The sequence below is a fragment of the Dyella ginsengisoli genome (assembly GCF_044904665.1).
GTDB lineage: Bacteria > Pseudomonadota > Gammaproteobacteria > Xanthomonadales > Rhodanobacteraceae > Dyella_A > Dyella_A ginsengisoli.
Map to the genome: position 1 here is coordinate 1 of NZ_JADIKM010000006.1, position 55,741 is coordinate 55,741.

Sequence of the window (55,741 nt, forward strand, 5' to 3'; positions counted from 1 at the left end):
CACTGCAAGGCGTCCACACAAGTCACCTGCGCACACTGTCAAAGATCAATCACTTGCGATCCGTTTCTCGAATCGCCCCGAAGCATTTCGCCCCGGGTGAGCCGCACATTCTACATCGATCTTCTACCTCGTCAACACCTGCGCGAAATGTTTTTTCGCGCTGCCGTGAGGCGGTAGAACCTCCATCGAGCGACTCGCTCGTCGAGGGGCGAGAATCATAGCGCCGGGAGCGACGGCTGTGAAGAGGGCGCGAACAAGTTTCGATCTTCTGTTCGCACTGCATCACCCGGTGACAACGAAGCGGCGTCGCCGGGATGGACGCAACGCATGCCCGGTTGATAGGGAACAAGACGATGGCCGGCCAGCGCTTCAGCCATCGCCCAGTCGTCCTCGAAAGGGATGAACTGCTTCATGTCGATGCTCCTGTGCACACGCCCGCACGGGCGCAGGTGCATCACATCATTCGCCGCAGGCTCCACCATGACGCCATCGGGCAACGGCGGGGCGGAATGAGGCAGGACTCAGTCGACTTCGATCATCTCGAAATCGTCCTTGGTCGCGCCGCAGTCCGGACACGTCCACGTGTCGGGCACATCCTCCCAGCGCGTGCCCGGGGCGATGTCCTCTTCCGGCAGGCCAAGCGCCTCGTCATAGATGAAGCCACATACGACGCACATCCACTTGCGCGATGCCGATTCGGTGCTGCCCTGTGTCATTGACTGATCCGTACTCGAGAATGGACGGCCATTCTCGCAACTCGCAGGCCGGGGCGAAAGGCGCACGCGCGGCTGGCGATCGGGCATCATGTCGCCCCCATGAGCACACTCTTGCCGCGCGGCATCTACGCCATCACTGATGGCCAGCCCCATCGATTGATCGAACGCAGCGAACAGGCGCTGGCCGGCGGGGTCGCCATGATTCAGTACCGGGACCTGAGCGACGACCACCTGCGCCGCCGCGCCGAGGCCACGGCGCTGGCGATGCTGTGCGCCCGTTACGACCGTCCACTGATCATCGATCACGATATCGCGCTCGCACAGGCCGTCGGCGCTGCGGGCGTACACCTCAGCCAGGCCGATGGAGACCCGGCGGCGGTGCGCGCCGTGCTCGGGTCGCAGGCGATCGTCGGCGTCTCCTGCTACGCCTCGATCGAACTCGCGCTTGACGCAGCCAGGGCTGGCGCAAGCTATGTATCGTTCGGTGCGTTCTTCGCTTCCCCCACCAAGCCACACGCGGGGCATGCGCCGCTGGATCTGCTGCGGCAGACGGCCACGCTCGGCATTGCCCGGGTGGCGATTGGCGGGATCACGCCGGACAATGGGCGGCTATTGGTCGACGCTGGCGCCGACTTCATCGCGACTGTATCGGCCATTTATGGCGCCCACGACACGCGCGCCGCTGCGGCGAACATGGCCGCGCTCTTCACCGCCTGACCCGGAAACGTATCTGATGAACAACCACGAGCTCTTCCAGCGCGCCCGCCAGCTGATGCCCGGCGGCGTGAATTCCCCGGTGCGCGCGTTCAAGTCGGTTGGCGGCGAGCCGTTCTTCACCTCCCGTGCCGACGGGGCCTACCTGTGGGATGTCGAGGGCAAGCGCTATATCGACTACATCGGCTCGTGGGGGCCGATGATCGCCGGTCACAATCACCCCGCCGTCCGTGAGGCGGTGGAGCGCGCGGTCCGCAACGGCCTGTCCTTCGGCACGCCCTGCCCGGCCGAGGTCACCATGGCGGAGACCATCACGCGGCTGGTTCCCTCGATCGAGATGGTGCGCATGGTGAACTCCGGCACCGAAGCGACCATGTCGGCGATCCGGCTGGCGCGCGGTGCCACCGGCCGCAGCAAGATCGTGAAGTTCGAGGGCTGCTACCACGGCCACGGCGACAGCTTTCTGGTGAAGGCGGGCTCGGGGGCATTGACCTTCGGCGTTCCCACCTCGCCGGGCGTGCCCAAGCAGAACGCCGACCTCACGCTCACCCTTCCCTACAACGACCTCGATGCCGCCAAGGCGCTCTTTGCCGAACAGGGCGAGCAGATCGCCGGCCTGATCATCGAGCCGGTGGCCGGCAACATGAACTGCATCCTGCCCCGCGAGGGTTATCTGCAGGGCCTGCGTGAACTGTGCGACGCGCACGGTGCGTTGCTTATCTTCGACGAAGTAATGACCGGCTTCCGCGTGGCGCTCGGCGGTGCGCAGGCGCATTACGGCGTGCGCCCGGACCTCACCACGTTCGGCAAGATCATCGGCGGCGGCATGCCGGTGGGCGCCTACGGCGGTCGACGCGACCTGATGGAGCAGGTGGCGCCTTCCGGCCCCATCTATCAGGCCGGCACCCTGAGTGGAAACCCGGTGGCAATGGCCGCCGGCCTGGCAGTGCTGGAGTTGGTGCAGGCGCCAGGCTTCCATGACACGCTCGCCAGCCGCACCCGGCTGCTTTGCGACGGCCTGCAGGCGGTCGCCGATGGTGAGGGCGTGCCGTTCAGCACCACTCGCGTCGGCGGCATGTTCGGCTTGTTCTTCACCGCGGAACAGGTGGAGACGTTCGACCAGGCCACGGCGACCGACACTGCGATGTTCAACCGCTTCTTCCACGGCATGCTGGCGCGCGGCGTGTATCTGGCACCGTCGGCCTTCGAGGCCGGCTTCATGTCCAGCGCGCACAGCGACCAGGACATTGCCGACACGCTGCAGGCCGCCCGCGAAGCATTGCGCGAAGCGCGCACCGCCTGACCGGATCTACCAGCTGCCGGTATTGGGCATGGACGCCCACGGCTCGGCCGGTGGCAGCGCTTCGCCCGCCTGCAGCAGTTCCACCGAGATCAGGTCGGGCGAACGCACGAAGGCCATGTGTCCGTCACGCGGCGGACGATGAATCGTGTAGCCCATCGACTGCAGGTGGGCGCACAGCGCGTAGATGTCCTCCACCCGAAACGCGAGATGGCCGAAGTTGCGCGCCGAGCCGTAGTCCTCGCTGGAATCCCAGTTGTGCGTCAACTCGATCTCCGCCTCCGAGCTCTCCGGTGCAGCGAGAAACACCAGGGTGAACCGGCCGGCTGGCACGTCGCGGCGCCGGATTTCGCGCAGCCCCAGGCCTTCGCAATAGAAGCGCAAGGAAGCATCGAGATCGCGCACGCGCACCATCGTGTGCAGGTATTTCATCGGGACATCTCCGCTGCCGCCGTATCCGCAGGCCGCATGAAATCGAGCAGCGCAGCGCGCAGGCGCAGCAACCCCTGAGCCACATCTTCATCGCTCAAGGTGAGCGGCGGCACGAAACGCAGCACGTCCGGCCCGGCCTGAAGCAGCAGCAAGCCGTGCGCGGCCGCGTGATCGAGCACCTCGCCGGCGCGCCCCTTCCAGGAGTCGGCCAGCACCGCGCCGATCATCAGGCCGCGACCACGTACTTCGGCAAAAAGGCCGAGCTCGGCATGGATCGCTGCCAGGCCCTTGCGCAGATCGTTCGCCTGCCGCTCCACATTCAACAGCACTTCGGGCGAGGCCAGCTTGGCCAGCGCCACGCGCGCCACCGCCGCGCCCATCGGGTTGCCGCCGAACGTGGTGCCGTGCGCACCGAACTGCATCACCTCGGCCACCTTCGGTCCGGCCAGCATCGCGCCGATCGGGAAGCCGCATCCCAGCGCCTTGGCCAAGGTGACGATGTCCGGCACCACGTGGTCTTGAACGTGCGCGAACAAAGTGCCGGTGCGCCCCATGCCGCACTGGATCTCATCCAGCACGAGCAGCGCGTCGTGCGCATCGCAGAGCTCGCGCACGCGACGGATGAAACCGGGCGCCGCCGGCAGCACGCCACCTTCGCCCTGCACTGGTTCGAGCATCACGGCGGCGACGTCGCCTTCGGCGAAGGTCGCCTCGAGCGCAGCGACATCATTGAAATCGAGGTAGCGGAAACCGGCGGGCAGCGGCTCGTAACCCTGCTGATACTTCGGCTGCGCCGTGGCGGTCACCGTGGCCAGCGTGCGTCCGTGGAAGGAGCCATGAAAGGTGATGATGGTGCGGCGCTCAGGCCCACGCCCCTTCGAGGCGGCCCACTTGCGCACCAGCTTGATCGCCGCCTCGTTGGCCTCGGCGCCAGAGTTGCAGAAGAACACGCGCTCGGCGAAGCCCGACGCACGCACCAGCTCTTCGGCCAGTCGCAGCGGCGGCTCGGTGTAGAACACGTTGGAGCTGTGCCAGAGCTTGTGCGCCTGCGTCGCCAGCGCGGCGACGAGATCGGGATCGGCGTGGCCCAGCGCATTCACTGCAATGCCGGCGCCGAAATCGATGTACTCGCGTCCCTCGGTGTCCCACACCCGCGCGCCCTTGCCGTAATCGAGCACGAGCTCGCGCGGCTTGTACACCGGCAACCAGTAGCGTTTGCCGAGATCGATCAACGAAGGGGGCGCGTGCATGGGGGATCCGACGGGCGCGGCGAAGGCGCCGGTTGCAGGTGGAAATGGGTCCGTCATCGTAAGTCCAAGCCTGCTGCTTTGCATCACGGCCTTGCCACGGCCCTGCCTGTCGCCGGTGTAAACGCGCCTGCTCCTGTATCAGGTCTGTTACACCCCCGGGAAATGGCCTGGCAGCTGCTGCCCAGCCTCACTTCCGCAGCGGTCGAACGGAAAGCAGCCTGTAAAACGCCGTTACACCTCGACCGGGCCTGTCGCAGCCAATCGGCGGCGGAGATCGCGTCACTGCGCGAAAACACGGCAGTGGCACGCCACTTGCTCATCTCTTCCGCAGCGATAGGGGGGATGGCATGTCATTTCCTCCAAGCATGCTCAAGCTCGCGCGCCAGCCAGCTCGTCGTAAGCCGTGCACGGCGGTCGGTGGAACGGGAGGTGGGCAGGTCGGATATGTACGGCTGCGGAGATGGCAGCCCACGAGAGCGGTGACCCGGGGGAGCCCGGATCACCCGACGGAACCCCCGGCCCGTCCCCTGCGGGCCGGGGGATTTCCTCCAATCGATTCGTTCAGCGCAGCTCGTCGAGCGCGAGACGGTGCTTCTTGCACAGCCGATAGACCGTGACGCGCGAGATGCGCAGGCGTCGCGCGCACTCGCTGATGTTGAACCGGCTTTCGCGCAGGCAGGTCACGATGGCCTCCCGTTCGGCGGCAACGCGCGTGACGCCCAGCGCGGCGATGGCACTGGCACCGTTGCCCGGCATTGGCAGATCCAGGTCCGCGGCGCTGACCAGCGCATCCTCGGCAACCACCGCGGCCCGCTGCACGCGGTTGATCAACTCGCGCACGTTGCCGGGCCAGGCAAACCGGCGCATCGCGGCGCGCGCACCGGCACTGAAGGCGCGTGCGCGACACGCGTGGTGCTCGCGGAAACGGTCCAGGAAATGCTGGGCGAGCAGTTCCACGTCGCCTTCGCGCTCGCGCAGTGGCGGCATCGACAGGCGCAGCACGTTGAGGCGGTAGTAGAGATCCTGACGGAAACGGCCGGCCGCCACGGCCTGTTCCAGGTCGACATGGGTGGCGGCGATCACCCGGGCATCGGTACGAATGGATTGACTCGATCCCAGCCGCTCGATCGTGCCCTCCTGCAAGAAACGCAGCAGGCTGGTCTGCGCATCCAGCGGCAGGTCGCCAATCTCGTCGAGGAACACCGTGCCGCCCGCCGCGCTCTCGATGTGTCCGATCCGCCGGGCGTTGGCGCCGGTGAACGCACCACGCTCGTGGCCGAACAACTCCGACTGCACAAGATTCACCGGCAGCGCACCGCAATTGATCGCCACGAACGGCTTGCCGCCACGCACCGACAGCTGGTGCAGCGCCTTGGCCGCTCCCTCCTTGCCGGTCCCCGTCTCGCCGGTGATCAGCACCGGCAGGTCGACCGGCGCGAATTTGCGCAGGCGCGAGAATGTCGTTTGCATTGCTGGGCTACGCCCGACGATGCCGTCGAGGTCGCCAGCCGATACATGCGGCCGTCCGCCCGCGATGGTGCCCAACGTCTCGATGAGACGTCCCAGATCCACCGGCGCGGTGAAGAAATCGATGCTGGCTTGCAGGACACGCTCCACGCGCAGCCTCTGTGCCGGCATCCGTGGAGGTACCAGCGCCAGCCAGATCAGGCGCGGATGGGCGGCGATGAGCTCACCCATCGCATCGAGCGCGGCCTCGTCGCTGTCGCGCAGATCCGCCATGGCCACCACGATGTCGCCGCTGCGCACGCGCAGCTCGCCATCCATCGCATGGACCCGGCGGATTGACCAACCCGACTGCGCCAGCGCATCGCACTCGCATTTGGATGGCTGGCCAAACCAGATAACGCAGCGTCGCGCTGCGACAAGTCCCGACTGCATGGCTTCATCCCTCCCCCGCACGCCCCTGCTTGACGTCTCACCACCTGCCCTGGTGAACGAAAAGCGTGATGCAGTTCACGATATTACGCCGTAACGCGGGACGGTCCAGGCAACAAATTGCGTAGGGGAAATCCGACATGGGCTCGCCGTAAAGGCTTTGGCATCAGGAACTTCCGGCGGTCCCGTAGTGCCCGGGCTGAATTCGCGTCAGAGGAACAGATCCCGCAGCAAAGGCTGGCCAGGCTGGACCGCATAACGATCCAGATCGCTGACTCCGGCCTCGGCCAGCACCTCGTCATCGATCGCGAAGCGGCCGGTGGTGTCGTGCGCCGGGCGCACCAGCAGGGCATGCGCGGCATCGGCCACGATCTCGGGCGTGCGGCAGTGCTCCGGACGCACGCCGTCGATCATGGCGATCGCCGCGGTGGCGATGACGGTGCGCGGCCACAACGCGTTGACCGCAATGCCCAGCGGGCGGAACTCCTCGGCCATGCCCAGCACGCACAGGCTCATGCCCATCTTGGCGATGGTGTAGGCGGTGTGCGGCGCGAACCACTTCGGGTCCAGCGTGGGTGGCGGGGCCAGCATCAGTACGTGCGGATTGGCGGCACGCTTCAGATAGGGCAGGCAGGCCTGGGTAGCGAGGAAGGTGCCGCGCGTGTTGACCTGGTGCATCAGGTCGAATCGCTTCATCGGTGTGCCTTCCACCCCGGCCAGCCAGATCGCGCTGGCGTTGTTGACCAGGATGTCGATGCCACCGAAGTGGTCGGCCGCGCGGGCCGCGGCCTCGACCACCTGCTCTTCCTCTCGGATGTCCACCTTCAGCGCCAGCGCGCGTCCACCGGCCGCCTCGACCGCTTCAGCGGCGCTGTGGATGGTGCCGGGCAGCTTGGGATTGGGCACGCCGCTCTTCGCCGCGATGACCACATTGGCGCCGTCGCGCGCAGCGCGCAGCGCGATGGCCAGCCCGATGCCGCGCGAGGCGCCGGTGATGAACAGGGTCTTGCCCGCCAGTGAGCCCACGGCGCCGCTCCTTCGTGAGGGAAAGCGGGGAGTGTAGCGCCGCGTCCCGGGGCGCCGGGTCAGGGACGCTGGAAGCGCGGAAGAATGTCGCGCAGCTCGACCAGCCGCTGCACGGGATCGGTCAGCTCGAGCAGGGCCTGGCGCTCGCTGCTGGCCAGCGGCAGCAGTTCGGCCATGCGGAAACCCAGCCAGCTGGCGTCGTCGTAAGCGCTGCGCGGCGCGTCACGCCAGTGCGGCCCGAGCGTTTCCACCAGGCGCTCCAGGATGGTCTGCAGCAGACCGAACTCCAGCGGTACCTCCATCGGCGGCTCGTCCGGCCACAGCTGCACTTCGCCGCGCAGCAGGCCGTCGGCCAGCACGCGGGTGCGTTCGACGCGGAAGCGCGCGCCGCCGTGCGCCACGATGCCCAGCAAGCCTTCGGCGGTGTTGTGGAAATCGGTGATCGTCGCCACCGTGCCCACCGCCGCCGGCAGCGCCGGATCGCCCACCTCGTAGCCGTCCAGGATCAGGCAGACGCCAAAACCGGTGCCCTGGCGGGCGCAGTCGCGCACCATGTCCAGATAGCGTGGCTCGAAGATGCGCAGCGACAGCAGCGCGCCCGGATAGAGCACCGTCGCGAGCGGGAACAGCGGCAGTTCGACGAGCGGAGTGGGGTCGGCCATGGCCGCGAGTTTACCGACGGCTCCGCGTCGATTCAGCCGCCGGGCGCCGGTGACTGGACGCCAGCGGCACACTGCCGCACATTGAATGGTCTGAATCGCCCCCGGAGCCAAGGATGTCCGCCCTCGAACTCACGCCCGCCGCCGCCCTGCCGCCACTGCCCGCGCACGATGCCGATGCGGTGCTGCAGGTGTCGCAGCTCAGCAAATCATTTGTCAAGCGCGAGGTCTTGCGCGCGCTGGACTGGAGCGTGCCCGCCGGCCGCGTGATCGGCCTGCTCGGCCGCAACGGCGCCGGCAAGACCACCCTGCTGCGCTGCCTGCTCGGCCTGTCGCCGATCGACGGTGGCGAGGTCAGCCTGTTCGGTGCACCGATGACCGAACCGGGCGGCGAACGCATGCATCGCATCGGCTTCGTGCCGCAGACCTTCGACCTGTTCCCGTGGATGAAGGTGCGCGCGTATCTCGACTTCACTGCCGCCTTCTACGCGCGCTGGAACGCCCCGCTGGCCGACCGCCTGCTGGGCGAATGGCAGCTCGACCCGAAGCAGAAGATCGGCCAGCTCTCGCAGGGCCAGCGGCAGAAGCTGGCGATCGTGCGCGCCATCGCGCCGGAACCGGACCTGCTGGTGCTGGACGAACCGGTCGCCAGCCTCGACCCCCAGGCGCGCCGCGCCTTCATGGCCGAGCTGCTGGAACTGATGCGCGCGCCGGGCAAGACGGTGATCTTCTCCACCCACATCACCGCCGACCTGGAGCGCGCCGACGCCGACATTGCCCTGCTGCGCGACGGGCGCATCCAGTTCACCCGTCCGCTGGCCGAGCTGCGCTCCCATCTGCGCCGCGTGGTGCTCACCCGTGCCGCCGGCTGGCCTCAGGCACCGGTCGTCGCCGGCCTGCTCAAGGCCTCGGTAAAGGGCGAGCGCGCCGAACTGCTGGTGGAAGATCCCACGCTGGACAGCCTCGACGCGCTGGCCGCGCGCGAGCAGGCCACCCTGCAGATCGAGACCCCCACGCTGGAAGACCTGTTCGTGGAGCTGGCATGAAGGCGGTCTGGCAGCTCTCGCTGCAGCTGTGGCGACGGATGCCGGTGCTGGTGGTGCTGGCCGGCGGGCTGTGGGTCTACGGCATGGGCATGCTGGTGTGGTCGGTGCGTGGTGATCAGGCGCTCGCCGGCATCGGCATGAGCCTGGTGTTTTTCGGCGGCTGGTTCTGGCATCTCGGCCAGGGGCAGGTGCTGCGCGGGCTGTGTCGGCCGGAGAGTTTCCTGTTGCCGCAGTTCCGGCGCCGACTGAGCGAGCTGGCCATCCTCGATGTCGCGCTGTGGGTGCTATTGCCTGCGTTGCTCGCGGCGGTGTGCGGCATGCCGTACGTCTGGCTGGTGACGACCGGCTTGCTGCTCGCCGCCGCGATCGGGCTGGCCAGCGGCACCGGCCAGCGCGCCAGCTTCCTGATCTGGCTGGTGGTGATCGCCGCCGGCTGGATGCCGCAACTGGCGGCGAAGATCGCTCAAGCTGCGCTGCACTCGCCGCTGACGCCGGTGGCGCTGCTGCTCGCGGCCGCGCTCATTCTCAAGCTGGTGCTGCGGCCGCTGCTGCGCATCGACGACCGCGAGCCTGACGTGTCGCCGCTGGAAAGCACCGGTCTGGGCCGGCTGCAGTCGCCGTCGATGGAAGGCGCCCCCCGGCGCGGCGCCATCATCAAGCGCGTCAACGTGTGGTTCGACGGCATGGCACAGCGGGCGATGGAGCGCGCGCTGGCCAGCTACCGCCGCCGCCCCGGCGCGCGCCAGCGCCTGGCACTGATCCGCAGCCTGCTGCTGCCACACGACAACCCGCCGGCGATCGCCCTTCGCCTCGCACTGGTGGCGGCGATGGTGACGCTGTACTTCGTGGTCATCCAGCACCGGCCGCACTACAACGCCGCGGTGATCGGCGCGTACGCGGTGCTGCTGTCGCTGAGCCGGTTTCCGCAACTGGGCCGAGGCATGCTGCGCATGCGGCCGAACCTGGCTGACCTCTATCTGACGCTGGCGCCCGCCTCGCGCAGCGACTACCAGAAGACCCTGGTCGACGCGCTGCTGTTGCTGGTGCCGGTGACTGCGCTCAGCGCACTGGCCTACACCGCGCTGGGCATCGTGCTGGTGCATGCGACCGAGCCGGGCCGCATGCTGCTGACCGCCGCGATCGTCGCCGTGGCCGGCAGCCTGGTAGCGCTGGCGGTGCATCTGATCGGGCCGGAAGGCAGCCTAGGCCGCGGGCTGGTCAACATCGTGGTGGTGCTCGGCGCGATGGCCACGTACTGGGGCGGCTACGTGCTGCTCGGCGCGCTGGGCCTCGGCATCGGCGGCGCGCTGCTGGCGCTGCTGACGATCAGCTTCGCCTTCGGCGTGTGGTTCGCCGCGCAGCGCGAGTACCAGCGCCGCCCACCCTGCTTCGACGCGCCACTGGCCTGAGCGTCGGATCAGCCGGCGCGCAGCGCCTCGGCAAAGCGCCGCGGCGCGGCCTCGAAACCACCGTTGGACATGAACACCACGTGGTCGCCCGGCTGCGCCTGCGCGCGCAGCGCCTCGATCAACGCGTCCACCGACGGCACGGTGGTGCCGCGTCCGGCGAGCGCGTCGGTGACCTTATGCGCGTCCCACGGCAGCTCGGGCCGATGCAGGAATACCACCGCATCGGCAACAGCCAGCGACGGCGCCAGGCCCTCGGCATGCGCACCCAGGCGCATGGAATTGGACCGCGGCTCCAGCGCCACCAGGATGCGCGCATGGCCGACCTTGGCACGCAGGCCGGCCAGCGTGGTGGCGATCGCCGTGGGGTGATGGGCGAAGTCGTCGTAGACGGTAATGCCATCCACCACGGCCACCTGCTCCATGCGCCGTGCGGCGCTGCGAAAATCCGCGAACGCCGGCAGCAGCGCCGCGGGGTCAGCGCCGGCCGCCGCAGCCGCCGCGAGCGCGGCCAGCGCGTTCATCACGTTGTGGTTGCCCAGAAGCGGCCAGTGGATCTCACCCAATCGCTTACCGCGCAGGCTCACCGCGAAGCGCGTGCCGTCCGCCTCGATCAGCTCGGCCTGCCAGTCGCCCTGGCCGATGCCGAAGGTCTCCACCGGCGTCCAGCAACCCATCGCCAGCACCTCGGTGAGGTACCCATCGTGCGCGTTGACGATGAGCCGACCGTTCCCCGGCACCGTACGCACGAGGTGGTGGAACTGGCGCTGGATCGCCGCCACGTCGGGGAAGATGTCCGCGTGGTCGTATTCCAGGTTGTTGAGAATGGCGATGCGCGGGCGGTAGTGCACGAACTTCGAGCGCTTGTCGAAGAACGCCGTGTCGTATTCGTCCGCCTCGATCACGAACGGCTTGCCCTCACCGAGGCGCGCCGACACGCCGAAGTTGCCCGGCACGCCGCCGACCAGGAAACCCGGCGCCATGCCCGCGCTTTCGAGCAGGTGCGCCAGCAGGCTGGTGGTGGTGGTCTTGCCGTGGGTGCCGGCCACGGCCAGCACCTCGCGCCCGGGCAGCAGCGTCTCGCCCAGCCACTGCGGGCCGGAGATGTAGCGCAGCTGTGCGTCGAGCATGTATTCGATGGCGGGATTGCCACGCGTCATCGCGTTACCCACCACCACCAGGTCCGGCGCCGGCTGCAGGTGCGCGGCGGCATAGCCCTCCATCAGGCGAATGCCCAGCGCCTCCAGCTGCGTGCTCATCGGCGGATAGACGCTGGCATCGCTGCCTTCCACGGAGTGGCCGAGCTCGCGCGCGAGCGCCGCCACGCCGCCCATGAAAGTGCCGCAGATGCCGAGGATGTGCAGACGCATGGAAAGTCCTTGCTGGGTGTCGCGCGCCCGCGGCGCTCGATGGAGCGGGCAGTATCGCCCGCCGCAAACGACAACGGCAGCGCACAGGCGCTGCCGTTGTGGAACGTTAAAGTGCTTCGGCGCGCGATCAGCCGCTGGCTACCGCCGAGTCACCGGTCAGCGCGCGCTTCACGCGCGCGGTGACTTCATCGAGGTCGCCCACGCCATCGACCACCTGCAGCTTGCCGCGACGGGCGTAGAACTCGGCCACCGGTGCGGTCTGCTCCGCATAGATACCGAGGCGGCGGCGCACGGTGTCGGGGTTGTCGTCGGCCCGGCCCTCGGCCGCGAAGCGCAGCTCGCAGCGTTCGATGATCGCGGTGTTGGGCACTTCCAGCTTCACCACGGCGTCGAGCGGCTGGCCGATCTTGGCCAGCAGTTCGTCCAGCGCGGAGGCCTGGGCCAGGTTGCGCGGATAGCCGTCGAGAATGAAGCCGTTGCGCGCATCGTCCTGCGCCAGGCGCTCTTCGAGCATGCCGAGCAGGATGTCGTCGGACACCAGGTGCCCGGCATCCATCACCGCCTTGGCCTTCATGCCCAGCGGCGTGCCGGCGGCCACGGCGGCGCGCAGCATGTCGCCCGTGGAGATATGGGGGACGCCGAGCTCGCTCTTGAGTCGAGTGGCCTGGGTACCCTTGCCCGAACCGGGCGCGCCGAGTAGCACGAGTCGCATAATGCTCCACACCATCCGCGTCGGACCGCACCCTGCGGCGCTACGCTGGATTATCAAAATGACGATCAAAGTAGCGTCTGCATGGGGGGCCGTCAAACGAAATGGCCTGCATGCATGCGCCAAGTCACTGTCTCCCCTGCCAAAGTCAGATTGCCGCGGCGCCCACCCTCCAGGAGAAACGCATGACCCGAGCATCCCGCACGATCGAAGGCCGCCTGCTGTATGCGCAGTCCGGCGGCGTCACCTCGGTGATCAACGCCACCGCGGCGGGCGTGATCGAGGCGGCCCGTGCGCGCGGCGTGAGCGTGTACGCGGCGCGCAACGGCATCCTCGGCGCCCTGCGCGAGGACCTGATCGATACCGCCAAGGAAACCCGCGCCGCGATCACCGCCCTGCGCCACACCCCCGGCGGCGCCTTTGGCAGCTGCCGCTACAAGCTGAAATCGCTGGAGGCGAACCGCGCCGAATACGAGCGATTGATCGACGTGTTTCGCGCCCACGACATCCGCTGGTTCCTCTACAACGGCGGCAACGATTCGGCAGATACCGCACTGAAGGTCTCGCAGCTGGGCAAGGCGATGGGCTACGACATCCGCTGCATCGGCGTGCCCAAGACGGTCGACAACGACCTGGCCGTCACCGACTGCTGCCCGGGCTTCGGCTCGGTGGCCAAGTACACAGCGATATCCACACTGGAGGCGAGTCTGGACGTGGCCTCGATGGCCGAGACCTCCACCAAGGTGTTCATCCTCGAGGTGATGGGCCGCCACGCCGGCTGGATCGCCGCCGCCGCGGGACTGGCCGGCAACGGGCCGGACGAGGCGCCGCACATCATCCTGTTCCCCGAGAATGCGTTCGATGAAGCCGCGTTCCTGGCCAAGGTGAAGGCGACGGTGGAGCGCGTGGGCTGGTGCACCGTGGTGGCGTCCGAGGGCGTGCGCAACGCGCAGGGCCAGTTCCTCGCCGAGGCCGGCACGCGCGACGCGTTCGGCCACAGCCAGCTCGGCGGCGTGGCGCCGATGCTCGCGCAGCTGGTGAAGGACAGGCTTGGCTACAAGTACCACTGGGCGCTACCCGACTACCTGCAGCGATCGGCGCGTCACGCGGCCTCGAAAGTGGACGCCGAGCAGGCCTATGCGGTGGGAAAGGCGGCGGTCGACTACGCGCTGGCCGGCATGAATGCGGTGATGCCGGTGATCGTGCGCACGTCGGATGCGCCGTATCGCTGGAAGGTGGAGCCGGCGCCGCTGGCGAAGATCGCCAACAAGGAAAAGAAGATGCCCAAGGGCTTCATCCGGCGCGACGGCTTCGGCATCACCGACGCCGCCCGCCGCTATCTCTCGCCGCTGATCGCCGGCGAAGCGCCCCTGCCCTGGCGGCGTGACGGACTTCCCGCTTATGGCACCTTGAAGCTCTCGCCAGTAGCCAGGCGGCTGCCCCCGCGGACAGAATGAACGGCCCGCTCAGCTTGATGACTTTGCTCTGAAAGATAAGTGGCCATGACAGGCAATCGATTCAGCAAGCCACGCATACTCTTGCGGCGTGACACCCGAGGCCGCAACGCGGTCGCCGTCCAAAAGGAGGACGCCATGAAGATTTTCATCTCCACCCTGCTCGCCACCGCCCTGCTCGGCTGTAGCGGCCTGGCGCTGGCCCAGCCGGACCACGGCGATCGTGGCGATCATGGCTGGTACGACCAGGGCCGAGGCCACGGGCACGGACACGGTCACGATCGCGGCGACGACGACGATGGCTATCACGGTGATGATCGGGGCCACGGCCGTGGGCACGATCGTGACTGGGTGCCGCCAGGCCACCGCTGGGAGCGTGGTCATCGCTACGACGGTCGGGTTGTGGTTATTCGCGACTACGACGAGTACCGCCTGCGTCCTCCGCCGCGCGGCTACCACTGGGTGCGTGGCGATGACGGCCAGTACCTGCTCGTGGCGGTTGCCACCGGCATCATCCTGGACATCGTGCTGCACTGACGTCCGGCAGATCGGAACCGGACCCGGGGCGGCGCCGCAAGGCGCCGCCTTTTTTTGTGGCTGCACCAGCCAAGCGCTGTGCGCTGCGACGCACAACGTTCTGCGTCACGGCCTCTGCCTATACTCGGCGGGACCGCCCGTTCAGGACGGCCATCTCGGGCGCGTTCGCGAACCGCCCGGCACCACGGTGACAACTCATGGGGAGGTTCCGATGCTGCAGCAGTATGGCGTGTGGATCGTATTGGCGTGCGCGGTGATAGCGATCCTGTATGGCGGTTTCTCGGCGCGCTGGATCATGGCGCAATCGGCGGGCAACGAGCGGATGCGGGAGATTGCCTCGGCGATCCAGGAAGGCGCGCGCGCCTACCTCAACCGCCAGTACACCACCATCGGCGTGGTCGGCGTCGTGCTGTTCGTGATCGTGGGCTTCGCGCTGGACTGGGGTACGGCGATCGGCTTCGCGCTCGGCGCGGTGCTCTCCGGCGCCACCGGCTACATCGGCATGAACGTCTCGGTGCAGGCCAATGTGCGCACCGCCGAGGCCGCACGCAGCGGACTGGCGGCGGCGATGAACGTGGCGTTCCGCGGCGGCGCCATCACCGGCATGCTGGTGGTGGGACTCGGCCTGATCGGCGTGGCCGGCTACTACATGGCATTGCAGCACTTCGGCTATACCGGCGAGCGCGCGCTGCATGCGCTGGTCGGGCTGGCCTTCGGCTCCTCGCTGATCTCGATCTTCGCCCGCCTCGGCGGCGGCATCTTCACCAAGGGCGCGGATGTGGGTGCCGACCTGGTCGGCAAGGTGGAAGCCGGCATTCCCGAGGATGACCCGCGCAACCCGGCGGTGATCGCCGACAACGTGGGCGACAACGTGGGCGACTGTGCGGGCATGGCGGCCGACCTGTTCGAGACCTACGCGGTGACGCTGATCGCGACCATGCTGCTGGGCGGGCTGACCTTTGCTGGCAACACCGATGCCGTGCTTTATCCGCTACTGCTCGGCGGCGTCTCCATCATTGCTTCCATCATCGCTACTTTCTTTGTGCGCGTGAAAAGCGGCGGCTCGATCATGGGCGCGCTTTATCGGGGTGTGATTGCTTCGGCGGTGCTCTCGGCCATTGCCTTCTGGTTCGTCACGGCCGACCTTCTGCCACAAGGACTCACCGCCCACGATGGCGCGGCGATCTCAAGTCACGCGATCTTCCACTGCTCACTGATTGGCCTGGTACTGACCGGCCTGATCGTCTGGATCACCGAGTACTACACCGGCACCCAGTTCAAACCGGTGCAACACATCGCAGCGGCATCCACCACCGGCCACGGTACCAACATCATTGCTGGCCTGGGTATTTCGATGAAGGCCACGGCCTTGCCGGTAATCGTGATCTGCGCGGCGATCTGGGGCGCGTTTGCCCTGGGCGGCCTTTACGGCATCGCCATCGCCGCCACCGCGATGTTGTCGATGGCCGGCATGATCGTGGCGCTGGACGCCTATGGCCCGATCACCGACAACGCCGGCGGCATCGCCGAGATGGCGGACCTGCCGCCGGAAGTGCGTGGCGTCACGGATCCGCTCGATGCGGTCGGGAACACCACCAAGGCGGTGACCAAGGGCTACGCGATCGGTTCGGCCGCGCTGGCCGCGCTGGTGCTGTTCGCCGACTACACGCACAACCTCAACGTCGCCGGCGAAGCGAAGGCGCTCGCCGCGGGCACCACCTACACCGCGATGCAGTTCGACCTGTCCGACCACATGGTGATCATCGGCCTGCTGATCGGCGGCCTGATTCCCTACCTGTTCGGCGCGATGGCGATGGAGGCGGTGGGCCGTGCGGCCGGTGCCGTGGTGGAGGAAGTGCGCCGCCAGTTCCGCGAGATCGCCGGCATCATGGAAGGCACGGGCAAGCCGGACTACTCGCGCGCCGTCGACATGCTGACCAAGTCGGCGATCAAGGAAATGATCGTGCCCTCGCTGCTGCCGGTCGCGGTGCCGGTGGTGGTCGGCCTGCTGCTGGGGCCGAAGGCACTGGGCGGCGTGCTGATCGGCACCATCGTCACCGGCCTGTTCGTGGCGATCTCGATGACCACCGGCGGCGGCGCCTGGGACAACGCCAAGAAGTACATCGAAGACGGTCACCACGGCGGCAAGGGCTCGGAGGCGCACAAGGCCGCCGTCACCGGCGACACCGTCGGCGACCCCTACAAGGACACCGCCGGCCCGGCTGTGAACCCGCTGATCAAGATCATCAACATCGTGGCGCTGCTGCTGATTCCGCTGCTCTAAACCCCGATGTGAGTCTGTTAGGCCAAATAAAGGCCCCGCATAGCGCGGGGCCTTTTTCATTGATCGCGATCCGTCCGGATAGCTCTCCACGACGGACAACGAAGTCACGCCCTCCAGGCCGTCCGGCCATTCCCACATCAACGCAAAAGAAGAGGCCGGTCTTTCGACCGGCCCCTCGGGTTCAGCACATCGCGCTTATTACTGGAAGTGGATCGTGGCCTGGAACCAGATGGCACGTCCGAGCGGGTTGTAGTTGAAGATGTTGTAGTACGGATAAGCCGCGAACGTCTTGTCAAACGGCGGCCGCTTGTTGGTGACGTTGTTGGAGATCAGCGAGAGGTCGATCGACTCGCTGAACTTGTAGCTCATGCTGGCGTTGTACGTGGTCCAGGCACCCACCTTGCCGGTACCCGCGTAGTTGAACGTCTTGCCGCGGCGGGTACCGAGCACCGAGAACGACCAGTCACCGATCTCCCAGTCGATGTTGCCGGTCGCCACGTCGCGATAGCCGTTGTAGTAGCTGCGCAGCCCGAGCAGGTCCTGCACCGGGTCGCCGGCAATCTGGCGATAGGTATGCTTGAGCAGGACGTTGTAGTCCGCGCCCAGGCCCAGCGTGCCCCAGCTGCCCATATCGTGACGCCAGTTTGCGCTGGCTATCACGCCATTGACCACCTCGTCCGAGATATTGATCGGCAGAGTATCGACCGCCGAAAGACCGTTCGGATTCTGCGGATTGTTCGCCGGGAGGCGATGCACGAGGGCCAGCTCGCTCTGGCACAGACCGGAATTGATATCGTACGGATCACCAGCGGTATTGGATCCGATACGGCAGTTGGCTTCGTCCTGAAGAATGCGGTCGATGCTGAGGCTGTTGACCTCGTTGGCGATGCTGATGTGGTAGTAGTCGGCCTTCATCGTGAACGCGGCGGTCGGCGACCAGACAACACCATAACCCCACGACTTGGCAGTGATGCTCTTGAGCTTGATGTTGCCCGCCTGGCGCCCCGAAATGTTGACCGCATTCTGGGTGCAGTTGGAGATCGGCACGTTGGGCTCTTGCGTGCGGCAGTAGTAGTAGTCGGTACCCTGTGTGAAGTAACCGCTGGGGCCGGCGAACAGATAGCCCATGTCCGGCGAGCGGAACGCCGTGGCGTAGTTGCCGCGGATCAGCAGGCTGTCAAACGGGCGAAACTCCAGCCCGAGCTTGTAGGTAGCCTTGGAGTCGGTTTGACCGCCGTAGCGGAAGTCGTCGTAACGGCCCGACACGTTGGCCGAGAGCATGCTGAAAATCGGCACGCGGAACTCGAGGGCCGCTGCATAGTTGCGACGCTTTCCCGCGCCCTGAGTGCCCGTCAAGCCCCAGAAATCACCAGCGATCACGCGGGGGTCGGTGGGGTTCTCCCAGTACTGCTCACCCGCCTGCAGCAACCCAGCTACACCGACATCGCCTGCAGGCAGCGAAAACAGACTCGTATTGGTCAGCTGCAGGTTCACGTTCTGCGTGTAGGTCTTGGAAGTGGCCTGATCCTCCGCGCTGAAGCCGCGGTAATCCGCCTCGGTGATGGGCGTGTACATGCGGTTTGCATCCGGCGCATAGATCGGATACCCGTAGTAGTCACCCTGTTGCTGCCCGAGGAAGAACTGCTCAACCTTGGACTTGAGCGGCCACAGCATGCTGTCCTTGACCTTCTGCTCGGAACGGAAATAGTAGGCGTTCCAGTCCCAATTCGACTTCCCAAAGGTGCCTTGTGCACCGGCAGTCACGGTGTAGCTGTCGGAGGTCTGATTGTCGTTGTTGGTCGATGCGCCAATCTCTTCCGGCGTGAAGAATCGCTGCCACAGCTCGAACCGGCCCGTGTTCGCGTTGACGAAGTAACCACCGGTATCGATGGACGAGAACCAGAAGCGCGAACCGCTGTTGAGCTTGATCTTGTTGCGGTTGTAGAGCAGGTCGCCGTAGAACGTCACGTTGTCGGTAGCGTGGTACTTCGCGTTGAGATAGACGCTAGCTGCCTTGGAGCCGTTTACAAAGGTCTGATAGCCGTTCGAGTAATCACTTCCGCAGTAATAACCGCTGCCGGGACGATTCACGTAGCGCAAGGTGCCACCGTAGCCTGCGGACAGGTTGCCGCAAGCGGCAGCGCCCGGATCAACATATTTGCCGGTATTGCCGTTGAGGATCAGCACAGCGCGCGGCGGAATGACCGGACCGCCGTTCAGCGTGGGATTGTCAGCCGATGAATCGGTGTAACTGCGGTCGTAGCCCCAGATCGGCGCAGAGTGCTCCAGCTGCAGGGCGCCCGTGAAATCGAGTTTTCCCCAGCTGTGACCGGCCGTGATGCTGACACGCTGATTTTCACCGCCGCCCTCGCTGTAGCCGCCCATGCGCGCGGTCACGTTGATGCCATCGACGTGATCTTTCAGCACGATGTTGACGACACCTGCGATGGCGCTGGAACCGTAAATCGCGGACTGGTTGCCGGGCAGGATGTCGATGTGGTCAACCATCGACACCGGGATCGACGATAGATCGGTGAAGTTGCTACTGCCGTTGTAGAGCAGCGGATAGTCGGCCAGCGGATGGCCGTTGAGCAGGATCAGCGTGAACCCCGGATCGAGCCCCAGCAGGCTGACCGTAGTCGCGCCCTGGGTGAAGCCACCGGCGAACTGGCTGTCCTGCACCTGGCCGGTGGCCAGCGGCTGCGAACGCAGCACGTCGTAGACGTTGGCATAGCCACGCGTCTGGATCTGCTCGGCGGTGATCTGCACCGTCGGCGCGGACGTCTCGATCTCCGCCTGCGGAATCAGCGAACCGGTGACAGTGACGGTCTCCAGCTTCTTGGCTTTCTGATCCGGCTTGTCTTGCGACGAGTTGTCGGAAGACTGATCAGTCGAGTTCTGGTCGGACGCGGACTGCGCGTGAAGCAAAGCGACCGGCGTCCCCCACGCCAGCGCTGCGCCTAATGCCACATAGAGCAACTTGCGATTCATTGAATTCTCCCCTGGAAAATGTGCACGCCGCTCGGCCCCTGTGGCCTCGTCGACACTACCCCCTGGCATGACGCTTCGGTGTGCGCCTACCACTCATCCATGAGAATCCGCGTGACGCAACACGCAGCTTCGAAATCCTTTTCCGAACGATCATGCGAATTTAACGTTGCTGTCAACTCGCTGTAATGGCTTGGGTTGACGACTTTGGTCGATAGTGTCGCGGCCGATTGCGCGCTCAGCCGCACCAGACGGCGGATGGAGCGATATGGCGCAGATTGCCGCATGACTTTCGGCACCCTGCCGTTGGTCATGTGTTTCCGACCGGTGCGGGCCGCACAGACTTGACGGACTTGCGCTCGGGGGAGCGCTCACTCGTTCAAGGATCACGACATGCTGCGTAAAACCTCGATCTGGCTGACGCTCGCGCTCGGCGTCACACTCGCGGGCATGACGCACGCACAGACACCGGGTTCCGTACCGGCCGACGCCGCTCCGAAGGACGACTTCCTCTGGCTGGAAGACATCCACGGCATCAGGCCAATGGAGTGGGTGAAGCGGCAGAACGCGCTCACCGCCGACCGGTTCGCCACCGGCGGGTCCTTCACGCAAGATCGCGAGCGGATCCTGGAAGTGCTCGATTCGGACGAGCACATTCCTTACGTCAACCGCATGGGGCAGTACCTCTACAACTTCTGGCGCGACAAGGCGCACCCACGCGGCGTGTGGCGTCGCGTGACGCTGGCGGAATACCGCAAGACGTCGCCGGCATGGGAGGTGCTGCTCGACATCGACGCGCTGAATCAGGCCGAGGGAAAGCGCTGGGTGTTCAAGGGCGCGCAGTGCCTCAAGCCGGCATACGAACGCTGCCTGTTGTCGCTGTCGCCCGATGGAGGCGATGCCGTGGCGGTGCGCGAATTCGACCTGGTGCGCAAACAGTTCGTCGGCGACGGCTTCGTGCTGCCGGTGGCCAAGACCGAGGTGGACTGGATCGACCAGGACACGATCTACGTGGGCACCGACTTCGGCCCCGGCTCGATGACCGAATCGAGCTATCCGCGCATCGTCAAGGTGTGGAAGCGCGGCACGCCGCTGACCGAGGCCACGATTGTCTACGACGGCAAGCCCACCGATCTGGCCGTCAGCGCCCACCACGACGCCACGCCTGGGTTCGAGCGTGACTTTGTCTCGGTGGCCAAGGATTTTTTCCACAGCGAGCTGTTTCAGCGCCGCGACGGCAAGCTGCTGAAGGTGAACGTGCCCGACGACGCCACCGCCGCGGCGCATCGCGAATGGCTGCTGGTGGAAACCCGCTCGCCGTGGACCGTGGGCGACACCACGTATCCGTCCGGCGCGCTGCTTGCCACACGCTTCGACGACTTCATGGCGGGCAAGCGCGACTTCACGACCTTGTTCGCACCCGATGCGCACACCTCGCTGGCGTCCTACAGCTGGACGCGCCATCACCTCATCCTCGACGTACTCGACGACGTGAAGAGCCGGCTCGAGGTGCTGACGCCGCAACCGGGCGCGTGGCAGCGCGAGCCGATGGCCGGCGCGCCCGAGCTGAGCACGGCGAGCGTGGTCGACACCGATCCGGACAACAGCGACGAGTACTGGCTGGGCGTCACCGGCTTCCTCACGCCGTCCTCGCTGCAGTACGGCGTGCTGGGCTCGACGCCGGTGCAGACGCTCAAGCGCGAGCCGGCGTTCTTCGACGCGTCGAAATTCACCGTCAGCCAGCACTTCGTCGCCTCGAAGGACGGCACGCGGGTGCCGTATTTCCAGATCGCCCCGAAGACGCTCAAGCTCGATGGCTCCAACCGGACCCTGCTCTACGGCTACGGCGGCTTCGAGGTCTCGCTGCAGCCCACCTACAGCGGCAGCATCGGCCGCGCCTGGCTTGAGCGTGGCGGCGTCTACGTGATCGCCAACATCCGTGGCGGCGGCGAGTACGGGCCGGCATGGCACCAGGCGGCGCTCAAGGCCAATCGCCTGCGCGCCTATGAAGACTTCGCCGCGGTCGCGCAGGATCTGATCCATCGCGGCGTGACCTCGCCGAAGCACCTGGGCGCCGAGGGCGGCAGCAACGGCGGGCTGCTGATGGGCAACATGCTTACGTTGTATCCGCAGCTGTTCAGTGCGATCGCCTGCGAGGTGCCGCTGCTGGACATGAAGCGCTACAGCCACCTCTCCGCCGGCGCGTCATGGATGGCCGAATACGGCAACCCGGACACCGCCGACTGGAATTTCATCCGCCATTTCTCGCCGTACCAGAACGTGCACAAGGATGGCCGTTACCCGCCGGTGCTGTTCTACACCACCACCAGCGACGACCGCGTCGGTCCGGTGCAGGCGCGCAAGATGGCCGCGAAGATGCAGGCGATGGATCTGCCCGACGTGTGGTTCTACGAGAACCTCGAAGGCGGCCACGGTGCCGGTGCCGACAACAAGCAGTCGGCGTACATGCACGCACTGGCGTACGGCTTCCTGTGGGACCAGTTGCAGTAAGCCGACAAGCCTGCGTGCCGGCGCAGCGCGACCGGCACGCGGGCCGACGCTATCATCCCCGGGCGTTCCGACCAGCCCGAGTGCGATGAAACGAACCACCAGCATCCGCCCCGAACTGCGCGAGTGGATTCTTGCCACCACGCGCGCCGGCCACAGCACAGAGGAAGTGCTGCGGCTGATGAAGGAAACCGGCTACGACCCGCGCGAGAGCCGCAGCATCGTCGCCAGCGTGCTGAAGCTGCCGCTGGCTGCGCTCACCGGCCACGCGCCGCCAGCCGGCGTGCGGCCGCGTCATCCGCTGGCGCCGTTCGCCGATGCAGCCGGGCGGCGCGTGCGGGTCAGCGCCTCGGTCGATGTGCCGGTGGTGCGCGTCCTCGACGGTCTGCTCGACGCCGATGAATGTGACCAGCTGATCGAACAGGCACGCCCGCGGCTGGCGCGCGCCATGACCGTGGACACCGAAGGCCGCAAGCAGGTGGACGATCGCCGCACCAGCGCCGGCATGTTCTTCCGGCTCGGCGAATCGCCGCTGATCGAGCGCATTGAGGCCCGCCTCGCCGCCCTGCTTGGCGTCCCCACCAGCCACGGCGAGGGGTTGCAGGTGCTGCACTACGGGCCGGGCCAGGAGTACGAGCCACACTACGACTGGTTCGACCCCAGCCAGCCGGGTTTCGAGGCAGTGACGAAGCACGGAGGCCAGCGCGTGGCGAGCATCGTGATGTACCTCAATACGCCCGAGGCGGGCGGTGGCACCGGCTTTCCGCACGCCGGGCTCACCGTGACGGCGCTGAAAGGCTCGGCGGTCTATTTCGCCTACGACACCGGTGATACGTCCTCCCTGCACGCCGGCTTGCCCGTGACAGGCGGGGAAAAATGGATCGCCACCAAGTGGCTGCGCGAGCGGCCTTTCCTGCGCTGAAGGTTTCATGTGCTGCGTCGCAGCAGCTCTTGCCGTATCCTTGTCGGCCCACTTTATCCCTAGCACAAGGTCACACCCATGGGTCTGGATCTGGTCAGCGCCGGCCGCAACGTGCCGGACGAAATCAACGTCATCATCGAAATCCCCAAGGACGCCGAGCCGGTCAAGTACGAAGTCGACAAGGCCTCCGGCGCGATCTTCGTCGACCGTATCCTGTCCACCCCGATGCGCTATCCGTGCAACTACGGCTACGTGCCAGGAACGCTGGGCGACGACGGTGATCCGCTGGACGCGCTGGTGATCCTGCCGCTGCCGCTGATCCCCGGCTCGGTGATCCGCTGCAAGCCGGTCGGCATGCTGCGCATGACCGACGAGGCCGGCGGCGACGAGAAGCTGGTGGTGGTGCCGATGGAGAAGATCTTCGCCGGCTATGCGCACATCCAGGACATCGACGGCGTCTCGGGCCACTGGCTGGAGCGCATCGGCCACTTCTTCGAGCACTACAAGGATCTGGAGAAGGGCAAGTGGGTCAAGCTCGACGGCTGGGCCAACGCCGCCGAAGCCAAGGCCGAGATCCTGCGCGGCATCGAGCGTCATGCCAAGGACAAGGGCTGATCGATCACGCTGCGTAAACAGGTGAAGCAAAAGCGCGCCTCGGCGCGCTTTTGCTTTTGCGAGATCCGGCGAACGCGCCGCTACAGCGCCATCGACAGCGGCGCCGGTCCCCTGCGGTAGTCGGCGTGCACATGTGAACGCACGCCGATGGCGGCACAGTCGTCCAGGGTCGACACGTCCAGACTGAGCGTGCCGTCCTGCCGCAGCGTGCACAGGGCGCTGCCGCAGTTGGCGCAGAAGCCGTGGCGAAGCTGGCTCGTCGCCGCCCCGTAGAACACCGGCTCGCCGGCACACCAGCGCAGCGCGGAGGCGGGAAGATCCACTCCCACCACCACCGCCTCGCCGGAGGCCAGCCGGCACAGCACGCAAGTGCAGTAGCGGCGTCGGCCGCTGCCGATGTCCGCCTGGTAGCGCACGTCGCCACAGGCGCATTGTCCGTGCAACATCGTCACGTAGTCCCCTCCTCGATGATCGTCACCCGGATCGGCCTCGCCGCCCACACGACACGTGCTCAGCGTTTCTTGCCAGACGGGCTCAATGGCTTGGCGGGCTTTGTGGTCGGTTTGGCCGGCTCGCCCTTCTTGCCCAGCTCTTCGAGCAAGGTCGCCATGTCTTCGGCGTGTTCCTCCTCCATCGCGAGGATCTCCTCCATCATGCGCCGGCTGGTGGGATCGTCGTTGCCCAGGTAGCGGATGATCTCGCGGTAGCTGTCGATCGCGATGCGTTCGGCGACCAGGTTTTCCTTGATCATGTCGACCAGGTCGTCGCCTTCCACGTAATCGGCGTGCGCGCGACTGAGCAGGCCGGCGGGATTGAAGTCGGGCGCGCCGTCGAGCTGGGTGATCCGCTCGGCAATGCGATCGGCGTGTCCCTGTTCCTCGTTGGCGTGCTCTAGGAATTCCGCCGCCACGCTCTTGGCGTGGATCCCGGACGCCATGTAGTAGTGCCGCTTGTAGCGCAGCACGCAGACGATCTCGGTAGCGAGCGCTTCATTGAGCAGCTTGATGACCGTCTCGCGATCCGCGCTGTAGCCGGCGGTGATCGCGCCGCGATCGATGTGCTCGCGCGCGCGCTTGCGGATCGTCTCGATGTCCGTGATGAAAGGCTTGCTCGCCATGCTGCGGCTCCTGGTAACGAAGTGGATTTGTTTGCCGCAGGCCGCGGCAGACATCTTTCCATCGTATGGAGCGGGCGCGAAGTGCGAGTGAACGGCTTGCAAGGAATTCGCGAGCCGCGGCGCGGGTGGCGTTGCGCCACACCGCGCACCGGGACTGGATCAGCGCGGCGTATACGCCCGCAGGAAGGTCGCCACGCCGGCGCGCGCGGTTGCCTCGATCTCGGCGGCATAGGCGTGCGGGCAATCGTCGCAGCCGAACATGCGGCGCATCATCAGGTCGCCCTTGATCAGCGCGAAGAACTGCACGGCGGCGCGGGGCACGTCGTCGATGTCCAGCAGCCCTGCGTCAACCGCTCGGTGAAGCAGGCGTTCCATCAGTCCGTGCGTGCGCATCGAACCTTCTTCCCACAGCAGGCGGCCGTAGCGCGGATTGCCCTGCCGGCAGTCGCTGAGGATGGCGCGGAAGGTACCCACCGTCTCCTTGTCGCAATCGAGCCGTGCGTGGGTCAAGGCGATGTTGAGCAGGGTCTGGCCGATCTCCGCATCGGGGTCGAGCTCGTAGGTGTTCTCCGGCAGCAGATCCTGCAAGCGTGCCCGCACCACCTCGCGGAACAGGTTGTCCTTGTCGCCGAAGTGGCTGTAGACGGTGAGCTTGGACACCCCGGCCTCGGCCGCGACGGCGTCCATGCTGGTGCCGGCAAACGCGTTGCGCACGAACAGGCCCTTGGCGGCTTCGAGGATGGCGGCACGCTTCTCCATGTCCTTCGGACGGCCGGGGCCTTGGCACTTCGCGGGCGAAACGGAACTCATCGGAACACCTTCACAGGAAAGCACAACACCTTTATTATACGGGTCGGTTTAATTATTTCCAATGCGCGGAAAGTCAACCATGCAGACCACGCTTGCCGAACTGGCACTGTCGCCAGTGTATCGCCATGCCCAGCGCACGCTCGCGCCATGGCTGGAGTCGGGCCATGGTGCCGTGAGGCAGCTCGCGTTCCGGGCACGTGCGGCAATAGGTCAGCTGGATGCGGCCGACCGCCACCGGCTGGCACGCTGGCTGGCGTGGCTGCTGGTGGCCGAGCAGAGCCGCGGAAGAGCCGCGCTGGAGGCCCGCCTGCGCCAGTTGGAGGGTGCACTCCATCGCAGCATCCAAGAGGCGTTGAAGCGTCTTCCCACCGCCGCCGAGGCACTGACCGCCAGCCGGCGACTCAGCGCGTGATTGTCCGCGGACACCGCGCCACGCATGACTTCCGTCAGCCGCGCGCGATGACTTCCGGCACTTCGGCCATGCCGTCGCAGCCCGCAGGCTAGCGATTGTCGGAAATGACCTAAGCGCTTATCCTTTTTGACCTTTTCCGATTTGTACGGGACGTGGCTGAACATGGCGATGAACTTCGAGCAGGCGCGGCAGAACATGGTGGAAAACCAGGTGCGTCCCTGGGAAGTCCTTGATGCGCGAGTGCTTGAGGTGCTGGGCCGCGTGCGCCGTGAGGATTTCGTCGCCGCCGAGCATCGGCAGCTGGCGTTTGCCGATGTCTGCCTTCCGCTCGGCCACGGTGAAGTGATGATGAAGCCCGTGCTCGAAGGTCGCGTGCTGCAGGCGCTGGAGCTGGCGCCCACCGACCGTGTGCTGGAAGTGGGCACCGGCTCGGGCTTTCTCACCGCCTGCCTGGCGGGTCTGGCTGGTGAAGTGGTGAGTGTGGACATCCATGCCGACTTCACCGCCGGAGCCGGTGCGCGGTTGGCGGCCGCGGGCGTCAGCAACGCCACGCTGGCCACCGGCGACGCCGTGCTCGACTGGCAACCGCAGGGCCAGTTCGACGCGGTCGTGCTGACCGGTGCCGTGGCACAGCTGCCCGAGCGCATGCTGGCCTGGCTCAAGCCGGGCGGTCGCCTGCTGGTGATCCGCGGCGCCTCGCCGGCACAGCAGGTGGCGCTGCTTACCCAGGAAGGCAACGGCCGCTACCGCGACGAAGTGCTGCTGGAAACCGATCTCCCCTACCTGGTGCACGCCGAGCCGACGCGCCGATTCGTTTTTTGACCTCCCCAAGACCATCCCCACGAGGCACCCCATGCGTTTGAAGCTTCTGTCCCTGGCCCTGGCCCTGTCGGCAATCTCCCTGCCCAGCCATGGCGAGGATTTGCTGGATGCATATCGAGAAGCGCGCGCCAACGACCCGGTGCTCTCGCAGGCGGACGCGCAGCGCCTCTCGGTGGGTGAAAACGTGAACCAGGCACGCGCGCTGTTGTTGCCGCAGCTGTCGGCCGGCCTGTCCTTGAGCCAGACCACCAGCAGCGGCAGTAGCGTCACGCGTGATCCCAATACCGGGCAGGTCGTGCAGACCACCGCCAACCCCGGCCATTCGCGCACCCGCGACATCTCCGGCAACCTCAGTCAGACCGTGCTCGACCTGAGCAAGATCGCCGACCTGAAGGCAGCGCATTCGCAGGCCAGTGCGCAGGACGCGCTGTACCAGGCGGCGCTGCAGGATCTGTTCGTGCGCGTCTCCACCGCGTACTTCAACGTGCTGACCAGCCAGGACGCCCTCGCCTTCGCCAAGGCGAACGAGGAGGCCTATAAGCAGCAGTACGAGCAGTCAGACCAGCGCTTCAAGGTGGGCCTGTCCGCCATCACCGACGTCTACCAGGCCAAGTCGTTCTACGAGTCGGCCAAAGCGCAGACGATCTCCGCCAGCAACACGCTGGATGACGCCCGCGAGGCGCTGGCGCAGATCACCGGCAAGCCGACCGGCGAGCTGAAGAAGCTGCGCGACGACCTGCCGATGAGCCCGCCCGTGCCGAACGACCAGAAGGCGTGGGTGGACCAGGCGCTGCAGAACAATCCGAACATCCTCTCGGAGAAGTACAGCGTGGAGGCGGCCGAGCACAGCATCTCCGCCGCGCGCGCCGGGCACCTGCCGACCATCAACGCCAACGTGAGCTACGGCAAGAGCGCCACCTGGTACCAGAACTCCAACCTGCACTTCCGCCAGCCGAGCTCCACCACCATCGGCCTCACGCTGTCGGTGCCGATCTTCGAGGGCGGCGCCACGCAGTCGCGCGTGCGTCAGTCCATCTACCAGCGCGACGCCGCGCAGGACACGCTGGAAGTCCAGCGTCGCCAGGTCACCCGCGACACGCTGAACTACTACCGCTCGGTGATTGCCGGCATCAGCCAGGTCGAGGCCGCCAAGTCCGCGGTGGATGCGGGCCAGAAGGCGCTCGACGCCACCCGTGCGGGCTTCAGCGTCGGCACCAAGACCATCCTCGACGTGCTCACCGCGATCCAGACGCTGACCTCGTCCGAGAGCCAGTACTCGCAGGCGCGCCACCAGTTCATCCTGGACAAGCTGCTGCTCAAGCAGGCAACCGGCACGGCAGACCTCAAGGACATCGAGTCGATCAACGCCCTGCTCGAATGACGGGCCTTTCGACGTGACGTGAACATGAAGCCGGGCCGCGAGGCCCGGCTTCTTCTTGGGCTATTCGCCCAGCGTGTGATCGATGAGCGTCATCACGCGGCGCACCGCACCCTGCTCGCTGTCGAACACGGCATGGGCGCGCTCGCCCATCCGGTGCAGCGACGGCCGATCACGCAACAACTGCAGCACAGCCGCGCCGAGCGCGTCGCTGCTGGCCACGCGCTGCGCGCCGCCCTGCTGAACCATGGTTTGCGTGATGTCGTCGAAATTGAACGTATGCGGACCCACCAGCACCGGCCGTGAAAGTGCCGCCGGCTCCAGCACATTGTGTCCGCCGATCGGCACCAGACTGCCGCCAACGAAGGCGAGATCGGACGCGGCGAAGAACGGCATCAGCTCACCCATCGCGTCGATCACGAACACCTGATGCACCGGCGCGGGCACGCGATCGCCGCTGCGCGTGCCCGCTGAAAAGCCCAGGTTGCGCACCAGGTGCTCGACCAGGCGAAAGCGGTCCGGATGGCGCGGCGCCAGCAGCAGCAGCGCATCGGGGAAGCGCTGCAGCACCTCCAGGTGCGCCTCCAGCACGGCCAGCTCCTCGCCCTCGTGGGTGCTGGCGGCCATCCACACAGGGCGCAGCGGACCCCACTGCACGCGCAAGGCTTCGCCCTGCTCCTGCGCGTGCTCGGGCACCGGCATGTCGAACTTGAGGTTGCCGCTGACCACGACCTTGTCCGACGGCGCCCCCAGCATGCGGTAGCGCGCCGCGTCGGTGCGCGACTGTGCGGACACGTGACTCACGCAGCGCAGCGCCGCGCGCACCAGGCCACGCGCGGGACGATAGCCACGCAGCGAACGCTCCGACAGCCGCGCATTGACGATCATCAGCGGGATGCCGCGCCGATGGCAGGCGAAATAGAGGTTCGGCCAGATCTCGGTCTCGACGATGATCGCCAGCCGCGGCCGCACGCGATGCAGGAAACGGCGCACCGCAAATGGCAGGTCGTACGGCAGGTAGACGTGGAACACGGCGTCGCCGAACAGCTGGCGCACGCGCTCCGAGCCCGTCGGCGTCACCGTGGTGACCACCAGCGGCGCCTGCGGATACGCGCGCTTGAGCGCCTTGATCAGCGGCTCGGCCGCATTCACCTCACCCACCGACACCGCATGCACCCACAGCGAGCCACTCAGGCCCGGCGCGGGAAACACGCCGAAGCGCTCCGGCCACCGCTGGTGATAGCTGCCGTGGCGCATGCCGCGCGTCAGCAGGCGCAGCACGATCACCGGCGTGGCCAGATACATCAGCAAGGTATAGAGAAAGCGCAACGGCCGGCCCCCTGTGGCGGGCGGCCAGTATAAACGGCCCGTCGCGCGGTCCGGCCCGATGCCACTCGCTACAATGGCGCGATGCCCGGCATGCACCGCCCCTCCTTCGACCGTTCCCTGCTCGCTCCACGCCACTGGCCCGCCTGGGCCGGATTGGGCGTGATCTGGCTGATCGCGCGGCTGCCCTATCCGGCGTTGATGCGCGTGGGCCGCTGGCTCGGTGGGCTGGCCATGCGCATCGACTCGGCCCGACGCCCGGTGGCCGAGGCCAACATCGCGCTGTGTTTCCCCGAGCTGGATCGGGCGCAGCAGGCCGCGCTGGTCAACGCGCACCTGCGCGACATCGGCCTGATGCTGGTGGAATTTGCACTGGGCTGGATGGGCCGCGACGAGGCGATCGCCCGCCTGCCGCTGTCGGTGGAAGGGCTGGAGCATCTCGAACGCGCCCGCGCCGCGGGCAAGGGCGTGCTGCTGGTCGGCGGCCACTTCTCGCATCTGGAGCTGTGCGCGCGACTGGTGTCGCAGCGCATCCGCATCGCCGGCATGTACCGGCGCATGGACTCGGCGGTGTTCGAGTGGGCGGTGCTGCGCGCGCGTCTGCGCTACGCCGACGCCATGTTCGAGAAGGACGACATCCGCGGCACGGTGAAATATCTGCGCGGCGGCGGCACGCTCTGGTACGCGCCCGACCAGGACATGCGCAGCAAGGACAGCGTGTTCGTGCCGTTCTTCGGCGTGCCGGCCGCCACCATCACCGCCACCCACCATCTGGCGCGCATGGGCAACGCGGTGGTGATCCCGTTCTTCCATCGCCGCCTGCCGGACAACGGCGGCTACGCACTGCGCCTCGGCGCTCCGCTCGAGCACGTGCCCAGCGACGACGTGCTGGAGGACACCGCCCGCGTGAATGCCTGCATCGAGCAGATGGTGCGCGAAGCGCCCGAGCAGTATCTGTGGGTGCACAAGCGCTTCAAGACCCGCCCGGACGGCATGCCGCCGGTGTACTGACGCACGCCGAAGACGGCGCAGACAGGCCGTTGAAAGGCATCCAGCCGACGATCCGCGTCCTCGAATCAACGCTTCGTCGCGGGACTACGGCCGAGCATCCGGCGGCGAAGCACGTCGTCACCGGGTCGCGTCATGATCAGCCAGCTCACCTCCGATCGGTCCGGCGTCGCCGTACCGATCCTGATGTATCACAACGTGGCGCGCGCACCGCGCCACCTGCAGGTATATCGCAGCCTTTACGTGGCGCCTGGCGCCTTCGCGCGTCAGCTCGCACTCCTTCGCCGTGCCGGCTATCGCGGGCTGTCGATGGCCGATGCCATGCCTTATCTCACCGGCGAACAGCGCGGGCGCGTCGTGGTGATCACGCTCGATGATGGCTACGTCGACAACCTGCAGCACGCGCTGCCCCTGCTGCGCGAGTACGGGTTCACCGCCACCTGCTACGCCGTCAGCGATGCGTTGGGCAGCCACAACCGCTGGGATGCCGCTCGGCTGGGGATCGACAAGCCGATCATGACCACCGGCCAGCTCCGCGGCTGGCAGGCCGCGGGCATGGAAGTGGGGGCGCACAGCCGGAGCCACCCGCGCCTGACCGGCTGCAGCGATGCCGCCCTGCGCGACGAGGTGCGCGGCAGCCGGCACGCGCTGGAAGACATCCTCGGCACGCCGGTTCGGCAGTTCTGCTACCCCTACGGGGATGTCGACGCGCGCGTGGCCGAGGCCGCCCGCGAAGCGGGTTACCTCGCCGCCACCACCACGCGCCGCGGACGTGCCCGGCCGGGCATGGACCTGTTCCAGCTGCCGCGGGTGCAGGTGGCGCGACATCACTGGCTGCTGCCGTTTGCCCTGCGCGCCTTTACCGGCTACGAGGATCGCCGGTCATGAAATTCCTGTTTGTCGGTACCCACCCGGAAAACACCGGAGCGGCCACGCATTTCGTGGCGCTTGCCCAAGGGCTGGTGGCGAACGGCCACGAGGTGGATGCCGTGCTGTGCCCCGATTCGCTGATCTGGCACGGCCTGGCCTACAGCGGCGTACGCCGCCATGCGGGACGATTCCGCAATGCGCTCGATCCGCGCGGCTATGCCGCCGTCCGGCGCGTCATCCGCGACGCGCAACCGGACTGGCTGGTCGGCAATTTCGGCAAGGAGTACTGGCCGCTGGTGTTGCTGGGTCGCACCCACGGCATCCCGGTCGCGCTGTTCCGCCACCGCACGCCGGCGATGAAGCGGTTCTCGGCGTTCTTCCTGCCGCGGCTCGCCCAGCGCTTCTTCGCGGTCTCCAGGCATGCGCGCGATGCATACTTGGCGAAGGGCGTGCCGCCCCATGCGGTGCAGGTGCTGTACAACCCGGTGAATACCGCGCTGTTCCGCCCCGACCCGGCTCGCGGCAGGGCCGTGCGATCGTCGCTCGGCATCCCGCAGGACGCCGTGGTGCTGGGCTACGCCGGTCGCATGCACGGGGGCAAGGGGATCTTTCCCTTGCTGGAGGCCGCGCAGCAGGCCATGCGCGCCGAGCCCAGGCTGCACTGCCTATGGGTCGGCGACGGTCCTGACGCCGCCGCGCTGCGTGCCGCCGCGTCAACCATGCCGGACACCGCCGCGCGCCATCACTTCACCGGCTGGAGTGACGACACGACCGGCTACTTCTCCAGCTTCTCGATGCTCGCCTTTCCCTCGGTCGCGACCGAGACGTTCGGCCGGGTCTCGATCGAGGCGCAGGCCTGCGGCATCCCGGTGCTGGCCAGCGACATCGGCGGCGTGCCGGAATCGCTGTCGCCCGGCGAGACGGGCCGCCTGCTGCCTCCGGGGAATGTGCCTGCCTGGCGCAATGCGATCCTCGACCTGTGCGACGAGCGGACCCGCGATCACATGAGCCAGCATGCGCGCAGCTTCGTGCAGCAGCACTTTTCCACCGATGTCATCGCCGCCCAGTTCGTGGCGCAACTGGATGCGGCGGCCCATCGGGCCGATTCCCCGGCGGTCAGTCGGATCGATTCGCCCGCGCGATGAGGCGTGCCTGCTCGCGCGCCTCGTGCAGCTTGGCGTACTTCAGGAAGGCGTAGAACGCGCCGGTGACGCTGGCGATGAAGCCCGCCCAGCCGTTGAGGAAGTAGCGCTTGCCGATGTACTGGCGCAGGAAGAACACCGGCGGGTAGAACACCATGCGCAGGCCGGTGAAACGCTGCCGCTTGCGCAGCTTGTAGGCCACCATGCCGGTCGTGTAGCGGTTGATCTTCTCCACGCGCGTGGCGATGTCGCTGTCGCCGTCGTTGACGAAGTCGGCCGCGCGCAGGGTTTTCACCGGGCCGTCCACTTCCACCGCGGCATGCACGTCCACGTCGTTCATGCGGCCACGACGGCGATCGAACAGGCGCAGGTGGCCGTTGCGCCAGCTGCGCCGGTGCTGCACGGTCCAGAACATCCGCTCGCGCCGCGGCAGCCGGAAGCCGGCGTGGCGCGGGTGCTGCAGCGCGCGCTCGATCACTTCGCGCGTGCCGGGAGAAAGGATTTCGTCGGCGTCGAGATTCAGCACCCAGTCGTGGCGCGCCATGTCGATCGCGCGCTGCTTCTGCGGGCCGTAGTCGTCGAACGGATGCACCGCCACGCGCGCGCCGTGGCGTTCGGCGATGGCGACGGTGGCGTCGGTGGAGCCCGAATCCAGCACCACGATCTCCTCGGCCCAGTCGACCTCGCGCAGGCAGGCGTCCAGCGTGTCGGCGTTGTTGTAGGTGATCACCACCACCGACAGCGGCTCACGCGTCACGCGCTCACCTCCTGGTCGGGCAACGCGCCCAGCGCGGCGCACCACAGGCCGAGCAGCCAGGCAAACAGCAGCCCCCACCATGCCGAATAGAACGCCAGGTGGGTGTTGAGCGGAAACAGCATCACGCCCAGCGCCACCGTCACCGGAAACGCCTGCGCCCGCGCGGCCGCACCCGCGCGGCGCCAGTAGCGCAGCGCTACCACCAGTGCAGCCAGCCACAGCGCCAGGCCGATCGCGCCGGTCTCGGTCAGCACCTCCAGCACGATCTGGTGCGCGTGGCAGGCGCCCTCGCCCGCGCCGCAGGATTCGCCCACCACGAAATGGTCGTTGGCCGGCGCGTACTGCGGGTATGCATAGCGGAAGCCGCGCACGCCCACGCCGTTGAACGGATGCGCGGCGGCCATGCGCAGGCTGGCATGCCAGATGTCGAGCCGGCCGCTGAGCGCCACGTCCACGCCCTGCTCGCTGCCGCCGAACGCCGCGACCGTACGCTCCATGCGCGCATGGAAGCGTAGCGAGGTCTGCCACGCGATCGCGCCGGCCAGCGCCAGCACCGCCGCGGCGCCTACGCCGAACAGCGCGAAGCGCCGGAACGAGCCCGCCTCGCGCCAGGCAAACGCCAGCACCACGAGGCCGTAGCACAGCCACGCCGCACGCGCGCCAGCGAGCAGCACCGGGCCGAGCAGCAGCACCGCGACCAACCACATGACGCGCGCGCCCCAGCGCTCGCGCGCGGCCCACAGCGCGAACGGCGACAGCACCGCCAGCGTCGGACCGAGCTTGAGATTGTCGGCGCCGAAGATGCCGGAGATGCGCTCGGCCTCGGCATGGCCGCCCAGGCTCCAGCCGGTCAGCGCCTGCACCCAGGCATCCAGCGCCCACAGTGCGATCACCGCGGCGACCGCGAAATACATCGTGCGCACGCGCGGCACCCGCCGCAGCGCAAAGCAGGCATACAGCCCCAGCGGCGCGAAGCGCAGCAATCCGGCCACGGTCGCCCAGCTCTTGCCGGGCGCCACCGCATCGAACGAGGAGATCAGCGCCGCGCCGACGTAGCCGGCCAGGATCAGCAGCAGGCAGCGCGCCCCCTCGTGCTGCTGTAACGCGTGCGGAAAGCGCAGGAACAGCATGACGGTGCCGAACAGGCACAGCGCGGTGCCCAGCTCGGCGCTGCGGCCGAACGGCAGCAGCGCCACCACCAGCCAGAAGGGAAGCAGCGGCGACCGCAGGGCGGCGCGGAGGGAAACGGAGAGCGAGGACATGCACGGACCAGCGCAAAGGTGACCGGCATTGTAGGCGAGCCGGCGCCCCGTCGCGGGACCGTCCCACGGCCAGGCTCGATCAGTCGGTCGGCTGCGCCACCAACTCCTCGTACAACGCCAGCGTGGCCTGCTGCATGTCGGCCAGGCGGTAGCTCTGCAGCATCGGGATCGGCGGCGCCACGCGCAGCAGTTCGGCGGCGCGCTCCACCAGCTTTTCGCGATCGCCCAGCGGCACGCGGCCGGCCGGATACAGTTCGGCCAGCAGCTCGCCCACGCCGCCGTGGGCGTAGCCCAGCACCGGCCGGCACAACGACAGCGCCTCGACCACCGTGCGGCCGAACGCCTCCGGCTTGTTCGACAGCTGCAGGATCAGCGCGGAGACGGCGTAGATATCGCGCACGTCGTCGCGCGGCGGCGACAGCACCACCTGCGACTGCAGCCCGCGCTGGCGGATCAGCTCGCGCAGCTCCTCGGCGTACGCCTCGCGCCCCGGCTCCAGCACGCCGAGCAACAGCAGCCGCGTGCCGACGCCACGATCGCGCAGGTCGGCGACCAGTTCGATCGCGTCGTGATGACCCTTCAGCCGCGTGCCGCGCGCCGGCAAGGTGAGCAACGGCGCGCCGGCCAGCTGCGGAAACTGGGCGAAGAAGGCCTTCTGCCAGGCGTCATCGGGGCGGTGGCCGTAGGGAAACGCGTCCGGATCGATGCCGCGCGGAATCACCCGCACGCGCGAGGGTTCCAGCCAGCGGTAATGCCCGAGCACATAGGCGCGCACCGTCTGCGAGACGGCGATCACCCGCTCGCCGCGCAGCATCACCGCGCTGTAGCGCCCGGGCGAGTTGAGCCCGTGCACCGTGGTGACGAAATGCGGCTTGCGCGCCAGCCCGCGGATGGCCCAGCGGCCCATCCACGCAGGCATGCGCGAGCGCGCGTGCACGATGTCCGGATCGATCGCCTTCAGCGCCCGGCGCAGCGCGCCGATGCGGCCCAGCGTGCCGAGCGACTTGCGGCCAATATCCAGCGTGACGTGCTCGCTGCCCTCGGCCTGCAGGCGCTCGGTGAGCCGACCGCCGGCGGAAATCACCACCGAGCGGTGGCCGGCGGCCACCAGGGCGCGACCGATCTCCAGCGCCGATCGCTCGGCACCGCCGGAATGCATCGCCGGAATCAGCTGAACCACGGTCAGCGACCGGACGGCGCGGGTGACGGCAGCGGACATGGTCTCTGACATGAAGGCCTTCATCCCTGGAGGCAAGCAGTGATCGTGCCGAACGCGCGGTCCGGCGCCGGATTCACCGCGCCGGTTCAGTCGCGCAGGACGTAATGCGCGCCGCAGTAGGGACAGGTGGACTCTCCGCCGTCGTCGACGATGGGCAGATACACCTTCGGATGGGAGTTCCACAGCGCCATGCCCGGCATCGGACAGGACAGCGGCAGGTCGCTGTGCGTCACTTCGTACCGATTTTGGGCATTTGCCAGGATCGGCGTCACCGCGGAAGAGGGGCGCGACATGGGGGGCTCCGGACAGGAAAGTCGAGCCGTCAATGGTAGCAGCCCGCCGGGCGATCGAAGGCCTGCGCCGGGTCCGGCCGCATGGGCGGCCGCCAAAAAAGAGCGGCCGCGCCGGTCACGGCGCGACCGCTTCGAGAACGTAACGGCAGCGGCTTACTTGGCCTTGCCGGCCTCGGCCTCGGTGGTGATGCGGATCTGCACTTCGTCGCTCACGTTCGGCACGTAGGCGCCCACGCCGAAATCCGAGCGTTTGATCGTGCCGGTGGCGTCGAAACCGACCGCCGGTACCTTCAGCATCGGCTGCATGCCGGCCTTGTTGAGCGTGGCGTCGAGCACCACCGCCTTGGTCACGCCGTGCACGGTGAGGTCACCGGTGACCTTGAACTTGTTGTTGCCCAGCGGCTCGACCCGGGTGCTCTTGAAGGTGACCACCGGGTACTTGTCGGCGTCGAAGAAGTCGGGCTTCTTCAGGTGCTCGTCGAGCGCGCTGACGTGGGTGTCGAGGTTGGCCAGCGGCAGAGTCACTTCCACGCTGGACTTGGCCGGATTGGCCTCGTCATACACCAGGGTGCCCGCGCTGATGCCGAGGTTGGCGGTGGGGTTGGAGAAGCCGAAGTGGTTCCAGCTAAACAGCACCATCGTGTGGGCGGGATCGAGCTTGTAGGTGACCGGCGCGGCCTGGGCGGCGAAGCTGGCACCGAGCAGGGCGGCGAGGGCGAGGACTTTCATGGCGCGCATGGATGGACTCCTGGTGAGGGGTGAACCGGCGCGCGGCGCCGGGCGGATCGGAAGATCGGGCAATCAGGCAATCGTGCAGGCTTCGTCAAACGACAGCCGCGGGCTGCGCGGGAACAGATCACGGCTGGCATCGCCGTAGCCGATGTTGATCAGGAAGTTGGACTTGATCGCCGTGCCGGCGAAGAACGCCGCATCCACGCCGGCGTTGTCGAAGCCGGACATCGGGCCGCAATCCAGGCCCAGCGCGCGCGCCGCCAGGATCACGTAGGCGCCCTGCAGCGTGGCATTGCGGAAGGCGGTGGTGTCGATCAAGGGCTGGTTGCCGGCGAACCAGCTCTTCGCATCGACGTGCGGAAACAGCTGCGGCAGCTTGTCGTGGAAGGCGTGGTCGTTGGCGACGATCGCCGTCACCGGCGCGGCCATGGTCTTGGCGCGATTGCCGTCGGACATCAGCGGCGCCAGCTTCGCCTTGGCCTCGGGCGACTTCACGAACACCAACCGCATCGGCGAGCTGTTGGCGCTGGTCGGGCCGAACTTCACCAGCTCGTAAAGCTGGTGCAGCTGGGCGTCGCTCACCTCTTTCGGCAACCATGCGTTGAAGGTGCGGGCGTTGCGGAACAGCTGATCGAGGGCGGTATCGGAAAGCATCTCGCTCATGGGTATCCTTCGGTTGGCGCAGCAAGAGACCAGTGTACGTGCGTCGCTGCGCCAACAGGACCCCGCCCGGTGGAACGAACTGTGCAGATTCCAGAAACAATCGCCGCGATCGCGCCCGCATGCTGAGGGCCGCCGGCGAGTGCTGGGCGATCACCGACGAGGCCGCCGGCAACCAGCGCCAGGCGCTGGCGCTGGCGGGCGCGCTGGGCCTGCCGGTGCGGCACCTGGTGCTGGAGCCGCGCGCGCCGTGGTCGTGGTTCGCACCGCGCCTGCTGGCCGGTGGACGGCTGGCGTTGCCGGCGGCGCAGCGCGAACTTTTCGCGCCGCCGTGGCCGCGCGTGGCGGTCGGCTGCGGCCGGGCCGCGGCACTGTTCACCCGCCTGCTGCGACCGCTCTCCGACGGCGCCTGCCACACGGTGCAGATCCTCGATCCGCGCATCGATCCGACGCACTGGGACACCGTGATTGCCCCGCGCCACGATGGCTTGCACGGTGCGAACGTGCTCACGCCGCTGGGCTCGCTGCATCCGATCGACGATGCCTGGCTGGCCGATGCGCGCCAGGCGTTTCCCCAGCTTGGCGAACTGCCGCAGCCGCGCGTGGGCGTGCTGCTGGGCGGGCCGCGCAAGGGCATTGCGCTCGATGTGCGCTACGCCGAGACGCTGAGCCAGCGGCTGCGCGCGCTCTACCAGCGCGACGGCGGCAGCATGCTGGTGGTCGCCTCGCGCCGCACGCCCGCCGCACTCGCGGAAATGCTGCGCAGCCAGCTGGACGAGCTGCCCGGCCTGTTCTGGCGCGACGCCGCGGACGGTGCCAATCCCTACCCCGGCGTGCTGGGCTGGGCCGACCGGCTGGTGGTCACAGCCGACTCGGTGAACATGCTCAGCGAAGCCTGCGGCGTCGGCTGCCCGGTGGAGACCGTGGTCACCGCGCCGCTGCCGTCGCGCATCGCGCGTTTTCATCAGGCGTTGCACGAAGCAGGCTATCTGGCTGACGGCGGCGATCCAACGGCACCGCTGCGCGAAACGGCACTGCTGGCCGCACAGGTGCGGGCACGGATGAAGGCCGGCGGCGACGCTCAACCGTAAAAGTCGAACCCCAGTGCGACGGTGACTTCGTGCACCGCGGCGGCGAGCGAGGCCAGCGCGGCGTCGCGGGCGTCGATGCGCGAACGCAGGTCCAGCGTGCAGGTGAGCGCACGCTGCAGCAGCTCCGCATGCACGCGAGTGAACGCATCGGCCTGCGCCGCGTCGAGCAGGCCGGCCTCACGGCAGGCCTCGATCAAGCCGGCATTGCCGGTGACCTCGAGCAGCGCTGGATGCCTCGCCGCCGTGGCCAGCACCAGCCCCTGCAGCGCGAATTCGATGTCGAGCAGGCCGCCCTGGCCCTGCTTGAGGTCGAAGCGCGCATCGTCGGAACGATCGCGCTCGGCGCGCCAGCGTCGGCGCATGCTGGAGACTTCCGCCAGCACCGCCGTGCGTTCGCGCGGCGCGCCGAGGATCTCTCGCCGCAGCGCCGCCAGCTCCCCATGCAGCGCCGGATCGCCGGCCACCGCGCGCGCGCGCAGCAGTGCCTGGTGTTCCCACGTCCAGGCGCGACCGCGCTGGTACGCGGCGAAGGCGTCGAAGCTCGATACCAGCAGCCCCTTGGAGCCGTCCGGACGCAGCCGCGTGTCCACTTCGTACAGACGGCCGGCGCGGGTGAGCACGGTGAGCCAGTTCATCACGCGCTGCGCCAGGCGCTGGTACCAGCGCGAGCCTTCCAGCGGGCGCGCGCCGTCGCTCATCGCGGCGGCGCGGCGGCTGTCGTAGACGAACACCAGGTCCAGGTCCGACGCAAAGCCCAGCTCCTCGCCGCCCAGGCTGCCGTAGCCGAGCACCGCGAAGCCGGAGCCTTCGCCGGGCAGCCGGCCGTGCTGTACGGCCAGCTCGCGCTCGGCCAGCGCGGTGACCGCCACCACCACCGACTCGGCCAGCGCCGCGAGCCGGCGCGCGGTCGACACCGCATCGGCGCGGCCGTCGTTGAACGCCAGCCCCAGCCGGAACGCCACGCTGGCCTTGAACTCGTTGATGCGTTCGAGCTCGGCCTCCGCCTCGCGCTCGTCCAGCGTACCCAGCACGCGGGTGATCTCGGCGCTGATGTCGGCGCGCTTGAACGGCAGCTGGTCGATGCGCGGGTCGAGCACGTCATCCAGCAGCAGCGGCTGGGCGATCACCCGCTCGGCCAGGAAGGCGCGGTCGGCGAACAGCCGCGCGAGGCGACGGCGCGCCGCCGGCTGCTCCTCCAGCAACGCAAGATAAGAAGACCGGCGCGCCACCGACTGCACCAGCTGGCACAGGCGCAACAGGCAGGCCACCGGCGCGGCGGTCTGGCGCGCGGCGATCAGCACCTGCGGCATCAGCCGGTCCAGCCGCTCGCGCGAACCGGGCGACATGGCACGCACGTTGGCCGCTTGCGGCAGCTTGAGCAGCGCATCGGCCACCGCGTCACCGGGCACAAAGCCGGAGGCCTCCAGCTCCGCGGCCTCGATCGTGCCCGCGCAGGCCGCCTGCCACAGCGCGGTATCGGCCACCGGCACGCTGGCGGCGCGGCCGCCCTGGGGCATCAGCACGGCGGCGAATTCCTCGCTGACCACCGCGCGATGGCGCGCCAGCTCGGCCTCCAGCGCCGGCCAGTCGGGATGATCCAGACCGCGCGCGATGCGTTCGCGGCTGAGCGCGTCCTCGGGGATGTCGTGGGTCTGAGCGTCGCGCAGCATCTGCACGCGGTTCTCCGCCCGGCGCAGGCAGACGTAGGCCTCGCGCAATGCACGGGCGCGGGCCGCGGGGATATGCCCGCGCGCCTCGCAGGCGGTGAGCGCCGGAAGCAGGCCGCGCACGCGCAGCGAGGGCTCGCGGCCGCCGCGGATCAGCTGGGTGAGCTGCACGATGAACTCGATCTCGCGAATGCCGCCGGGACCGAGCTTGAGGTTGTCGGCCAGATCCTTGCGGGCGACTTCCGCGTCGATCAGCGCCTTCATCTCGCGCAGACCGGCGAAGGCGGTGTAGTCGAGGTACTTGCGGTAGACGAACGGGCGCAGCAGCTCCTGCAGTTGCTTGCCGGCTGCCCGATCGCCGGCCACCGGGCGCGCCTTGATCCAGGCGTAGCGCTCCCAGTCGCGACCCTCGCTCTGGTAGTACTGCTCCATCGCGGCGAACGGCAGCGCGAGGCGGCCGGCGCTGCCGAACGGGCGCAGGCGCAGGTCGACCCGCGCGCAGATGCCGTCCAGCGTCGGCTCGTTCAGCAATCGCACCAGCTGGCGCACCAGCCGCACGAAGTATTCGCTGTTGTCCAGGCTGCGCGCGCCGTCGCTCTGGCCGGACTGCGGGTAGGCCAGCACCAGGTCGATGTCGGAGGAGAAATTCAGCTCGCTGCCGCCGAGCTTGCCGAAGCCGACCACCACCAGCCGCTGCGCGCTGCCGTCCGCACCGCGCGGGTGGCCGTAGCGGGCCGCGAGCTGGCGTTCGCACCAGGCCAGCGCCTGTTCCAGCAGCACTTCGTACAGCACGCTGGTGTCGGACAAGGTGGCCGGCAGGTCGTCCAGGCCGTTGACGTCGCGGAACACCAGTCGCAACGCCTCCGCACGGCGAAACCGACGAAGCAGCGCCAGCGTCTGCGGCTCGTCCTCGGGCAGGCGCAGGGCCTCGGCACGCGAGGCGGCATCGGCGGGCGAACGCAGCCGCTCCAGCCCGGCCGGCCCGAGCAGCTGCGGCTGGCTGCGCCACACCTCGAAGGCGAAATCGCTGGCCAGCAGGGTGCGCCGAATCCGCTCGGCCACGCCAGCGTCGTCCTGCACCGCCACGCCAGCGGCGCGGCAGGCGGCGGTGAGCTGGGCGTAGCGGTCATCGATCAGGGCGCGCAGCGTGGGCGATTCGGGCGTGGTCATCCCGGCATTGTGCCGCAGGCGGCACGGCGCAGCAGTCGCCGGCACGGCCCATGCGAGCGGCGAAATCGCCCCCATGAAAGGTTCATGTCCGGGCAATTACTCTCGCGTGTCTGTTCCGTGACAACCACAGGACGCCATGGCCGTTGCCCTCTCCGCCTCCAGCAAATCGCGCCGCCCCTGGCAGGGCGCGCTGGTGCTCGCCCTGATGGCGCTCGCCTTCGTGCTGCTCACCGGGCTGATCGACGGTGGCGTCGGCGTGGCGCCGCGGCGGCTGTTCGACCAGCCGGTGTACGTGCTGGCCAACGCGCTGCCCGGGTTGTTGCTGGCCGGCGCCCTGCTGGCCTTCACCCGCCGGGCGATGCTCTCGTTCGGGCTGGCGCTGGCGGCGGAGGGCACAGTGTATGCCGTCAACTATCTCAAGATAGCCAATCTCGGCACGCCGCTGATTCCCGCCGATTTCCACATGATCGGCCAGCTCAACAAGGGCGGCACCCACGTGCTGGGCGCCTATCTGCCGCACAGCCCGTGGCCTTATCTGGCGATGCTCGCGGTGATCGCCCTGGTCATCGTGCTGTGGCGTCGCGAACCGCGCCTGCTCCCGCAGAGCCCGCGCGCGCCGCGGGTGCTGGCCGGCACGGCATCGCTGGCCCTGCTGGTAACGCTGATCGCCGGCGCGACGCCGTGGACGCGGCTCTACAACGGCCGCACGCTGTGGCTGGAGCCGTGGTCGGCCACCTCCACCGCCACCCACTCCGGGCTGCTCAGCTCGCTGATGATATATCGCCTGCAGTACGGGCACGGCGCCCGCAAGCCCGACACGGCCGCGGCGCGCGAACTACTCGGCCGCGCCGACGAGGCGTTGCGGCAGCAGGCGGTCGCCGGCGCCACGGCCAGCGAGGGCCTGCCCGACATCGTGGTGGTGCAGAGCGAGTCGTTCTTCGACCCGCGCATCCTCAACGGCTACCAGGGCTCGCAGATCACGCCGAACCTGGACCGACTGGCCAGGCACGGCACCAGCGGGGCGCTGCACGTGCCGACGTTCGGCGGCGGCACCATCCGTACCGAGTTCGAGGTGCTGACCGGGCTGTCGCTGCGCTATTTCCCGGACCTGCAGTTCCCCTACCTGCAGCTCAACGCGAAGGTGGTGCCCGGCCTAGTGCGCACGCTGCGTTCGAACGGCTACGAGACGGTGGCGATCCACGGCAACGATCCGTCGTTCTGGAACCGCACCAGCGCGTTCAAGGCAATCGGCTTCGACCGTTTCGTCTCGCAGTCGGCCTTTCCTGCCGGCGCCGCCAATGACGGCCAGTACATGGCCGATCGCGGCATGACCGACGAGATCCTCACCCAACTCAAGGACAGCGGTCCGCCGCAGTTCCTGTTCGCCATCAGCATCGAGGCGCACGGTCCGTACGACACCATTCCGGCCGACACCGCCGAGCGCGACGCGATGCCGGTACCGCCAGGCATCACCGGCAAGGACAAGCTGGAGCTGCAGAATTACCTCTATCACATCCATCACGCCGACCAGGAACTGGGGCGTCTTGCCGACGTGCTCGCCAGGCGCGAGCGCCCGACCCTGCTGCTGTTCTACGGCGATCACCTGCCCGCGCTCAGCAACGCCTTCCAGACCGCCGGCTTCGTCGACGGCGGCACCATGCTGAGCGAACCGGGCACGTGGCTGCTGGTCGATCCGCGCAAGGCCGCCAAGCCGCAGCGCACGGCCGTGGCCTCATGGATGCTGCCCGGCCTGCTGCTGCAGAGCGCCGGTATCCGCGACGACAGCTACTTTGCCCTCACCCGGCTGGTCGGCCCGGAACTGGCCGCGCTGACCCGCGCTCCCGATGCCGACACCACGGGCGAAGATGCCCAGGTCGCCCGCACCGATCGCGACATGGCCAGCGTCGCCCAGCTGCGCCTGGATGGAAAGCTGGATGCACTGCTGCCGCCGGACACCCGTGCGATGGCGCATCAGGCGGCCGCCCGCGAGCCGGCGCTAGAAACCGATGCTCACCTCGGCGCCGGCGCCTCGCACTGAGCCGGAGCACGCGGCGGCGGCCGCCTATCCCACTCGCGAAATAGCCACGTCCCACATCCGGGACGTCGACCCACGCCCTGTGGCTCGACCGGTGACGACGGCCGCAGGGAGCACACATCGTCCCGATCGCCGAGCGTGAAAGCGAGGCGCTTGCAGGCAGCCGCCGTGACGTCATCGGCGCCGTTTCGTCAGCGAGCCGGACAAAGAAAAACCCCGCCGAAGCGGGGTTTTTCGTGGGTGCAGCGCAGCGGTGCGGCGGGACTTAGAAGTCCATGCCACCCATGCCGCCCATGCCACCGCCCATGCCGCCGGCGGCGCCGTGGCCTTCGTCCTTCTTCGGCACTTCCACCACCATCGCCTCGGTGGTGATCGCCAGGCCGGCGACCGAGGAAGCGTGCTGCAGGGCCGAGCGGGTCACCTTGGTCGGATCCAGGATGCCCATCTCCACCATGTCGCCGTACTCGCCAGTGGCGGCGTTGTAGCCGAAGTTGCCGGTGCCTTCCTTGACCTTGTTCAGCACCACCGACGGCTCTTCACCGGCGTTGGCGACGATGGCGCGCAGCGGAGCCTCGAGCGCGCGACGCGTGATCGCGATGCCCAGATCCTGCTCGTGGTTGTCGCCCTTCAGGCCTTCGACCGCCTTCAGCGCGCGGATCAGCGCCACGCCACCGCCCGGCACCACGCCCTCTTCGACGGCTGCGCGCGTGGCGTGCAGGGCGTCTTCGACGCGGGCCTTCTTTTCCTTCATCTCGATCTCGGTACCGGCACCGACCTTGATCACCGCCACGCCGCCGGCCAGCTTGGCCACGCGCTCCTGCAGCTTCTCGCGGTCGTAGTCGGAGGAGGTCTCCTCGATCTGCGCCTTGATCTGGCCGATGCGCGACTGGATGCGCTCCGCCTCACCGGCACCGTCGATGATGGTGGTGTTTTCCTTGGTGATCACCACGCGCTTGGCACGGCCCAGATCGTTGATCGTGGCCTTCTCCAGCGACAGGCCCACTTCCTCGGAAATGACCTGGCCGTTGGTGAGGATCGCGATGTCTTCCAGGATCGCCTTGCGACGGTCACCGAAGCCCGGCGCCTTCACGGCGGCGACCTTGACGATGCCGCGGATGGTGTTGACCACCAGCGTGGCCAGCGCCTCGCCTTCCACTTCCTCGGCGACGATCACCAGCGGCTTGCCGGCCTTGGCGACGGCCTCGAGCACGGGCAGCAGCTCGCGCACGTTGGAGACCTTCTTGTCGTGGATGAGGATGAACGGGTCGTCCATCTCCACCTGCTGGCTCTGCTGGTTGTTGATGAAGTACGGCGACAGGTAGCCGCGATCGAACTGCATGCCCTCGACCACGTCGAGCTCGTTCTCCAGGCCCGAGCCTTCCTCGACGGTGATCACGCCTTCCTTGCCGACCTTCTTCATCGCGGTGGCGATGATGTCGCCGATGTTGGAGTCGCTGTTGGCCGAGATGGTGCCGACCTGGGCGATCGCCTTGTCGTCGGCGGTCGGCCGGGACAGCTTCTTCAGCTCGGCAACGGCGGCGATCACCGCCTTGTCGATGCCGCGCTTGAGGTCCATCGGGTTGATGCCGGCGGCCACGGCCTTGAGGCCTTCCTGGATGAACGCCTGCGCCAGCACGGTGGCGGTGGTGGTGCCGTCACCGGCCACGTCGGAGGTCTTGGAAGCGGCTTCCTTGACGATCTGCGCGCCGATGTTCTCGTACTTGTCGGCCAGCTCGATCTCCTTGGCGACGGACACGCCGTCCTTGGTGATCGTGGGGGCGCCGAAGCTCTTCTCGAGCACGACGTTGCGGCCCTTGGGACCCAGGGTGACCTTGACCGCGTTGGCCAGGGTGTTCACGCCCTTGAGGATGCGCGAGCGGGCGTCTTCGCCGAAGCGGACTTCTTTAGCTGCCATGATTTTTTTGCCTCAAAAAAATTGAATAGGAATGGACTTTGTCGCGAGGTGCTGCAGAAGGAGCCGAAGGCGACTGGCGTGCGCGCTTTTGATCCGCGCTCAGCCGGTCAGCCCGGAGCTCCAGCCAACTCACCCCTCGATCACGGCCACGATGTCGTCTTCCTTCAGGAAGACCAGCTCTTCGCCGTCGATCTTGATTTCCTGGCCGGCGTACTTGCCGAACAGCACGGTGTCGCCTTCCTTCAGCGACATCGGGCGGACGTTGCCGTCTTCCAGGATGCGGCCGGTACCGGCGGCGATCACCTTGCCGCGGGTCGGCTTCTCGGTGGCGCTGTCGGGGATCACGATGCCGCCGGCGGAGACGCGCTCCTCTTCCAGGCGCTTGACGATGACTCGATCGTGCAGCGGACGCAGTTTGCTCATGGGTGGCTCCAGCTCATGGATGGTTGACGAAAATTGGTCCCGGACCGGCGCATTGTTAGCACTCACGGTCGGTGAGTGCCAATTTTAGCGCCGCACCACGCCTGTGCAAGCGTTCGGTGGGGGTGCCTGCGAAGTTGGGCCGTAACCCTCGGTTATCAAGAGCGAATCGAGGCCACGGGAAGGCCGGGCTTGCTAGGCTGCCCGCTCCCCACCGGTTCCGCCACCATGCCCGATGACATCCTGGTCTGCCTGAGCACCTGCCCCGATACCGCCACGGCCCAGGAGATCGCCGGCGCGCTGGTGGAGGAATCGCTCGCCGCCTGCGTCAACCAGCTCCCGGGCGTGCGCTCCACCTACCGCTGGCAGGGTGCCGTGCACACCGACGAGGAGGTGCTGCTGGTGATCAAGACCACCGCCGGCCGCTTCGAGGCATTGAAGGAGCGCCTGCTCGCCCTGCATCCGTACGAGCTGCCGGAGCTGGTGGTGCTGTCCGTCACCGACGGCCACGCGCCCTACCTCGACTGGGTGCGCGCGCACGCCGCGGCACCGGTCGGCACCCCTCGGCCATAATGACGATCTGCCCGCCCCCACGGGCCCTGCGCCTGGAGTCGTGATGCTCTCTCTGCCTTCCGGACGGTTCGCCGCCCGCCTGCTGCTCACCCTTGCCGGGCTTCTGGCCGGCGTGCCGGCATCCGCCCAATCCACCCAGGACCTGCTGCCCGTCACCGAGGCGTACAAGCTCAGCGCCGACGCCAGCCAGCCGGGCGTGCTCAAGCTGCACTGGACGATCGCGCCGGACTACTACCTCTACCGCGGTCGCATGAAGTTCACCGGTGGCGACGGCGTCACCCTGGGCGAGGCGCAGCTGCCGGACGGAGAGAAGCATCACGACGAATACCTTGGCGACGTGGAGACCTACCACCACGGCATCGATGCGCAGATCCCCTACACGGTGGCCGCCGGCACCGCGCGCCTGACCCTGTCCGTGCAGTACCAGGGTTGCCACGAGGTCGATCCGAAGATCTGCTACCCGCCGCATACCGAGAAGCTGGACCTGGCGCTGCCGGCCGGCGCCGGCGCGGCAAGCGCCCCGGCACAGGGCTTTGGTGCGGCACTGCGGGCCATCGACGCCGGCCATGCACTGGGCGCGGGTTCGGCGGCGCTGCCGGCGGAGCAGGCTTTCCGCGTCGAGGCGCTGGCTACCGCACCGGATCGCCTGCTGCTGCGCTGGACGATGGCCAAGGGCTATTACCTCTACCGCGACCAGACCGCGCTGAGCGTGCCCGATGCGCCCGCGCTGAAGCTGGTGCCGGCCTGGCCGGCCGGCACCGCGCACCAGGACGAGCACTTCGGCCAGGTCACCGTGTACTTCGACCAGGTGGAGGTGCCGGTGGGCATTGCCGGCGACCTGCAGGGCCGCCGCCAGCTCACCGTGCAGGCCGCCTTCCAGGGCTGCCAGGACGGCGGCATCTGCTATCCGGTGATGACCCGCTCGCTGCAGGTGGAACTGCCGGCAGCCGCTGCTAACGGCGCGGCAGCGGCGACGAAAGACGACGCCATCGCCGCGCCGGAGACCGGCCTGCTGCTCGCGCTGCTGCTGGCCTTCGGCGGCGGCCTGATCCTCAACCTGATGCCCTGCGTGCTGCCGGTACTGTCGATCAAGGCGGTCAGCGTGCTGGAAAGCGGCGAGAGCCCGGCGCGCGCGCGACGCCACGCCCTGCTCTACACGGCCGGCGTGCTCAGCAGCTTCGCGGTGGTCGGCGGGGTGATCGTCGGCCTGCGCTCGGCCGGCCACGCGCTGGGTTGGGGCGCGCAGCTGCAGCAGCCGCTGGTGGTGGCGGTGCTGGCCTGCGTGATGTTCGCGGTGGGGCTGTCGATGTCCGGCGTGGTGCAGTTCGGCGCCTCGCTGGGCAATACCGGCGCCGCGCTGGCCAATCGCTCGGGTCCGGCCGGCGACTTCTTTACCGGCGTGCTGGCGGTGGTGGTGGCCAGCCCGTGCACGGCGCCGTTCATGGGCAGCGCACTGGCCTACGCCTTTGCCGCGCCGATCGCCGCGGCGCTGGCGGTGTTCCTGATGCTGGGCATCGGCCTGGCGCTGCCGTTCCTGCTGGTGGGCTTCGTGCCGGCGCTGGCGCGGCGGCTACCGCGACCGGGGCGCTGGATGGAGACGCTCAAGCAGGTGCTGGCGTTCCCGATGTACCTCACCGCGGTGTGGCTGGCCTGGGTGCTGGCGCACCAGCGCGGCGCCGACGCGATCGGCCTGCTGCTGGTGGCGATGGTGGCGCTGGCGATGGCGCTGTGGTGGTTCGAGCGCAGCCGCAGCCGCGGTGCCTTCAGCCGCGCACTGGTGCTGGTGCTGGCCGTGCTCGTGGCGGTGCCGCTGTATTACCTGAGCCAGGTGCCGGCGCCGACCCGGGCCGCAGCGACCGTCGAGGGCGTGGTCGCCTACACCCCGCAGAAGCTGGCCGAGCTGCGCCAGGCCGGCACGCCGGTGTTCGTCGACATGACCGCCGACTGGTGCGTGACCTGCAAGGCCAACGAGCACGCCGTGCTCGACACCGACGCCTTCCGCGCCCTGCTGACGAAGACCGGCGCGGTCTACATGAAGGGTGACTGGACCGACGTGAACCCCACCATCGCCGCCTTCCTGCAGCAATACCACTCGCCCGGCGTGCCGCTGTACGTGGTGTTCCCCAAGGGCGGCGGCGAAGGCAGGCAACTGCCGACCGTGCTCACGCGCGGCATCGTCGAGCGTGCCCTCACCGAGGCCAGCCGCTGATGTTCAACCGCTCGACCTGGATGATCCTGCTGGTGGCCACCCTGGCCGCCGCGCTCGGCGGCTGGCTGCAGCATCGCAGCCGCCTCGTCCACGTGCCGGCCGGCGTGACGGTGGCGAGCATCGGCGCGGTGGCACCCGATGTACCGCTGACCGGATTGGACGGCCGCACGCACCGGCTCGCCGACTACCGCGGCCACCGCGTGCTGCTGAACTTCTGGGCCAGCTGGTGCGGCCCGTGCCTGGACGAGATGCCGGCGCTGGATCGCGCAGCCCGCGCCCATCCGGACACCACGCTGCTGGGCATCGCGATGGACGAACCGGCCCGCGTGCAGGCCTTCCTCGCTGCCCATCCGGTGCATTACCAGGTGCTGCTGGGACAGCTCAATTCGCCCAGTACGTCCCTGCAGCTGGGTGATACCGCGGAGATCCTTCCCTACAGCGCGCTGCTCGACGCGAACGGCCGGCTGCTCGCCACCCATCGCGGACCTCTGGACGCCGCCACCCTCGATCGCTGGCTGTCTGGCGGCCCGGTGGATTGAGCGCGCGGACCGACCACATACGTCCGCGCACGGTTTAACGGGGACTTCTCCGGCAAACATCGCCGATCTGCGGCGAACTGGACAAGCCACGGCGGGGCTAGCACACTGCACCGCTTCCGGACCCGTCCGGCCTCCCGCGAAGGCAGTCGCATGGCGAAGATCCTGGCCCTGCATGGCCCCAACCTCAATCTGCTGGGTGTGCGCGAGCCGGACATCTACGGCCGCGAGACGCTGGCCGACATCAATGCCGCGCTGGCCGAGCAGGCGCAGGCCGCGGGTCACGAGCTGGGCTGGTACCAGTCCAACGCCGAGCACGAGCTGATCGGCCGCATCCACCAGGCGCGCGACGACCAGACCGCGCTGATCGTGTTCAACCCCGGCGCATTCACCCACACCAGCATCGCCCTGCGCGACGCGCTGGCCGCGGTGGCGATTCCGTTCATTGAAGTACACCTGTCCAACGTGCACGCCCGCGAGCCGTTTCGGCGCCACTCGTACCTGGCGGACATCGCCGTGGGCGTGATCGGCGGTTTCGGCAGCGACAGCTACCGGCTGGCGCTGGACGCGGCGATCCGCCGCCTCGCCCGCGCCGACGCCCAACCCGTCCGCTAGCCGGCACCGCGCCGGCTCGCATCCTTTCCAGCCGCCTGCGGGCGGTAACCCTGCAAGAAGGTTTGTCCCATGGACCTGCGCAAGATCAAGAAACTCATCGACCTCCTCGAGGAGTCCAACCTCGCCGAGCTGGAGATCAAGGAAGGCGAGGAAGTGGTCCGCCTGTCGCGCGTGCCCAAGGGCGGCGTGGCAGTGGCCGCGGCACCCGCGCCGGTGGCTGTGGCTGCGGCACCCGTGGCCGCCGCACCGGCCGCGCCCGTCGCCGAGGCGCCGGCCGCCGATGCACTGCCGGCCGGACACGTGGTGAAGGCGCCGATGGTCGGCACCTTCTACGCCTCCTCCACGCCGGGCGCGCCGGCCTTCGTCAAGGTCGGCCAGCAGGTCAAGGCGGGCGAGACGCTGGGCATCATCGAGGCGATGAAGATGTTCAACCAGATCGAGGCCGACGTGGCTGGCACGGTGAAGGCCATCCTGGTCGAGAACGGCCAGCCGGTGGAATTCGACCAGCCCATGTTCGTCATTGCCTGATCCGGCGGAACACATTCCCATGCTAGAAAAAGTCGTCATTGCCAACCGCGGCGAGATCGCGCTGCGCGTGCTGCGCGCCTGCCACAGCCTTGGCATCAAGACGGTCGCGGTGCATTCCACCGCCGACCGCAACCTCAAGCACGTGGGCCTGGCCGACGAGGCGATCTGCATCGGCCCGGCGCCTTCGGTCGACAGCTACCTCAACATCCCGCGCATCATCGCGGCGGCCGAGATCACCGACGCCCAGGCGATCCATCCGGGCTACGGCTTCCTCTCCGAGCGCGCGGATTTCGCCGAACAGGTCGAGCAGTCCGGCTTCATCTTCATCGGTCCCACCGCCGACGTGATCCGCCTGATGGGCGACAAGGTCCAGGCGATCAAGGCGATGAAGGCCGCCGGCGTGCCCTGCGTGCCCGGTTCCGGCGGCCCGCTGGGCGAGGATGTGGACACCAACATCAAGATCGCCCGCGAGATCGGCTACCCGGTGATCATCAAGGCCGCCGGCGGCGGCGGCGGGCGCGGCATGCGCGTGGTGCGCACCGAGGCCCACCTGGGCAACGCCATCACCATGACCAAGCAGGAGGCCAAGGCGGCCTTCGGCAACGACATGGTGTACATGGAGAAATTCCTGGAGAACCCGCGCCACGTAGAGATCCAGGTGCTGGCCGACGGCCAGGGCAACGCGATCCACCTGGGCGAGCGCGACTGCTCCATGCAGCGCCGCCACCAGAAGGTGGTGGAGGAAGCGCCGGCGCCCGGCATCACGCCGGAGCTGCGCGCGCAGATCGGCAAGGTCTGCGTCGACGCCTGCATCCGCATCGGCTATCGCGGCGCCGGCACGTTCGAGTTCCTGTTCGAGAACGGTCGCTTCTACTTCATCGAGATGAACACCCGCATCCAGGTCGAGCACCCGGTGACCGAGTGGATCACCGGCGTCGACCTGGTGCGCGAGCAGCTCCTGATTGCCGGCGGCGAGAAGCTGTCGATCCGCCAAGAGGACATCAAGATCACCGGCCACGCCATCGAGTGCCGCATCAACGCCGAGGACCCGGACAACTTCCTGCCCTCGCCCGGCACGGTGAAGCGCTTCGAGGCGCCCGGCGGCCCCGGCGTGCGCGTGGACACCCACCTGTACGACGGCTACCGCATCCCGCCGAACTACGACTCGATGATCGGCAAGCTGATCGTGCACGGTCCGGACCGCGCCACCGCCATCGCGCGCATGCGCCTGGCGCTGGCCGAGACGGTGATCGAGGGCGTCAAGTGCAACATCCCGCTGCAGCAGCGGATCATGGCCGACGTCGGCTTCCAGCAGGGCGGCCAGAACATCCACTATCTGGAAAAGCGCATGGCCGAGCAGAAGGGCCATCCGCCCGCGGATCACTGATCCCGTCGCGGTCAGCGGAAAGCTCGGAGGCAGGCGCGAACGCCCTGCCTCTTTTTCTTCCCCGCCGTCCCGCATTTCTCTCACTCCTCACTTCTCTTCGCTCACTCCTCGCCCTATGCCCTTTCTCGAACTCTCCCTCACCGTCCGCGCCGAGCAGCAGCCCAGCGTGGAAGACGCACTGGAAGAACTCGGCGCGCTCTCCATCACCCTGCGCGACGCAGATGCGGAAACGCCCGACGAACAGGCGATCTTCGAGCCCGGCGTGGGCGAGCTGCCGCTGTGGCCGACGATCACGCTCAACGCGCTGTTCGATGCCGACGCCGACCGTCGCGGCCTGACCGAGGCACTGAGCGACCTGCTGCCGTGGCTGGAGCCGGCGCAGCTGGCCTTCGTGCACGTGGAGGATCAGGACTGGGAGCGCGCGTGGATGGACCAGTTCCAGCCGATGGCGTTCGGCCGACGGCTGTGGATCTATCCGTGGAACATCGAGCCGCCGGCCGACGATGCGCTGGTGGTGGTGCGGCTGGATCCCGGCCTGGCCTTCGGCAGCGGCACCCACCCCACCACCGCGCTGTGCCTGGAGTGGCTGGATTCGCTGGACCTCGCCGGCAAGTCGGTGACCGACTTCGGCTGCGGCTCGGGCATCCTCGCCATCGCCGCCCTCAAGCTCGGCGCGAAGAGCGCGGTGGGCGTGGACAACGACCCGCAGGCGCTCACCGCCTCGATCGACAACGCCGAGCGCAACGCCGTGGCCGACCGATTGGCAGTGTTCCTGCCGCAGGATTTCGACGGCGCCCCCGCCGACGTGTTCGTCGCCAACATCCTCGCCGGTCCGCTCGGCGAGCTGGCGCCCACCTTCGCCGCCGCGGCCAAGCCCGGCGCGCCGTTCGCCATCTCCGGCATCCTCGACGGCCAGCAGGACGAACTGCTCGCGCGCTACGGCGAATGGTTCGACAATCTGCGCGTGGACAAGCGCGAGGACTGGGTGCGCATCAGCGGCCGCCGGCGCTGAATCGCCGATTCCACGCGCGCCGTCGATGATTTGTCGACGGCCCTGCACTAGGCTGGCGGCCTCCTGCCGAGCGGTTTCGCATGTACACCCAGTGCCCTGACTGCCTCACCGTGTTCTCGCTCGACGCCGACGCGCTCGCGCCGGCGGGCGGCCACGTGCAGTGCGGCCACTGCGACGCGGTGTTCGACGCGCTGGGCTGCCTCGCGTCGCAGCTGCCACCCGAACCGTTTACCCGACTGGCTGCCGCCGTCGCTCCCGGTCCCGCGCCGCGGCTGGAGCTCGCGGTCTACCGCCCGCGCCCGGAACCGGTCACCGCCGCGGTGGTCGGCGGCACCTCGTCGAATGACGCGGATGGGGGTGACTTCAGCCGGCTGGTGTTCACGCCCCGCTTCGCGCGGGCGAAAGGCAAGTCGGCACGCCGCGCTCGTGCGGGACGCGAGCGTAGCGGCGAACGACGCTGGCCGTGGGTGCTGGTCTGCCTCGCGCTCACCGTGCTGCTCGGGGCCCAGGTGGCCTGGGCGCAGCGCAATCCGCTGCTCGCCGACCCGGTCACCGGCCGCTGGCTGCGCGAAGCCTGCGCCATGCTCGGCTGCCGCCTGCCACTGGTGCCCAGCGTCGGCCAGCTGCACCTGATCGCGCGCGACGTGGAGGCGCATCCGAGCGTGCGCGGCGCGCTGATGATCAGCGCCACGCTGCGCAACGATGCGCCGTTCGCCCAGCCCTACCCGGTGGTCAGCCTGGTGCTGGCCGACGCCCAGGGCCACCGCGTGGCGATGCGCCGCCTGCGCCCATCCGAGTACCTGGATGACAACGAAAGCCTGCACGCCGGCATGGCGCCCGGCGCGGTGACCGCGCTGGTGCTTGAAGTGGAAGACCCGGGCAGGAAGGCCGTGGCTTTCGAGTTCGGCTTCGAATAGTCAAGCGCCGTGCGCACTTAATTTTATGGGACGGCGAGGGTACACTCGGCCCTTTCGCGCATCCGGTCATCCAGCCTGCGATGCACGCCGCCGACGCGGCAAACGCCATAACCAACGCGGTGACCCATGCAGTCGCCGTCTCAGGACGTGAGGGATATGTCAGTGAACGCCGTCAGACTGCCTGTCCACGAGGCCGGCCGGGAGTCCTCGTCGCAGAGCGCGCTGAGCGAATGCGTCAGCCGTACCGTGCGCCGCTACCTGGCCGACATCGGCGATACCGAGTGCAGCGAAGGCCTGCACGCGCTGGTGATCCGCGAAGTGGAAGGCCCGCTGCTGCGCGAGGTGATGGCGTTCCACGAAGGCAACCAGAGCCGCGCCGCCACGGCGCTGGGCATCAACCGCGCCACGCTGCGCAAGAAGCTGTCCCAGCACGGCATGCTCTGACCCGCCACGGCGGCCGCACGGGATCGACGACAAAGGCCCGCGAGGGCCTTTTTCATTTGGCCGTCCAGACGTCCACCGGCCGAGGCCGTGCCGCTGGGCTATAATCGTCGGCTCCCGAAGCCCTGGAAGCCGCCATGTCCGCCCCCGCCGTCACGCCCGTCCGCCGCGCCCTGCTCAGCGTCTCCGACAAGACCGGGCTGCTCGAACTGGGCCGCCGCCTCGCCGCGGCTGGCGTGCAGCTGCTCTCCACCGGCGGCAGCGCCAAGGCGCTGCGCGAGGCGGGTGTCGCGGTGACGGATGTGAGCGACGTCACCGGCTTTCCCGAGATCATGGACGGCCGCGTCAAGACGCTGCACCCGAAGGTGCACGGCGGCCTGCTCGGCCGGCGCGGCACCGACGACGCGGTGATGGCCGAACTCGGCATCGCGCCGATCGACCTCCTGGTGCTCAACCTGTACCCGTTCGAGGCCACGGTGGCCAAGCCGGACTGCACGCTGGAGCAGGCGATCGAGAACATCGACATCGGCGGCCCGGCGATGCTGCGCTCGGCGGCGAAGAACTGGAACGACGTCGGTGTGCTCACCGACCCGGCGCAGTACGACGAGGCGCTCGCCGAGATCGAGCAGCACGGCGGCCTGACCCGCGCCACCCGCTTCAAGCTGTCGGTCGCCGCGTTCAACAACGTGGCCAACTACGACGGCGCGATCAGCGACTACCTCTCCGGCCTCAAGCTGGACGACGCGCACGAGGCGATCGCCGGCCACGAGGCGTTCCCGGCGCAGAGCAACGGCCGCTTCGTCAAGGTGATGGACCTGCGCTACGGCGAGAACCCGCACCAGAGCGCCGCGTTCTACCGCGATCTGTATCCGCACGCCGGCACGCTGGCCACGTTCAAGCAGCTGCAGGGCAAGGAACTGTCGTTCAACAACATCGCCGATGCCGACGCCGCGTGGGAATGCGTGCGCAGCTTCACCAAGCCGGCCTGCGTGATCGTCAAGCACGCCAACCCCTGCGGCGTGGCGGTGAGCCTGGACGGCATCGGCAAGGCGTACGACCTGGCCTACCAGACCGACCCGACCTCGGCCTTCGGCGGCATCATCGCGTTCAACCGCGAGTGCGACGGCGCCACCGCGCAAGCCATCGTGGCGCGCCAGTTCGTCGAGGTGGTATTGGCGCCGTCCTACAGCGACGAGGCGCTCAAGGCCTTCGCCAAGAAGGGCAACGTGCGCGTGCTGGAAATCCCGGTGCCGCCGGGCACCGATCTGGTCGCCGCGCATCCGGGCAACAACGTCAAGCGGGTCGGTTCGGGCCTGCTGATCCAGACCGCCGACACCGGCATGGTCAAGGCCGAGGACCTCAAGGTCGTCACTCAGGTGGCGCCGACGCCGCAGCAGATCGACGACCTGATCTTCGCCTGGAAGGTAGCCAAGTTCGTCAAGTCGAACGCCATCGTCTACGCGAAGCATCGCCAGACCATCGGCATCGGCGCCGGCCAGATGAGCCGCGTGTACAGCGCGAAGATCGCCGGCATCAAGGCCGCCGACGAGAAGCTCGAAGTGCGCGGCTCGGTGATGGCATCCGA

The 55,741-nt window shown here is 68.0% G+C and carries 52 protein-coding genes (1 of these 52 cut by a window edge); 28 read left to right on the top strand and 24 right to left on the bottom strand.

Translation table 11 applies throughout. The annotated features are described in order from the left end of the window. Positions 1-215: 215 nt before the first annotated feature. Together ISP17_RS17365 and ISP17_RS17370 are read right to left on the bottom strand one after the other, a co-directional pair. Positions 216-413 carry a hypothetical protein gene (locus ISP17_RS17365; protein ID WP_404635413.1) on the bottom strand — a complete coding sequence of 66 codons (198 nt, stop codon included), beginning with the start codon at positions 411-413 and terminating at the stop codon, positions 216-218. A 108-nt stretch (positions 414-521) separates the two neighbouring features. Further along, positions 522-716: a rubredoxin gene (locus tag ISP17_RS17370; RefSeq protein WP_404635415.1), complete on the bottom strand. Its 195-nt coding sequence runs from the start codon at positions 714-716 to the stop codon at positions 522-524. Positions 717-815: 99 nt separating this feature from the next. Between ISP17_RS17370 and thiE the strand changes: the two genes are divergently transcribed. Next, on the top strand, positions 816-1,433 hold the full coding sequence (gene thiE, locus ISP17_RS17375; protein WP_404635417.1) for a thiamine phosphate synthase: 618 nt from the start codon (positions 816-818) through the stop codon (positions 1,431-1,433). A gap of 16 nt (positions 1,434-1,449) precedes the next feature. Continuing rightward, positions 1,450-2,733, top strand: a complete 1,284-nt coding sequence (gene hemL / locus ISP17_RS17380; RefSeq protein ID WP_404635419.1) for a glutamate-1-semialdehyde 2,1-aminomutase — start codon at positions 1,450-1,452, stop codon at positions 2,731-2,733. A 6-nt stretch (positions 2,734-2,739) separates the two neighbouring features. On the opposite strand, the gene ISP17_RS17385 is transcribed toward hemL, so the two are convergent. The 5 genes from ISP17_RS17385 to ISP17_RS17405 form a co-directional block, all read right to left on the bottom strand. Continuing rightward, the gene (locus ISP17_RS17385) at positions 2,740-3,162 is read right to left on the bottom strand and encodes a VOC family protein (RefSeq protein WP_404635421.1); all 423 of its coding nucleotides are present in this window, start codon (positions 3,160-3,162) and stop codon (positions 2,740-2,742) included. Next, on the bottom strand, positions 3,159-4,412 hold the full coding sequence (locus ISP17_RS17390) for an acetylornithine/succinylornithine family transaminase (protein ID WP_404635423.1): 1,254 nt from the start codon (positions 4,410-4,412) through the stop codon (positions 3,159-3,161). The genes ISP17_RS17385 and ISP17_RS17390 overlap by 4 nt, the downstream gene beginning before the upstream one ends. Positions 4,413-4,973: 561 nt before the next feature. Further along, positions 4,974-6,311 (bottom strand): sigma-54 dependent transcriptional regulator, encoded by a 1,338-nt coding sequence (locus tag ISP17_RS17395; RefSeq protein WP_404635425.1) that lies wholly within the window; start codon positions 6,309-6,311, stop codon positions 4,974-4,976. Between the two features lie 207 nt (positions 6,312-6,518). Continuing rightward, complete coding sequence (locus tag ISP17_RS17400; RefSeq protein ID WP_404635427.1) at positions 6,519-7,334, bottom strand: SDR family oxidoreductase; 816 nt, start codon at positions 7,332-7,334, stop codon at positions 6,519-6,521. Positions 7,335-7,393: 59 nt separating this feature from the next. Next, entirely contained in the window at positions 7,394-7,996 is a 603-nt protein-coding gene (locus ISP17_RS17405) for an LON peptidase substrate-binding domain-containing protein (RefSeq protein WP_404635429.1), read from the bottom strand. Positions 7,997-8,109: 113 nt separating this feature from the next. Between ISP17_RS17405 and ISP17_RS17410 the strand changes: the two genes are divergently transcribed. Together ISP17_RS17410 and ISP17_RS17415 are read left to right on the top strand one after the other, a co-directional pair. Further along, positions 8,110-9,039 carry an ABC transporter ATP-binding protein gene (locus ISP17_RS17410; protein WP_404635431.1) on the top strand — a complete coding sequence of 310 codons (930 nt, stop codon included), beginning with the start codon at positions 8,110-8,112 and terminating at the stop codon, positions 9,037-9,039. Further along, positions 9,036-10,448: a hypothetical protein gene (locus ISP17_RS17415; RefSeq protein ID WP_404635433.1), complete on the top strand. Its 1,413-nt coding sequence runs from the start codon at positions 9,036-9,038 to the stop codon at positions 10,446-10,448. Before ISP17_RS17410 ends, ISP17_RS17415 begins: the two co-directional genes overlap by 4 nt. An 8-nt stretch (positions 10,449-10,456) precedes the next feature. On the opposite strand, the gene mpl is transcribed toward ISP17_RS17415, so the two are convergent. Then, positions 10,457-11,815: a UDP-N-acetylmuramate:L-alanyl-gamma-D-glutamyl-meso-diaminopimelate ligase gene (mpl, locus tag ISP17_RS17420; protein WP_404635435.1), complete on the bottom strand. Its 1,359-nt coding sequence runs from the start codon at positions 11,813-11,815 to the stop codon at positions 10,457-10,459. Between the two features lie 127 nt (positions 11,816-11,942). Beyond that, on the bottom strand, positions 11,943-12,527 hold the full coding sequence (locus ISP17_RS17425) for an adenylate kinase (RefSeq protein WP_404635437.1): 585 nt from the start codon (positions 12,525-12,527) through the stop codon (positions 11,943-11,945). Positions 12,528-12,709: 182 nt separating this feature from the next. On the opposite strand from ISP17_RS17425, the gene ISP17_RS17430 reads away from it, so the two are divergent. The 3 genes from ISP17_RS17430 to ISP17_RS17440 all read left to right on the top strand — a co-directional run bounded on the left by ISP17_RS17430 (position 12,710) and on the right by ISP17_RS17440 (position 16,799). Next, positions 12,710-13,981 (top strand): 6-phosphofructokinase, encoded by a 1,272-nt coding sequence (locus tag ISP17_RS17430; protein ID WP_404635439.1) that lies wholly within the window; start codon positions 12,710-12,712, stop codon positions 13,979-13,981. 135 nt (positions 13,982-14,116) lie between these two features. Beyond that, complete coding sequence (locus ISP17_RS17435) at positions 14,117-14,515, top strand: RcnB family protein (RefSeq protein ID WP_404635441.1); 399 nt, start codon at positions 14,117-14,119, stop codon at positions 14,513-14,515. Between the two features lie 211 nt (positions 14,516-14,726). Further along, entirely contained in the window at positions 14,727-16,799 is a 2,073-nt protein-coding gene (locus ISP17_RS17440; protein WP_404635443.1) for a sodium-translocating pyrophosphatase, read from the top strand. Between the two features lie 198 nt (positions 16,800-16,997). Here the strand turns inward: ISP17_RS17440 and ISP17_RS17445 are convergent, their stop codons facing one another. Then, positions 16,998-19,790 carry a TonB-dependent receptor plug domain-containing protein gene (locus tag ISP17_RS17445; RefSeq protein WP_404635445.1) on the bottom strand — a complete coding sequence of 931 codons (2,793 nt, stop codon included), beginning with the start codon at positions 19,788-19,790 and terminating at the stop codon, positions 16,998-17,000. An 86-nt stretch (positions 19,791-19,876) separates the two neighbouring features. Then, positions 19,877-20,101, bottom strand: coding sequence for a hypothetical protein (locus ISP17_RS17450; protein WP_404635447.1), 225 nt, complete (start codon positions 20,099-20,101; stop codon positions 19,877-19,879). 136 nt (positions 20,102-20,237) lie between these two features. On the opposite strand from ISP17_RS17450, the gene ISP17_RS17455 reads away from it, so the two are divergent. From ISP17_RS17455 to ppa, 3 genes are all read left to right on the top strand, one after another. Then, entirely contained in the window at positions 20,238-22,298 is a 2,061-nt protein-coding gene (locus ISP17_RS17455) for a prolyl oligopeptidase family serine peptidase (RefSeq protein ID WP_404636044.1), read from the top strand. A gap of 85 nt (positions 22,299-22,383) precedes the next feature. Beyond that, positions 22,384-23,217, top strand: a complete 834-nt coding sequence (locus ISP17_RS17460) for a 2OG-Fe(II) oxygenase (RefSeq protein WP_404635449.1) — start codon at positions 22,384-22,386, stop codon at positions 23,215-23,217. Between the two features lie 78 nt (positions 23,218-23,295). Further along, a complete protein-coding gene (gene ppa, locus ISP17_RS17465) occupies positions 23,296-23,832 on the top strand; it encodes an inorganic diphosphatase (RefSeq protein ID WP_404635451.1) in 537 nt (178 codons plus the stop codon). Between the two features lie 80 nt (positions 23,833-23,912). On the opposite strand, the gene ISP17_RS17470 is transcribed toward ppa, so the two are convergent. The 3 genes from ISP17_RS17470 to ISP17_RS17480 all read right to left on the bottom strand — a co-directional run bounded on the left by ISP17_RS17470 (position 23,913) and on the right by ISP17_RS17480 (position 25,759). Beyond that, the gene (locus ISP17_RS17470) at positions 23,913-24,278 is read right to left on the bottom strand and encodes a GFA family protein (RefSeq protein WP_404636046.1); all 366 of its coding nucleotides are present in this window, start codon (positions 24,276-24,278) and stop codon (positions 23,913-23,915) included. Positions 24,279-24,343: 65 nt separating this feature from the next. Continuing rightward, positions 24,344-24,949, bottom strand: coding sequence for a ferritin-like domain-containing protein (locus ISP17_RS17475; RefSeq protein WP_404635453.1), 606 nt, complete (start codon positions 24,947-24,949; stop codon positions 24,344-24,346). Between the two features lie 159 nt (positions 24,950-25,108). Then, complete coding sequence (locus tag ISP17_RS17480; RefSeq protein WP_404635455.1) at positions 25,109-25,759, bottom strand: TetR/AcrR family transcriptional regulator; 651 nt, start codon at positions 25,757-25,759, stop codon at positions 25,109-25,111. 79 nt (positions 25,760-25,838) lie between these two features. On the opposite strand from ISP17_RS17480, the gene ISP17_RS17485 reads away from it, so the two are divergent. The 3 genes from ISP17_RS17485 (at position 25,839) to ISP17_RS17495 (ending at position 28,374) form a co-directional block, all read left to right on the top strand. Continuing rightward, positions 25,839-26,171: a hypothetical protein gene (locus tag ISP17_RS17485; protein WP_404635457.1), complete on the top strand. Its 333-nt coding sequence runs from the start codon at positions 25,839-25,841 to the stop codon at positions 26,169-26,171. Positions 26,172-26,333: 162 nt separating this feature from the next. Next, on the top strand, positions 26,334-26,993 hold the full coding sequence (locus ISP17_RS17490) for a protein-L-isoaspartate O-methyltransferase family protein (protein ID WP_404635459.1): 660 nt from the start codon (positions 26,334-26,336) through the stop codon (positions 26,991-26,993). Positions 26,994-27,024: 31 nt separating this feature from the next. Next, positions 27,025-28,374, top strand: coding sequence for a TolC family outer membrane protein (locus ISP17_RS17495; RefSeq protein ID WP_404635461.1), 1,350 nt, complete (start codon positions 27,025-27,027; stop codon positions 28,372-28,374). A gap of 60 nt (positions 28,375-28,434) precedes the next feature. Here the strand turns inward: ISP17_RS17495 and waaA are convergent, their stop codons facing one another. Continuing rightward, positions 28,435-29,700, bottom strand: a complete 1,266-nt coding sequence (gene waaA / locus ISP17_RS17500) for a lipid IV(A) 3-deoxy-D-manno-octulosonic acid transferase (protein WP_404635463.1) — start codon at positions 29,698-29,700, stop codon at positions 28,435-28,437. Between the two features lie 90 nt (positions 29,701-29,790). Here waaA and lpxL point away from each other — a divergent pair, with 90 nt between their 5' ends. The 3 genes from lpxL (at position 29,791) to ISP17_RS17515 (ending at position 32,720) form a co-directional block, all read left to right on the top strand. Then, the gene (gene lpxL, locus ISP17_RS17505) at positions 29,791-30,708 is read left to right on the top strand and encodes an LpxL/LpxP family Kdo(2)-lipid IV(A) lauroyl/palmitoleoyl acyltransferase (protein ID WP_449757879.1); all 918 of its coding nucleotides are present in this window, start codon (positions 29,791-29,793) and stop codon (positions 30,706-30,708) included. A gap of 132 nt (positions 30,709-30,840) precedes the next feature. After that, complete coding sequence (locus ISP17_RS17510; protein ID WP_404635467.1) at positions 30,841-31,593, top strand: polysaccharide deacetylase family protein; 753 nt, start codon at positions 30,841-30,843, stop codon at positions 31,591-31,593. Beyond that, positions 31,590-32,720, top strand: coding sequence for a glycosyltransferase family 4 protein (locus tag ISP17_RS17515; protein ID WP_404635469.1), 1,131 nt, complete (start codon positions 31,590-31,592; stop codon positions 32,718-32,720). The genes ISP17_RS17510 and ISP17_RS17515 overlap by 4 nt, the downstream gene beginning before the upstream one ends. On the opposite strand, the gene ISP17_RS17520 is transcribed toward ISP17_RS17515, so the two are convergent. From ISP17_RS17520 to ISP17_RS17545, 6 genes are all read right to left on the bottom strand, one after another. Beyond that, complete coding sequence (locus tag ISP17_RS17520; RefSeq protein WP_404635471.1) at positions 32,692-33,474, bottom strand: glycosyltransferase family 2 protein; 783 nt, start codon at positions 33,472-33,474, stop codon at positions 32,692-32,694. The two genes, ISP17_RS17515 and ISP17_RS17520, sit on opposite strands and share 29 nt — an antisense overlap. Then, positions 33,471-34,736, bottom strand: a complete 1,266-nt coding sequence (locus ISP17_RS17525) for an O-antigen ligase family protein (RefSeq protein WP_404635473.1) — start codon at positions 34,734-34,736, stop codon at positions 33,471-33,473. The genes ISP17_RS17520 and ISP17_RS17525 overlap by 4 nt, the downstream gene beginning before the upstream one ends. 79 nt (positions 34,737-34,815) lie before the next feature. Continuing rightward, positions 34,816-35,979: a glycosyltransferase gene (locus ISP17_RS17530; RefSeq protein ID WP_404636048.1), complete on the bottom strand. Its 1,164-nt coding sequence runs from the start codon at positions 35,977-35,979 to the stop codon at positions 34,816-34,818. Positions 35,980-36,041: 62 nt separating this feature from the next. Continuing rightward, positions 36,042-36,248: a zinc-finger domain-containing protein gene (locus ISP17_RS17535; RefSeq protein ID WP_404635475.1), complete on the bottom strand. Its 207-nt coding sequence runs from the start codon at positions 36,246-36,248 to the stop codon at positions 36,042-36,044. Positions 36,249-36,401: 153 nt separating this feature from the next. Continuing rightward, a complete protein-coding gene (locus ISP17_RS17540; protein ID WP_404635477.1) occupies positions 36,402-36,986 on the bottom strand; it encodes a YceI family protein in 585 nt (194 codons plus the stop codon). A gap of 63 nt (positions 36,987-37,049) precedes the next feature. Further along, positions 37,050-37,643 (bottom strand): malonic semialdehyde reductase, encoded by a 594-nt coding sequence (locus tag ISP17_RS17545; protein ID WP_404635479.1) that lies wholly within the window; start codon positions 37,641-37,643, stop codon positions 37,050-37,052. 119 nt (positions 37,644-37,762) lie between these two features. On the opposite strand from ISP17_RS17545, the gene ISP17_RS17550 reads away from it, so the two are divergent. Then, the gene (locus tag ISP17_RS17550; RefSeq protein WP_404635481.1) at positions 37,763-38,731 is read left to right on the top strand and encodes a mitochondrial fission ELM1 family protein; all 969 of its coding nucleotides are present in this window, start codon (positions 37,763-37,765) and stop codon (positions 38,729-38,731) included. Here the strand turns inward: ISP17_RS17550 and glnE are convergent. Beyond that, positions 38,722-41,568, bottom strand: coding sequence for a bifunctional [glutamate--ammonia ligase]-adenylyl-L-tyrosine phosphorylase/[glutamate--ammonia-ligase] adenylyltransferase (gene glnE / locus ISP17_RS17555; protein WP_404635483.1), 2,847 nt, complete (start codon positions 41,566-41,568; stop codon positions 38,722-38,724). The two genes, ISP17_RS17550 and glnE, sit on opposite strands and share 10 nt — an antisense overlap. A 136-nt stretch (positions 41,569-41,704) precedes the next feature. On the opposite strand from glnE, the gene ISP17_RS17560 reads away from it, so the two are divergent. Continuing rightward, positions 41,705-43,606 carry an LTA synthase family protein gene (locus ISP17_RS17560; RefSeq protein ID WP_404635485.1) on the top strand — a complete coding sequence of 634 codons (1,902 nt, stop codon included), beginning with the start codon at positions 41,705-41,707 and terminating at the stop codon, positions 43,604-43,606. A 262-nt stretch (positions 43,607-43,868) separates the two neighbouring features. Here ISP17_RS17560 and groL read toward each other — a convergent pair whose 3' ends face one another. Further along, positions 43,869-45,518, bottom strand: a complete 1,650-nt coding sequence (gene groL / locus ISP17_RS17565; RefSeq protein ID WP_404635486.1) for a chaperonin GroEL — start codon at positions 45,516-45,518, stop codon at positions 43,869-43,871. Between the two features lie 129 nt (positions 45,519-45,647). Next, complete coding sequence (groES, locus tag ISP17_RS17570) at positions 45,648-45,941, bottom strand: co-chaperone GroES (protein WP_231321790.1); 294 nt, start codon at positions 45,939-45,941, stop codon at positions 45,648-45,650. Positions 45,942-46,166: 225 nt separating this feature from the next. Between groES and cutA the strand changes: the two genes are divergently transcribed. The 10 genes from cutA to purH all read left to right on the top strand — a co-directional run. Then, positions 46,167-46,511: a divalent-cation tolerance protein CutA gene (gene cutA, locus ISP17_RS17575; RefSeq protein WP_404635489.1), complete on the top strand. Its 345-nt coding sequence runs from the start codon at positions 46,167-46,169 to the stop codon at positions 46,509-46,511. 43 nt (positions 46,512-46,554) lie between these two features. Next, on the top strand, positions 46,555-48,720 hold the full coding sequence (locus tag ISP17_RS17580) for a protein-disulfide reductase DsbD family protein (protein WP_404635491.1): 2,166 nt from the start codon (positions 46,555-46,557) through the stop codon (positions 48,718-48,720). Beyond that, positions 48,720-49,259 (top strand): TlpA family protein disulfide reductase, encoded by a 540-nt coding sequence (locus ISP17_RS17585; protein ID WP_404635493.1) that lies wholly within the window; start codon positions 48,720-48,722, stop codon positions 49,257-49,259. Before ISP17_RS17580 ends, ISP17_RS17585 begins: the two co-directional genes overlap by 1 nt. Positions 49,260-49,409: 150 nt before the next feature. Further along, positions 49,410-49,871, top strand: coding sequence for a type II 3-dehydroquinate dehydratase (aroQ, locus tag ISP17_RS17590; protein ID WP_404635495.1), 462 nt, complete (start codon positions 49,410-49,412; stop codon positions 49,869-49,871). Between the two features lie 69 nt (positions 49,872-49,940). Next, complete coding sequence (gene accB, locus ISP17_RS17595; protein WP_404635497.1) at positions 49,941-50,399, top strand: acetyl-CoA carboxylase biotin carboxyl carrier protein; 459 nt, start codon at positions 49,941-49,943, stop codon at positions 50,397-50,399. A gap of 19 nt (positions 50,400-50,418) precedes the next feature. Beyond that, positions 50,419-51,786: an acetyl-CoA carboxylase biotin carboxylase subunit gene (gene accC, locus ISP17_RS17600; RefSeq protein ID WP_404635499.1), complete on the top strand. Its 1,368-nt coding sequence runs from the start codon at positions 50,419-50,421 to the stop codon at positions 51,784-51,786. A 115-nt stretch (positions 51,787-51,901) separates the two neighbouring features. Beyond that, complete coding sequence (gene prmA / locus ISP17_RS17605; RefSeq protein WP_404635501.1) at positions 51,902-52,798, top strand: 50S ribosomal protein L11 methyltransferase; 897 nt, start codon at positions 51,902-51,904, stop codon at positions 52,796-52,798. A gap of 80 nt (positions 52,799-52,878) precedes the next feature. Continuing rightward, on the top strand, positions 52,879-53,715 hold the full coding sequence (locus ISP17_RS17610; RefSeq protein ID WP_404635503.1) for a zinc-ribbon and DUF3426 domain-containing protein: 837 nt from the start codon (positions 52,879-52,881) through the stop codon (positions 53,713-53,715). A 156-nt stretch (positions 53,716-53,871) separates the two neighbouring features. Next, positions 53,872-54,159 carry a helix-turn-helix domain-containing protein gene (locus ISP17_RS17615; RefSeq protein ID WP_404635505.1) on the top strand — a complete coding sequence of 96 codons (288 nt, stop codon included), beginning with the start codon at positions 53,872-53,874 and terminating at the stop codon, positions 54,157-54,159. A gap of 134 nt (positions 54,160-54,293) precedes the next feature. Further along, positions 54,294-55,741 carry the 5' portion of a bifunctional phosphoribosylaminoimidazolecarboxamide formyltransferase/IMP cyclohydrolase gene (gene purH, locus ISP17_RS17620; protein WP_404635507.1) on the top strand. Its footprint extends 163 nt past the window's final position, so 1,448 of the gene's 1,611 nt are visible here — the first part of the coding sequence; the start codon lies at positions 54,294-54,296; its stop codon lies off the right edge, out of view.

Bases quoted from the DNA above. Each gene is read 5' to 3' on its own strand.
- ISP17_RS17540 (WP_404635477.1), bottom strand. From the start codon at position 36,986: ATGCGCGCCATGAAAGTCCTCGCCCTCGCCGCCCTGCTCGGTGCCAGC.
- ISP17_RS17365 (WP_404635413.1), bottom strand. From the start codon at position 413: ATGAAGCAGTTCATCCCTTTCGAGGACGACTGGGCGATGGCTGAAGCG.
- ISP17_RS17445 (WP_404635445.1), bottom strand. From the start codon at position 19,790: ATGAATCGCAAGTTGCTCTATGTGGCATTAGGCGCAGCGCTGGCGTGG.
- ISP17_RS17535 (WP_404635475.1), bottom strand. From the start codon at position 36,248: ATGTCGCGCCCCTCTTCCGCGGTGACGCCGATCCTGGCAAATGCCCAA.
- accB (WP_404635497.1), top strand. From the start codon at position 49,941: ATGGACCTGCGCAAGATCAAGAAACTCATCGACCTCCTCGAGGAGTCC.
- groES (WP_231321790.1), bottom strand. From the start codon at position 45,941: ATGAGCAAACTGCGTCCGCTGCACGATCGAGTCATCGTCAAGCGCCTG.
- ISP17_RS17430 (WP_404635439.1), top strand. From the start codon at position 12,710: ATGACCCGAGCATCCCGCACGATCGAAGGCCGCCTGCTGTATGCGCAG.
- aroQ (WP_404635495.1), top strand. From the start codon at position 49,410: ATGGCGAAGATCCTGGCCCTGCATGGCCCCAACCTCAATCTGCTGGGT.
- accC (WP_404635499.1), top strand. From the start codon at position 50,419: ATGCTAGAAAAAGTCGTCATTGCCAACCGCGGCGAGATCGCGCTGCGC.
- ISP17_RS17530 (WP_404636048.1), bottom strand. From the start codon at position 35,979: ATGAAGGCCTTCATGTCAGAGACCATGTCCGCTGCCGTCACCCGCGCC.
- ISP17_RS17585 (WP_404635493.1), top strand. From the start codon at position 48,720: ATGTTCAACCGCTCGACCTGGATGATCCTGCTGGTGGCCACCCTGGCC.
- groL (WP_404635486.1), bottom strand. From the start codon at position 45,518: ATGGCAGCTAAAGAAGTCCGCTTCGGCGAAGACGCCCGCTCGCGCATC.
- ISP17_RS17440 (WP_404635443.1), top strand. From the start codon at position 14,727: ATGCTGCAGCAGTATGGCGTGTGGATCGTATTGGCGTGCGCGGTGATA.
- cutA (WP_404635489.1), top strand. From the start codon at position 46,167: ATGCCCGATGACATCCTGGTCTGCCTGAGCACCTGCCCCGATACCGCC.
- prmA (WP_404635501.1), top strand. From the start codon at position 51,902: ATGCCCTTTCTCGAACTCTCCCTCACCGTCCGCGCCGAGCAGCAGCCC.
- ISP17_RS17515 (WP_404635469.1), top strand. From the start codon at position 31,590: ATGAAATTCCTGTTTGTCGGTACCCACCCGGAAAACACCGGAGCGGCC.
- ISP17_RS17405 (WP_404635429.1), bottom strand. From the start codon at position 7,996: ATGGCCGACCCCACTCCGCTCGTCGAACTGCCGCTGTTCCCGCTCGCG.
- ISP17_RS17495 (WP_404635461.1), top strand. From the start codon at position 27,025: ATGCGTTTGAAGCTTCTGTCCCTGGCCCTGGCCCTGTCGGCAATCTCC.
- ISP17_RS17490 (WP_404635459.1), top strand. From the start codon at position 26,334: ATGGCGATGAACTTCGAGCAGGCGCGGCAGAACATGGTGGAAAACCAG.
- ISP17_RS17560 (WP_404635485.1), top strand. From the start codon at position 41,705: ATGGCCGTTGCCCTCTCCGCCTCCAGCAAATCGCGCCGCCCCTGGCAG.
- ISP17_RS17550 (WP_404635481.1), top strand. From the start codon at position 37,763: ATGCTGAGGGCCGCCGGCGAGTGCTGGGCGATCACCGACGAGGCCGCC.
- ISP17_RS17580 (WP_404635491.1), top strand. From the start codon at position 46,555: ATGCTCTCTCTGCCTTCCGGACGGTTCGCCGCCCGCCTGCTGCTCACC.
- thiE (WP_404635417.1), top strand. From the start codon at position 816: ATGAGCACACTCTTGCCGCGCGGCATCTACGCCATCACTGATGGCCAG.
- ISP17_RS17610 (WP_404635503.1), top strand. From the start codon at position 52,879: ATGTACACCCAGTGCCCTGACTGCCTCACCGTGTTCTCGCTCGACGCC.
- ISP17_RS17425 (WP_404635437.1), bottom strand. From the start codon at position 12,527: ATGCGACTCGTGCTACTCGGCGCGCCCGGTTCGGGCAAGGGTACCCAG.
- ISP17_RS17410 (WP_404635431.1), top strand. From the start codon at position 8,110: ATGTCCGCCCTCGAACTCACGCCCGCCGCCGCCCTGCCGCCACTGCCC.
- ISP17_RS17615 (WP_404635505.1), top strand. From the start codon at position 53,872: ATGTCAGTGAACGCCGTCAGACTGCCTGTCCACGAGGCCGGCCGGGAG.
- ISP17_RS17455 (WP_404636044.1), top strand. From the start codon at position 20,238: ATGACGCACGCACAGACACCGGGTTCCGTACCGGCCGACGCCGCTCCG.
- ppa (WP_404635451.1), top strand. From the start codon at position 23,296: ATGGGTCTGGATCTGGTCAGCGCCGGCCGCAACGTGCCGGACGAAATC.
- ISP17_RS17470 (WP_404636046.1), bottom strand. From the start codon at position 24,278: ATGTTGCACGGACAATGCGCCTGTGGCGACGTGCGCTACCAGGCGGAC.
- ISP17_RS17385 (WP_404635421.1), bottom strand. From the start codon at position 3,162: ATGAAATACCTGCACACGATGGTGCGCGTGCGCGATCTCGATGCTTCC.
- ISP17_RS17475 (WP_404635453.1), bottom strand. From the start codon at position 24,949: ATGGCGAGCAAGCCTTTCATCACGGACATCGAGACGATCCGCAAGCGC.
- ISP17_RS17415 (WP_404635433.1), top strand. From the start codon at position 9,036: ATGAAGGCGGTCTGGCAGCTCTCGCTGCAGCTGTGGCGACGGATGCCG.
- ISP17_RS17370 (WP_404635415.1), bottom strand. From the start codon at position 716: ATGACACAGGGCAGCACCGAATCGGCATCGCGCAAGTGGATGTGCGTC.
- ISP17_RS17390 (WP_404635423.1), bottom strand. From the start codon at position 4,412: ATGCACGCGCCCCCTTCGTTGATCGATCTCGGCAAACGCTACTGGTTG.
- ISP17_RS17525 (WP_404635473.1), bottom strand. From the start codon at position 34,736: ATGTCCTCGCTCTCCGTTTCCCTCCGCGCCGCCCTGCGGTCGCCGCTG.
- ISP17_RS17460 (WP_404635449.1), top strand. From the start codon at position 22,384: ATGAAACGAACCACCAGCATCCGCCCCGAACTGCGCGAGTGGATTCTT.
- ISP17_RS17485 (WP_404635457.1), top strand. From the start codon at position 25,839: ATGCAGACCACGCTTGCCGAACTGGCACTGTCGCCAGTGTATCGCCAT.
- glnE (WP_404635483.1), bottom strand. From the start codon at position 41,568: ATGACCACGCCCGAATCGCCCACGCTGCGCGCCCTGATCGATGACCGC.
- ISP17_RS17480 (WP_404635455.1), bottom strand. From the start codon at position 25,759: ATGAGTTCCGTTTCGCCCGCGAAGTGCCAAGGCCCCGGCCGTCCGAAG.
- mpl (WP_404635435.1), bottom strand. From the start codon at position 11,815: ATGCGTCTGCACATCCTCGGCATCTGCGGCACTTTCATGGGCGGCGTG.
- hemL (WP_404635419.1), top strand. From the start codon at position 1,450: ATGAACAACCACGAGCTCTTCCAGCGCGCCCGCCAGCTGATGCCCGGC.
- ISP17_RS17545 (WP_404635479.1), bottom strand. From the start codon at position 37,643: ATGAGCGAGATGCTTTCCGATACCGCCCTCGATCAGCTGTTCCGCAAC.
- lpxL (WP_449757879.1), top strand. From the start codon at position 29,791: ATGCACCGCCCCTCCTTCGACCGTTCCCTGCTCGCTCCACGCCACTGG.
- ISP17_RS17435 (WP_404635441.1), top strand. From the start codon at position 14,117: ATGAAGATTTTCATCTCCACCCTGCTCGCCACCGCCCTGCTCGGCTGT.
- ISP17_RS17395 (WP_404635425.1), bottom strand. From the start codon at position 6,311: ATGCAGTCGGGACTTGTCGCAGCGCGACGCTGCGTTATCTGGTTTGGC.
- ISP17_RS17450 (WP_404635447.1), bottom strand. From the start codon at position 20,101: ATGACCAACGGCAGGGTGCCGAAAGTCATGCGGCAATCTGCGCCATAT.
- ISP17_RS17510 (WP_404635467.1), top strand. From the start codon at position 30,841: ATGATCAGCCAGCTCACCTCCGATCGGTCCGGCGTCGCCGTACCGATC.